47 protein-coding genes and 3 pseudogenes (1 of these 50 running past the window's edge) are annotated in these 57,671 nt (G+C 38.3%); 19 read left to right on the forward strand and 31 right to left on the reverse strand.

The features are described 5' to 3' along the window. Positions 1-120: 120 nt before the first annotated feature. The 3 genes from H5117_RS16280 to H5117_RS16290 form a co-directional block, all read right to left on the reverse strand. Complete coding sequence (locus H5117_RS16280) at positions 121-396, reverse strand: hypothetical protein (RefSeq protein ID WP_182738660.1); 276 nt, start codon at positions 394-396, stop codon at positions 121-123. 188 nt (positions 397-584) lie between these two features. Beyond that, the gene (gene csm6, locus H5117_RS16285; protein ID WP_259395884.1) at positions 585-1,514 is read right to left on the reverse strand and encodes a CRISPR-associated ring nuclease Csm6; all 930 of its coding nucleotides are present in this window, start codon (positions 1,512-1,514) and stop codon (positions 585-587) included. Between the two features lie 508 nt (positions 1,515-2,022). Continuing rightward, positions 2,023-3,171, reverse strand: a complete 1,149-nt coding sequence (locus H5117_RS16290) for a N(5)-(carboxyethyl)ornithine synthase (protein ID WP_182738661.1) — start codon at positions 3,169-3,171, stop codon at positions 2,023-2,025. 419 nt (positions 3,172-3,590) lie between these two features. Here H5117_RS16290 and H5117_RS16295 point away from each other — a divergent pair. Further along, positions 3,591-3,878, forward strand: a pseudogene (locus tag H5117_RS16295) (MFS transporter); the annotation flags it as partial. 47 nt (positions 3,879-3,925) lie between these two features. Here the strand turns inward: H5117_RS16295 and H5117_RS16300 are convergent. Next, positions 3,926-4,594 carry a response regulator gene (locus H5117_RS16300; RefSeq protein ID WP_101163047.1) on the reverse strand — a complete coding sequence of 223 codons (669 nt, stop codon included), beginning with the start codon at positions 4,592-4,594 and terminating at the stop codon, positions 3,926-3,928. Then, positions 4,587-5,891 carry a DUF4118 domain-containing protein gene (locus H5117_RS16305; protein WP_182738662.1) on the reverse strand — a complete coding sequence of 435 codons (1,305 nt, stop codon included), beginning with the start codon at positions 5,889-5,891 and terminating at the stop codon, positions 4,587-4,589. The genes H5117_RS16300 and H5117_RS16305 overlap by 8 nt, the downstream gene beginning before the upstream one ends. A gap of 181 nt (positions 5,892-6,072) precedes the next feature. Between H5117_RS16305 and H5117_RS16310 the strand changes: the two genes are divergently transcribed. The 4 genes and pseudogenes from H5117_RS16310 to H5117_RS16325 form a co-directional block, all read left to right on the forward strand. Continuing rightward, complete coding sequence (locus H5117_RS16310) at positions 6,073-6,732, forward strand: TrkA family potassium uptake protein (RefSeq protein ID WP_024596486.1); 660 nt, start codon at positions 6,073-6,075, stop codon at positions 6,730-6,732. Then, positions 6,729-8,096, forward strand: a complete 1,368-nt coding sequence (locus H5117_RS16315; RefSeq protein WP_182738663.1) for a TrkH family potassium uptake protein — start codon at positions 6,729-6,731, stop codon at positions 8,094-8,096. Before H5117_RS16310 ends, H5117_RS16315 begins: the two co-directional genes overlap by 4 nt. Positions 8,097-8,378: 282 nt before the next feature. Beyond that, positions 8,379-9,395, forward strand: a pseudogene (gene xylA, locus H5117_RS16320) (xylose isomerase); the annotation flags it as partial. A 36-nt stretch (positions 9,396-9,431) separates the two neighbouring features. After that, a pseudogene (locus tag H5117_RS16325) lies at positions 9,432-9,584 on the forward strand (transaldolase family protein); the annotation flags it as partial. A 27-nt stretch (positions 9,585-9,611) separates the two neighbouring features. On the opposite strand, the gene H5117_RS16330 reads toward H5117_RS16325, so the two are convergent. Further along, a complete protein-coding gene (locus H5117_RS16330) occupies positions 9,612-10,499 on the reverse strand; it encodes a LysR family transcriptional regulator (RefSeq protein ID WP_002962592.1) in 888 nt (295 codons plus the stop codon). A gap of 164 nt (positions 10,500-10,663) precedes the next feature. Here H5117_RS16330 and H5117_RS16335 point away from each other — a divergent pair, with 164 nt between their 5' ends. Together H5117_RS16335 and H5117_RS16340 are read left to right on the forward strand one after the other, a co-directional pair. Continuing rightward, positions 10,664-10,996, forward strand: a complete 333-nt coding sequence (locus tag H5117_RS16335) for a DoxX family protein (RefSeq protein ID WP_259404473.1) — start codon at positions 10,664-10,666, stop codon at positions 10,994-10,996. A gap of 278 nt (positions 10,997-11,274) precedes the next feature. After that, positions 11,275-12,228 carry an MBL fold metallo-hydrolase gene (locus tag H5117_RS16340; RefSeq protein WP_182738665.1) on the forward strand — a complete coding sequence of 318 codons (954 nt, stop codon included), beginning with the start codon at positions 11,275-11,277 and terminating at the stop codon, positions 12,226-12,228. Between the two features lie 184 nt (positions 12,229-12,412). On the opposite strand, the gene H5117_RS16345 is transcribed toward H5117_RS16340, so the two are convergent. Next, positions 12,413-12,718: a carbohydrate binding domain-containing protein gene (locus H5117_RS16345; RefSeq protein WP_253947683.1), complete on the reverse strand. Its 306-nt coding sequence runs from the start codon at positions 12,716-12,718 to the stop codon at positions 12,413-12,415. Positions 12,719-12,934: 216 nt separating this feature from the next. Between H5117_RS16345 and H5117_RS20720 the strand changes: the two genes are divergently transcribed. The 3 genes from H5117_RS20720 (at position 12,935) to H5117_RS16360 (ending at position 15,927) form a co-directional block, all read left to right on the forward strand. Beyond that, the gene (locus H5117_RS20720; RefSeq protein ID WP_310735799.1) at positions 12,935-13,303 is read left to right on the forward strand and encodes an NrtR DNA-binding winged helix domain-containing protein; all 369 of its coding nucleotides are present in this window, start codon (positions 12,935-12,937) and stop codon (positions 13,301-13,303) included. 271 nt (positions 13,304-13,574) lie between these two features. Beyond that, a complete protein-coding gene (locus tag H5117_RS16355) occupies positions 13,575-15,065 on the forward strand; it encodes a SulP family inorganic anion transporter (RefSeq protein WP_182738666.1) in 1,491 nt (496 codons plus the stop codon). A 10-nt stretch (positions 15,066-15,075) separates the two neighbouring features. Continuing rightward, entirely contained in the window at positions 15,076-15,927 is an 852-nt protein-coding gene (locus H5117_RS16360; RefSeq protein WP_182738667.1) for a universal stress protein, read from the forward strand. A 44-nt stretch (positions 15,928-15,971) separates the two neighbouring features. Here the strand turns inward: H5117_RS16360 and H5117_RS16365 are convergent, their stop codons facing one another. Continuing rightward, positions 15,972-16,205 (reverse strand): hypothetical protein, encoded by a 234-nt coding sequence (locus H5117_RS16365; RefSeq protein ID WP_182738685.1) that lies wholly within the window; start codon positions 16,203-16,205, stop codon positions 15,972-15,974. A 394-nt stretch (positions 16,206-16,599) separates the two neighbouring features. On the opposite strand from H5117_RS16365, the gene nirB reads away from it, so the two are divergent. The 6 genes from nirB (at position 16,600) to H5117_RS16395 (ending at position 25,175) form a co-directional block, all read left to right on the forward strand. Then, entirely contained in the window at positions 16,600-19,173 is a 2,574-nt protein-coding gene (gene nirB, locus H5117_RS16370) for a nitrite reductase large subunit NirB (protein WP_182738668.1), read from the forward strand. Continuing rightward, complete coding sequence (gene nirD, locus H5117_RS16375; RefSeq protein WP_182693842.1) at positions 19,160-19,513, forward strand: nitrite reductase small subunit NirD; 354 nt, start codon at positions 19,160-19,162, stop codon at positions 19,511-19,513. Before nirB ends, nirD begins: the two co-directional genes overlap by 14 nt. Positions 19,514-19,522: 9 nt before the next feature. Next, positions 19,523-20,386 carry a uroporphyrinogen-III C-methyltransferase gene (gene cobA, locus H5117_RS16380; protein WP_182695777.1) on the forward strand — a complete coding sequence of 288 codons (864 nt, stop codon included), beginning with the start codon at positions 19,523-19,525 and terminating at the stop codon, positions 20,384-20,386. Between the two features lie 274 nt (positions 20,387-20,660). Beyond that, complete coding sequence (locus H5117_RS16385; RefSeq protein ID WP_182738669.1) at positions 20,661-21,923, forward strand: nitrate- and nitrite sensing domain-containing protein; 1,263 nt, start codon at positions 20,661-20,663, stop codon at positions 21,921-21,923. Positions 21,924-22,198: 275 nt separating this feature from the next. Beyond that, positions 22,199-23,392, forward strand: coding sequence for an ATP-binding protein (locus H5117_RS16390; RefSeq protein WP_182738670.1), 1,194 nt, complete (start codon positions 22,199-22,201; stop codon positions 23,390-23,392). A gap of 58 nt (positions 23,393-23,450) precedes the next feature. Continuing rightward, a complete protein-coding gene (locus H5117_RS16395) occupies positions 23,451-25,175 on the forward strand; it encodes a GGDEF domain-containing response regulator (RefSeq protein WP_182738671.1) in 1,725 nt (574 codons plus the stop codon). Between the two features lie 146 nt (positions 25,176-25,321). On the opposite strand, the gene H5117_RS16400 is transcribed toward H5117_RS16395, so the two are convergent. The 8 genes from H5117_RS16400 to H5117_RS16435 all read right to left on the reverse strand — a co-directional run bounded on the left by H5117_RS16400 (position 25,322) and on the right by H5117_RS16435 (position 37,388). Next, positions 25,322-25,771 carry a response regulator gene (locus H5117_RS16400; RefSeq protein ID WP_024596059.1) on the reverse strand — a complete coding sequence of 150 codons (450 nt, stop codon included), beginning with the start codon at positions 25,769-25,771 and terminating at the stop codon, positions 25,322-25,324. Next, complete coding sequence (locus H5117_RS16405) at positions 25,768-27,222, reverse strand: ATP-binding protein (RefSeq protein ID WP_024596060.1); 1,455 nt, start codon at positions 27,220-27,222, stop codon at positions 25,768-25,770. Before H5117_RS16405 ends, H5117_RS16400 begins: the two co-directional genes overlap by 4 nt. 129 nt (positions 27,223-27,351) lie before the next feature. Next, the gene (locus tag H5117_RS16410; RefSeq protein WP_024604871.1) at positions 27,352-28,011 is read right to left on the reverse strand and encodes an MOSC domain-containing protein; all 660 of its coding nucleotides are present in this window, start codon (positions 28,009-28,011) and stop codon (positions 27,352-27,354) included. A gap of 123 nt (positions 28,012-28,134) precedes the next feature. Further along, complete coding sequence (locus tag H5117_RS16415) at positions 28,135-29,067, reverse strand: alpha-E domain-containing protein (protein ID WP_182738672.1); 933 nt, start codon at positions 29,065-29,067, stop codon at positions 28,135-28,137. A gap of 1 nt (position 29,068) precedes the next feature. Next, the gene (locus H5117_RS16420; protein WP_007585223.1) at positions 29,069-30,523 is read right to left on the reverse strand and encodes a circularly permuted type 2 ATP-grasp protein; all 1,455 of its coding nucleotides are present in this window, start codon (positions 30,521-30,523) and stop codon (positions 29,069-29,071) included. Positions 30,524-30,569: 46 nt separating this feature from the next. Beyond that, positions 30,570-31,448, reverse strand: a complete 879-nt coding sequence (locus H5117_RS16425; RefSeq protein ID WP_182695782.1) for a transglutaminase family protein — start codon at positions 31,446-31,448, stop codon at positions 30,570-30,572. Continuing rightward, on the reverse strand, positions 31,445-33,964 hold the full coding sequence (locus tag H5117_RS16430) for a circularly permuted type 2 ATP-grasp protein (protein ID WP_182720896.1): 2,520 nt from the start codon (positions 33,962-33,964) through the stop codon (positions 31,445-31,447). Before H5117_RS16430 ends, H5117_RS16425 begins: the two co-directional genes overlap by 4 nt. A gap of 112 nt (positions 33,965-34,076) precedes the next feature. Then, positions 34,077-37,388 carry a DUF2126 domain-containing protein gene (locus H5117_RS16435; RefSeq protein WP_182738673.1) on the reverse strand — a complete coding sequence of 1,104 codons (3,312 nt, stop codon included), beginning with the start codon at positions 37,386-37,388 and terminating at the stop codon, positions 34,077-34,079. A gap of 1,021 nt (positions 37,389-38,409) precedes the next feature. On the opposite strand from H5117_RS16435, the gene H5117_RS16440 reads away from it, so the two are divergent. Together H5117_RS16440 and H5117_RS16445 are read left to right on the forward strand one after the other, a co-directional pair. After that, entirely contained in the window at positions 38,410-39,183 is a 774-nt protein-coding gene (locus H5117_RS16440; RefSeq protein ID WP_182738674.1) for an SHOCT domain-containing protein, read from the forward strand. A 69-nt stretch (positions 39,184-39,252) separates the two neighbouring features. Then, positions 39,253-40,422, forward strand: a complete 1,170-nt coding sequence (locus H5117_RS16445) for a putative zinc-binding metallopeptidase (RefSeq protein ID WP_182738675.1) — start codon at positions 39,253-39,255, stop codon at positions 40,420-40,422. Between the two features lie 144 nt (positions 40,423-40,566). On the opposite strand, the gene H5117_RS16450 is transcribed toward H5117_RS16445, so the two are convergent. The 12 genes from H5117_RS16450 to H5117_RS16505 all read right to left on the reverse strand — a co-directional run bounded on the left by H5117_RS16450 (position 40,567) and on the right by H5117_RS16505 (position 54,353). After that, positions 40,567-41,886 (reverse strand): hypothetical protein, encoded by a 1,320-nt coding sequence (locus tag H5117_RS16450; RefSeq protein WP_182738676.1) that lies wholly within the window; start codon positions 41,884-41,886, stop codon positions 40,567-40,569. A 151-nt stretch (positions 41,887-42,037) separates the two neighbouring features. After that, positions 42,038-42,496 (reverse strand): molybdopterin synthase catalytic subunit MoaE, encoded by a 459-nt coding sequence (gene moaE, locus H5117_RS16455; RefSeq protein ID WP_170070751.1) that lies wholly within the window; start codon positions 42,494-42,496, stop codon positions 42,038-42,040. After that, on the reverse strand, positions 42,496-42,795 hold the full coding sequence (locus tag H5117_RS16460; protein ID WP_182693336.1) for a MoaD/ThiS family protein: 300 nt from the start codon (positions 42,793-42,795) through the stop codon (positions 42,496-42,498). The genes moaE and H5117_RS16460 overlap by 1 nt, the downstream gene beginning before the upstream one ends. Beyond that, the gene (gene moaC / locus H5117_RS16465; protein ID WP_007375236.1) at positions 42,773-43,243 is read right to left on the reverse strand and encodes a cyclic pyranopterin monophosphate synthase MoaC; all 471 of its coding nucleotides are present in this window, start codon (positions 43,241-43,243) and stop codon (positions 42,773-42,775) included. The genes H5117_RS16460 and moaC overlap by 23 nt, the downstream gene beginning before the upstream one ends. 1 nt (position 43,244) lies before the next feature. After that, positions 43,245-43,784 (reverse strand): molybdenum cofactor biosynthesis protein B, encoded by a 540-nt coding sequence (gene moaB, locus H5117_RS16470; RefSeq protein WP_182695790.1) that lies wholly within the window; start codon positions 43,782-43,784, stop codon positions 43,245-43,247. Further along, positions 43,781-44,461, reverse strand: coding sequence for a molybdenum cofactor guanylyltransferase (locus tag H5117_RS16475; RefSeq protein WP_182738677.1), 681 nt, complete (start codon positions 44,459-44,461; stop codon positions 43,781-43,783). Before H5117_RS16475 ends, moaB begins: the two co-directional genes overlap by 4 nt. Before the next feature lies 1 nt (position 44,462). After that, positions 44,463-45,434: a GTP 3',8-cyclase MoaA gene (moaA, locus tag H5117_RS16480; protein ID WP_182738678.1), complete on the reverse strand. Its 972-nt coding sequence runs from the start codon at positions 45,432-45,434 to the stop codon at positions 44,463-44,465. Between the two features lie 16 nt (positions 45,435-45,450). After that, positions 45,451-48,147 (reverse strand): nitrate reductase, encoded by a 2,697-nt coding sequence (locus tag H5117_RS16485; RefSeq protein WP_182738679.1) that lies wholly within the window; start codon positions 48,145-48,147, stop codon positions 45,451-45,453. Positions 48,148-48,173: 26 nt separating this feature from the next. Beyond that, positions 48,174-49,697 carry an FAD-dependent oxidoreductase gene (locus H5117_RS16490; protein WP_182738680.1) on the reverse strand — a complete coding sequence of 508 codons (1,524 nt, stop codon included), beginning with the start codon at positions 49,695-49,697 and terminating at the stop codon, positions 48,174-48,176. A gap of 227 nt (positions 49,698-49,924) precedes the next feature. Next, positions 49,925-51,118: an alginate export family protein gene (locus H5117_RS16495; RefSeq protein ID WP_182738681.1), complete on the reverse strand. Its 1,194-nt coding sequence runs from the start codon at positions 51,116-51,118 to the stop codon at positions 49,925-49,927. A 9-nt stretch (positions 51,119-51,127) separates the two neighbouring features. After that, complete coding sequence (locus H5117_RS16500; RefSeq protein ID WP_182738682.1) at positions 51,128-52,870, reverse strand: bifunctional protein-serine/threonine kinase/phosphatase; 1,743 nt, start codon at positions 52,868-52,870, stop codon at positions 51,128-51,130. A 13-nt stretch (positions 52,871-52,883) separates the two neighbouring features. Further along, positions 52,884-54,353 carry a NarK family nitrate/nitrite MFS transporter gene (locus H5117_RS16505; protein WP_024595623.1) on the reverse strand — a complete coding sequence of 490 codons (1,470 nt, stop codon included), beginning with the start codon at positions 54,351-54,353 and terminating at the stop codon, positions 52,884-52,886. Between the two features lie 288 nt (positions 54,354-54,641). On the opposite strand from H5117_RS16505, the gene moeB reads away from it, so the two are divergent. Continuing rightward, positions 54,642-55,400, forward strand: coding sequence for a molybdopterin-synthase adenylyltransferase MoeB (gene moeB, locus H5117_RS16510; RefSeq protein ID WP_182738683.1), 759 nt, complete (start codon positions 54,642-54,644; stop codon positions 55,398-55,400). Here the strand turns inward: moeB and H5117_RS16515 are convergent, their stop codons facing one another. The 3 genes in view from H5117_RS16515 to modA are tightly spaced (at most 1 nt apart) and all read right to left on the reverse strand, a layout consistent with a single transcriptional unit that may run on beyond the window. Next, on the reverse strand, positions 55,401-56,429 hold the full coding sequence (locus H5117_RS16515; RefSeq protein ID WP_182737594.1) for an ATP-binding cassette domain-containing protein: 1,029 nt from the start codon (positions 56,427-56,429) through the stop codon (positions 55,401-55,403). Between the two features lies 1 nt (position 56,430). Next, on the reverse strand, positions 56,431-57,108 hold the full coding sequence (modB, locus tag H5117_RS16520; RefSeq protein ID WP_007375247.1) for a molybdate ABC transporter permease subunit: 678 nt from the start codon (positions 57,106-57,108) through the stop codon (positions 56,431-56,433). Continuing rightward, positions 57,095-57,671, reverse strand: partial view of a molybdate ABC transporter substrate-binding protein gene (gene modA / locus H5117_RS16525; RefSeq protein ID WP_024606456.1) — the 3' portion only. Its footprint extends 125 nt past the window's final position; only the last 577 of its 702 coding nucleotides appear in the window; its start codon lies beyond the right edge, outside the window — the gene reads right to left on this strand; it ends in the stop codon at positions 57,095-57,097. Before modA ends, modB begins: the two co-directional genes overlap by 14 nt.

Genomic DNA, 57,671 nt, shown 5'->3' on the forward strand with positions numbered 1-57,671 from the left:
TTCTAATTTTATTGCTGCAGAATACGATGCGCGTTTTAATTTCGTCATTTTTTCACCCAAATTTGTATGCTTATCAGCATAACATTTCTTTCTTAATGGGTGGCCAAAATCACTGTACCACTACACCAGTACTTTAGTCCCTTCAATATCTAATATTTCATCATCTTTGGTAAAAAAGCGCTTTTTTACATCGTCAGAAGTTTTAAGTTTTTCATTAAACTCTTGCTCAGTACAAAAAAGACCTTTTCGGCCCTGTACTTCAACAGGAAATGCTTTGAACAACTCTGCCAGAGTAGGCTGATTTTGCTTCACAAATTCTTTTATCACGGCTAAAACCAAACGCCCCTTACCTAGAATCTGTCCGTTAAAATTATATTTTGTAAAATCTCTAGGCAATTTGACCACCTCTCATCATCTATTCCTTAGTTCTTACCTAAACCTATGGTGAAACAAAAACTTTCAACTCAATGTCATTATCATGCGCCGTAGCTAGCCAACCATTTAATAATTGAAAAGCTTGTAAAGTTTCGCCATTTGCCTCTGAACCTAACTTTAATTGCTGCTCAAAATGTTTGGCAGAAAAGCTATTGGCGGCAACTATCCAAATTTCCTTTTTTACTGCTGTTGAGCGTCTTCTCATTGCAACAAAGCATGAGATATTCTTTGCTGTAACGCAAAGACTCTTCAAAATCACGACCCACAACTAGCTTTTTATGTTCACTTTGGCTGTATTGGTTTAACCATAAATAAAAGGCGGTTTCTTTTGCGGTAAGTTTAATTTCGATACCTGCAAAGGTGAGCGTTTTTGCTTTTGCGTTTACTTCAAGGGTTAAATCTTTTTTATGAGCTGAGTTTAAGCTTGCTACTGTTTGGCTAAACGATGCACTTTGCATATTTGCAATGAGGGTTTCGTCGATAGATTGGCGCATTCGTACAAAGGGTATTTCGGCAAGGGTTACATTTGCATTAATACAGTTTACTTGCGTGCCATTTTTACCATCAATAATGTGGTCGTAAGGTGTTGGGTAGTAAAAGTCTCTAACAAATTCAAATTCGTTATTCACAAATACATGACTGAGCGAATCTTGCTCACGGCCCAATAATGACATGGCATAGCCTAAATAAAACGCCATTGTTTTACGCCCACCCGCAATCGATGCATGAATACTAATATCGTTTTTATTGGTAAGTTCAAACACTTTACGAGTAATAAAGTCGGCCATGTAGGTTTGTTCTATTTCAGATTTAGCATCATTAATAGGTTGGCCTTTGTCATCTTCTATTAGCCATATGTTTTCATCGGGAAGTTTAATGTTGGGAAGTTTATAATCTGCTATTAGTTTAGCTAAATGACCTTGCTCAAATAATCCATTAGTAAGCATTGGCTTTGTGCTTTTTGTAGTAATAACAAAAATCTCTTCGGGAATAGGCTTACCCTGCTGATAAAGTGCAAAAAGAGTTTCGGTTAATACTTGTGGGCTGGCACCAGTAACTATTAGTAGTACATTCTTCATCAACGATCCTTTTGTATGAGATAATTATATCTTACCTTAAAGGTGTCTGTAGTGAAACTAGAAGTAACTATGTAGTTTAGTTAACTCACTAATTGCGTTGAATAGTTTTTATGAAGTGAGGTAATAAAGGCTTCAGTCATTTGATATAAATACGGTGTTTATTAGATGTTTTATACAATCGGGCTGTAATTCAGAACTACGACTTTAAAGCCTAGTTAGCCTCAATAAGTTGGGAAAATCTATAAATATCTCTAACAAGTAACTAGATAAATTATATTTACAGTGTGTGAGCTACACTCCAAAAGTCTGTAGTTTTAATCCACCCAGTCGTTGGAATATTTGGTAAACTTATAAATTATATGCAATTATTCAGAAAAACTTTTAGAGTCTAAGCCCTTTCGTTTTTATATCAGTCAACAAACACTTCGCCTTAAAATTACTAGCATTAAGACGAAGTGCCCCCCCCCCTAATTAATCTTACGTAAAATTAGATTAGAGATAGATATAATCATTGTGTTATTACGTTATAAGGGTAAATATTTTCGCGGTTTTGGAATGCCAAAATAGCCGTATTTTTAATTATTCCTTGCTCAATGTTTATTGCACGGCGAATGGTTTCATCTTTTTGCCACTGCAAAGCACCTTTAAGTATCGTTTGTAAATATACAATGAGCGCCGCAGAAATTGAACGCGTCGCGCTTTCCCATAAATAACTCGGTGTATGATCAACGCCATAATAATCCGTGTTGTTATATCGAAATAAAGGGTTTTTAAACGTTGTCGGCTTTGCAAAAAAGAATCCCATCCCCTCATCACAGCTAACATCAATAATTAAGCTGTTTGGTTTTAAACAGCCTGCTTCTGATTCAATGACAAAGTCAACCGGATGAGCTGTCTCTTGATAAGTCCCGTTCACGATAATATCGGCTTCGCTAATAAGATCGCCAAGTGGTCGATTAGTCCCATCATGCTCAACAACCATCATGCGCGCCTCTCCTTCAACACCTTCTCGTACCTTAACATAGTGACAATCTAATATTTCTTCACGCACTTCGTGATCAGGGCGCTGAATACAAATTGTAATATCTCTAAAGCCATGCGCTTTAAGAGCGTCAATAGCGCCTCTACTCACTGCACCAAAACTAAATATAATCGTTTTACGTTGATCGCCATAATGGCCATCAATACCCTTAAGTTGCAAGGCATGTATTACAGCGCAATACCCTGCCATTTCATTGTTTTTATAAAAAGTATGGCGCCCTACATTTCCTTGTGGTGACCACACATACATGTCTTCAAAAGCGATTAAGGTAAGTTTACGTTCTATCGCCGCTTGTGTTATTTCATGCTGTTGAACGCAGTGGGCATAGCCCCAAATAGTGCCTCCTTCGCGCATTTCTTCTAAGTCAGCAAGTACAGGCTTTGCAATAATAGCAGTGCCAATATGGGTAAGTATTTCGCTGCGAGATGCAATGCCACCCGTTAACGTTGCAATATATTCATCGCTAACATTAAAAGCGGTGCCATAGCCTTGTTCAAACACCATTTGTTTTCTAAGATTTTCGGGAATTCGTAATAAATGCTCTGGGTGAATAGGATACCGTCTTTCATCTGTCTTGCGGGATGTTCCGATAACGCCGATAGTTAATTCACTCATGCTAAGTCCTGTTTATAAAGTAAGTACGCTTGAGTTCATCAACGCATCATCATACTTCGCCAATAAACTTAGGCGGTGTTTTTTCTGTACGTTTTTGGCTCGGATGAACCAACTTTATTTTACAAAGGTGTAATTTTGACAATAAATAATGAAGAGCAGTGAGTTAACTTGCATTGAGTTGCAAGCTGAAGACTATTACCTTTTGAGTAAAAGTGCTGACTGAGTATATCAGAAATAAGTATTACTAACTTGGGTATCTCACACTGAAATAAAAAGAGCACTACTCTGTAGAGCAGGTTTAATTCGCTTTGTATTGGGTTAGCTGAATGTTCAGCTTTTATATCAACTTCGGCTATGTCCATGAGCGGTTATTACTAATTTTTTGTATGTAATCAAGATTTGGCTGCTTTGGTTTTCCTGTAAAGGCCAACTTATATGTATTCTTTTTTAACCTTTAATGGAGTCCCGTAATGTGGGTAATGCTCGGCGAGATATTTCCAAATAGCATGAGAGGATTAGGCTTAGGGGTTGCAGGGCTTGCTCAATGGCTGGCTAATTTTTTAGTCACTATTACCTTTCCCATATTGCTAGCCGCTGGAGGGCTTGTACTCGCATATTCGCTCTATGCATTTTTTGCATTAATATCGGTGCTTTTTGTTATTTATTTAGTAACAGAAACCAAAGGAACGAAACTAGAAAACGTGTAACTTTATCGTCCTAAATAGCTAAATTTAGGACGATAATTTTTTAGTGCCTACCCAACTAATCTATAACCTACCGCTGGCTCAGTTAAGATATGAATAGGGCTTGCAGGGTTTACCTCAAGCTTTTGTCTTAGTTGCGCTACATGTACACGAATATACTCAGGTCTATTAATGTATTGCTCCCCCCATACCTGACTTAAAATAGCATTATGAGTAAGCACTTTATCTTTATTTTGAAATAACATAAGCAAAATTTTATATTCTTTATTAGTGAGCTTTACATCGCTGCTGTTAAGCGTAACTGTGTGCTTATGCGGATCTATAATGATGTTACCGCATTGTAGTGCCAAACTGGGCTGTGTATTTACTCTTAGTAGCACACGCATTCTTGCCAGAAGTTCGTTTGCACTAAAAGGTTTGGTTATATAATCGTTTGCCCCATTATCAAGGGCTGTAACCTTTTCCACCTCGCCATCGCGAGCCGAAAGCACTAATATTGGTATTTGGCTCCATTGTCGTACTTCAAGTAACCAAGCCTGTCCATCCATATCAAGCAAACCCAAATCAAGTAACACTAAGTCAAAGCTTTGCTCACTCATTAATGAAAAACCATCAAGCCCTTTCGCACTAATTGATACGTTATAGCCACTGGCACCTAGTAATGTTTTTAAAAAACTTTGCAATGCAGGTGAGTCTTCTAGCACCAATACATTAATCATTCTTTGCACTCCAGCTAAGTATTGCTGTCGCTACTTGGGTCAGCTCATCAATAGCTAATACAAATTCGCCTTGATGAAACTGAGCAACTACATCGCAAATTACGCTACCAAGCCCAACTCCTTCATCCGAACTGCTTGGATGAGTAACTATGAGATTGCTTACGGCTATTTTATAGTGTGTTATATTAGCAATTCGCTCAGTATTAAAGTCCACTGTCGCCGCTCCATCACCGTAACGTGCCGCGTTTTCGAATATATTCGCAAGCGCGATTTCTAAAAGTGTTATATCACCTATACAACAAGTGGCTTTATCAAAGACTAACGCTAAGTTAAAACCACTTAATTGCTGCTGCCTGCGTGCTTTAGCCTCAGTAATAAGTGTATGTACGTTTATAGCTTGCCATGCTAGCTGCTCTCCTATTTTATTTACCCGGCTAAGCTCCATCACTTTATTAAAATGCTGATTTAAGATTTCACTTTGCTCATAAATATTTTTTGCTTGTTCTGTAATTGATGCCTTACTCAGCTCAATATTTTCGTCAGCTAACATGCTTGATGAGCCCATAATAGTAGCCAAAGGCGTGCGTAGATCATGAGATAAACTACGCAGCAATGCATTTTTAGCACGTTCTAACTCTGCTTGTACTTTCATCGATGCCGACTGGTTTCTAAGATTTGAGTTTTCGTGGACCTGAAACAACAAAGACAGTGCCGTATCTATAAATGCACGGTTTTCAGGACTAAGTTCGGCATCTGCAATAAAGCCGCCCCATTGTGTGTTTTGTTCGATATTAAAGTACTCTCCATTATCCATTGTATTATTGTTCCAACGAAGTGTAATACCTAGATGGTTTTTAATCGAGGTTGTAAATACTTGGCGCTGAGCGTTTATATCATCAAGCCCATTAAGCGCCTTAGCTAACTCATATAAACATCGTGTATTACTGGCATGTAACTGGGTATCACGAACGTTTTTACTTAGCTCGCCCGCCAATTTGCTTATCATCAAGCCAACTATAAGCATGACAGTAAAAGTGACTAAGTATTCAATTTTTTCGATATGAAATGTAAAATACGGCAGTACAAAAAACCAGTCGGTACATGCCACACTAACTAACGTTGTAATCCCCGCTAAGGCGGCATTTTGACGCACCGCAACCCATGCCACCCAAAGTAATTGCAACATCACAATGTCGGTGGTCGTTAGCCACTCTCGAACTGGAAAAATAGCCAGCACAATAAAAATAGGCGCAATTGTTGTTAATAAAAGCGGCTTAAGCCATTTATTAATACCCATTTGTGCACTCCCATAAAATTCTCTTTTTATAGGTTACTGCTTTTTAATACGTTGTGTATAAAGTTTTTATAAAGATTTTTGGCTGTAGTGTTAAATGTTTATAAAGCTTAATTGATATGGGGTGACTCTTTTTTAAAATTCCATAGTCTTTGCTATGTCGTATTTTTTAATAGGAACACACATGGCACAGTTTGCAGTAATTGGATTAGGTAGTTTTGGTGTTACCGCCTCGCTTGAGCTTGCTAATCAGGGGCATCACGTTTGCGCAGCCGATATAAGCGAAAGCACCATTAACACGTTTGCTAATCAGTTAAATTACACTGTCATTTTAGATGCTAGTGATGAAACACAGCTTGCTCGACTCGACTTAACCAGCTGCCAAGCTGTATTAGTTGCAATTGGTGAAAACATAGAAGCGAGTATTTTATGCGTGCTGCATTTAAAAAACCTTGGTGTTAAACAAATATGGGTTAAGGCGTGCTCTAAAAGTCACCATCAAATTTTAAGTAAACTTGGCGTATCCCGTATTATTCACCCCGAGGAAGAAATGGGGATCAGAGTAGCACATGCACTTAACTACCCTATGGTTAACCAGTACTTTGCGCTTACACAATCTACATTTATTGTTGAGCTTGCCATAGATTTACATTTATCAGGGCGCAATATTGGCTGGCTTCTAAAAGAGCGTAACTCAGATATAAAACCGCTCACCTTACGCCGAGATGATAATTTCAATACAGACCTAACACTCGACACCGAGTTACGCCATGGTGATAGCCTTGTATTACTGGGCTCTAAACATTACCTAACAAAACTCACCAAACGGTTTAAAGCTTTATGATTAACTGGCAAGCACACGTACTTCCAAAGCAATTTAATCGCCGTTTAAAAAATTTCAAAAGGCCTGTTAACCCCCCTTTAATTTTAACTGCTGGTTTTTTTGCTCTCATTATTTTAGGCACTTGCTTATTACTATTACCTTTTGCAAGTGTTGAATCGCTTAGCTTTATTCAAGCTTTTTTTACTGCATCCTCTGCGGTTACAGTTACAGGCTTAGTTGTTATTGATACAGGTACTGCGCTAACCACATTTGGGCAATGTGTTGTTATGGTACTTATTCAAATTGGAGGAATCGGCTTTATGACCGTAGCCGTTATTTCATTTTTAAGTATTGGTAAAAACTTAGGATTAAAACAACGTTTACTTGCAAGCCAAGCATTCGATACAAGCGATTTAAATGGAGTGATCCATGTAGCTAGATGTGTAATAACTTACTCGCTAATAATTCAGACTATAGCATTTTGCTTACTTTTTATTAGCTGGGTAGATGACTATGGTATTGCGGGTAGCGCCTATCAAAGTCTATTTTATACTATTTCGGCTTTTAACAATGCCGGGTTTGCACTCGACAGTAATAGCTTAATGGCTTTTAAAAGTGATGTATCTGTTAATCTTATTATCAGTGCATTATTTATAATCGGTGGCTTAGGGTTTACCGTTTTAATAGATATATATCAACAACGTCGCTGGCATAAATTAGCAACTAATACACGTATTGTATTAATTGCAAGTGCTGTAATAAATTGCAGTGCATTTTTGCTTATTTTTTTATTTGAATATTCAAATCCAGCCACACTTGCCAACCTATCTATTAACGAGCAAGTAATTGCTGCTTGGTTTCAAGCAGTTACACCACGTACTGCAGGCTTTAATACTTTACCTATTAGCCAGCTCAGTTCCGACTCGACATTGCTTACATTGTTATTAATGGTAATAGGTGGCGGTTCGGTAAGTACAGCAAGCGGCATTAAAATAGGAACTTTTGTTATTTTACTACTTGCTATGTATAGTTATTTACGCCAAAAACCACAGGTAACCATATTTAACAGAGAGCTAAGCGACAAACTTGTGATAAAAGCATTGAGTGTTGTAATTTTATACTTATTTACGGCTTTTTTAAGCATCATGATTATGAGTAAAATCGAGCAAGCGTCTCTTTTAGATATTACTTTTGAAGTAATTTCGGCATTGAGCACTGTAGGGCTATCTCGTGATTTTACTAGTAATTTAAGTATGCCAAGCCAGCTAATAATAATTTTACTTATGCTGATTGGCAGAGTAGGTCCACTGACATTTGCTTATTGTTTTGCAAAACCTAAATTACAACCTCTTAAATTTGCTAAAACAACCATACAAATAGGGTAACTATTATTAAGGCCACTTAGCCAGCATAATTTATGTAAGGTACTATTGCGGTGCAAGTTAGAAAATTAATGACTCCTAAATATAACTTTATCTATTAGGAGTCTTTTATAGAAAAATAAAAATGAATATAAGCACTCTTTTTCATTGTAGATATGAAAATAAATAAAATAAGCGCCAAACTATTACAATAGTTTTGGCGCTTATTAAAGGGGTAATATTTACCCTTTCATTTGTTCAAGCTCTTTGCCTTTGGTTTCGTGTAAAAACTTAAATACAAATATTTTTCATGATGTTGATATTGCCCCTGAAGGCAAAACACTACAAGAAAGCCTCGATTACGTAACGCACATAGCTAACATTATCTAAAAAGAAATGCAACGCACTGGTGTAAAGCCACTGTGGGGTACTGCTAACTTGTTCTCAAACAAACGTTTTTGTGCCGGTGGTGCAACAAACCCTAATCCTAATACGTATGCATATGCAGCAGCGCAAGTTAAACATGCAATGGAAATTACGCATCGTTTAGGCGGCGAAAACTATGTACTTTGGGGTGGTCGTGAAGGTTACGACACACTACTAAATACAGACCTTGCGCAAGAAAGCGAGCAGTACGCACGCTTTTTGAAAATGGTTGTAGAACACAAGAAAAAAATTGGTTTTAAAGGCACATTATTAATTGAGCCAAAACCACAAGAGCCAACTAAGCACCAGTACGATTACGATACAGCAACGGTTGCAGGCTTTTTACACAAGCACGGCTTACAAGACGAAATTAAAGTAAACATTGAAGCAAACCACGCAACACTTGCAGGTCATAGCTTCCACCACGAAATTGCCGTTGCTTGCGCTAAAGGTATTATGGGTAGTATTGATGCTAACCGTGGTGATATGCAAAACGGATGGGATACAGATCAATTCCCTAACGATGTAGCTGAGTGAACACTTGTCGTTTACGAAATTTTAAAGAATGGCGGTTTTACAACCGGTGGCTTTAACTTTGATACTAAACTTCGTCGTCAATCGTGTGAACGCGATGATTTATTCATCGGTCACATTGGTGGTATGGATACGATGGCAAAAGCATTACTCAATGCAGCAGCAATGATTGAAGGCGGCGAGCTTTCTGACTTTGTAGAAAAACGTTACGCAGGTTGGAAAGAAGACCTAGGCCAAAGCATTTTAAAAGGTGAACAATCACTTGAGAGCCTTGCTGCGTTAGTACACGAAAACGACATCTATCCTAAGCAAGTTTCTGGCCGACAAGAGCTGCTTGAGAATATTGTTAACCGCTACGTATAAGGACATCGCCTCGGTTTTAAAGCCGAGGCGTACATCATTATGAACTTGTTAGAACAACTCAAAAAAGTAACCACGGTCGTTGCCGACAGTGGCGATGTAGAGTCAATCAAAGCCCTACAACCGGTTGATGCAACAACCAATCCTTCGTTAATTTTACAAGCTGCAAAATTACCTCAATATAAACACTTAAATACGTTTTTCACATATATGTAATTGTTATATCTGATAGTTTTTAAATTGCTCCCACACGGCCTCTCCTACAGGTCCCAACACTTCTCCCCTTTTCTTAATAATGTAATATTTTAGAGGCGTTATATTTTGCACATCACTAAGTGACAGCATTTTCAGAGTATTATTTGCAATACCTTCATCAGCTAAATAACCTGGTAATTTGCCCCAACCCATTGCACTTTCGATAAGCATTTTTTTAGTTGGAAAGTCATTTACATACCATCGTCGCTGACCTTGCTGTACACCCCACTCTATGTTTTTTGAACCAGTGCCTGAGTCCTGCACAATTATTTGGTATTCGTTCAACAAATCAGTGGCTTGCCTTAGGTTTGGATTTCGCTTTAACAACAAAGGGGAAGCTACATTGATTAATGAGCCGCTATTTAACAAATGCTTTTCAATTTTCTCTTCTTGTGCAGAAAATTCCATTGTTGGTGTTATACACAGATCGGCACCGCCATCAAGTAAGGCTTCAATTGCACCTGTTATGTACTCTTGCCTGATTATTATTTGAGTTTCAGGGAACTGATTTTGCATATTTTTTAGTAATGGTAAAATACCTTTTAAATTAAATGATGCTTCAATTGCAATCGTTATACTTACCTCGTTCCCCTGTGCTATGTGGTGTGCAACTTGTTTAAGTTGTGCTGCATCATCTAGCAATTTCATAGCCTTATGAAACATAGTTTTTCCTGCACTGGTAAGCTCTAACCGATAACCATTACGACTAAATAAGGCAAAGTTAAGGGTATTTTCTAGTTGCTTAATACCTTGGCTTATAGCTGGTTGAGTTTTGTGTAAAAGAGCACTTGCTTCACTCAATGATCCAACCTGAGCAACAGTAACAAACATACTAAGCTGTTCTAATTTCATAATTTACGCCAAACATGTAAAGCTAAAGTTTATATCTTATAAAAAAACATTCAATATTAATTAATAAGAACTGTGATTATTCTAACGTCAAAAGCTAAGCATCTGCTTAAATCACTCTTATTAAAGTTGGAAATAACATGAGCACAAAAGTAAAAAGAATTTTTATGTATACATCACTAGGATTAACAACACTTGCCTTTATAGCTGCAGGCTCTGCAAAACTAGCAGGAGTTGAGCAAATGCACTTATCTTTTGCACTCATGGGTTTACCTGCTTGGTTTGGCTATTTTATTGGTGCAAGTGAACTTGCAGGTGCTGTTGCTATTTGGATAAAAAAACTAAGCATTATAGCTGCAAGTGGTTTGTTAGTTATTATAGCTGGTGCAACATTTTTTCATGTAGTTTACGACAGTGTTGCCAATGCAATACCTGCCGTTATTTTATGTGCTTTTTTAATTAATATCATAATTAACCGAGTCAATGATATAAACGCCTAGGATAGTAAGTAACCTAGAGCTATTTTAAATACAATGAATAACGATATATTCGCTTCTATCGTTATTCAAACCCTCATTTACAAAATGACTAATGCTTTCGCATCTCTCATTTAGGATAAAGATAACAAACTCGATCTCTAAACAAACAAAGGCTAAGGTTGTTTTATCCATTAAATTTTAATTTTGAGTTCATACCCTGTATTTAATAATTAAATAAACGGCGTACTAAAGTTTATTACTTGGGCTTTTAATATGCCTAATTAACTAAGGTGTAAAATATGAAAAAAACATTTTTAGGCATTTTCTCGATTACAGTAATAACTTACTTACTGAGCGGCTGCACAACATCAAATAACGGTAATATTACAAAATTGAGTGAAGATAAAATAAGTACTAGATTAAATAAATTACCTTCCTCGATAACCTCTAGTGATTTGTTCAATACCACTGTTATTGAACCCACTCAGCTATTTGATAACCTTTATTTTGTAGGATATGTCAGCGTAGGTACTTTTGTTATCAATACAACTGAGGGCATTATTTTAATCGATACCATGTGGACCCCGCACGATGCCAAACATGTGATTGTTCCTGGACTAAAAGAGTTAGGCTTAAATCCTGAAGATATTAAATACGTGATAGTTACTCACGGCCACAGCGACCATTATGGTGGCGCTCACTACTTTGAATCACATTATGGCGCTAAAATTTTAATGAGAAAAAATGAGTGGGACTACATCCATAATCCAAATGCACCTGTATTAACTGATCCTTTCGGTAATTTCTCTACCGAAATACCATTACCTAGCACTTACACCCAAGTTATCGATGGTGAAAAAATAAGTTTAGGCAAAACTAATTTAACGGTACTTGCTACACCAGGGCATACGCCTGGTGGGTTGTCTTTGATAATACCTGTTACAGATAATGGCATACCTCATACAGTTGCACTTTGGGGAGGTACCGGTTTACCGGATACTAAAGAAGCAAATCAAACTTATTTGCACTCTTTAAATTATTTTCAAAAAATTGCAAACAAAAACGATGTTGATGGAAGTATCTCAAACCACCCGTTTTCACATGATCTAATTAATCAAATTAATACATTAAAAAATCGTAAATCTGATCAACGAAACCCCGTGGTAACCGGTAATAAGGCATTTAATGAGTACATAGACGATGTATTACGAAATAACGTTCAAAAGAAACTTTCGTCATTTGAGTCAAACTAATATAGCTTTTCACGCACCGGCGTTATCGTGCTTATGTATTTATAATGACGGTATATGTCGCTTTAAAGCGATACTCATTACTAATATAAAAGCATAGTGCACTTCTTTTTATGAAACCCCACATTTGATAGTCTGTATAAAAATACAGACTATCAAATGTGGGGTTAATTACTTTTAGTTTGGTTTATTGTTCTACCAAAATGACCGATACGTCGTCTGCATGAAAATCAGCAGTCAGTTCGTTTGACTCCACATAAAGTAAAGCCGCACTTTCCTCGGTTGTTATTGAATGGGTATAAGTGCCCGAAAGCTTTACCCAATCGCCTGCAACTACGTTTGTAACAGTGGTTAGCTCGAGGTATTCAGTGCTCGCATGCTCAATTTGCAGTGTAAGTTTAATTCCTGGCGATACCGCTGTGTTATCGTCAGATAACTTAACCCACGCAGATACATTATAGGTTTTGCCCGCTGTGAGCTTGGGTTGTTTCAAGTGAAATAGTAGCACTGCCTCGTGATTGCCATGAATTAAGACCGGCTTCAAAGTCACCATTAGTTAGCAGCTCTGCGTGTTGTTAAAAGTACGACCGGTGTTGAAAACCTTTATTTAGATCAGTTAGGTGCGTTTGGTAACGTTGACCGCTACCCTGCTAGACGTATTATAACCATTGTTTACTATTCGCTCGTACGCTTTGAAGAAACCAATCTTGTGAGCGGCGACAATGCTTTAGAATGTGAATGGTTTGATGTAAATAACGTTCTCCCTTTAATGTTTGACCACGCCGACATTTTAAAAAGTGGCTTAGATTACTTACGCTATAAAGTAAGGCACGAGCCGATTGGTTTTAGCCTGCTCCCTGAAAAGTTTACCTTGCTTGAGCTACAAGGAATTTACGAGTCGATTTTAAATAAATCACTCGATAAGCCTAACTTTAGACGTAAGTTCCAAAAAATGAACTTACTAATAAACTGCAAAGAAAAACAAACCAACGTAGCTCACCGAGCTGCTACTTTGTACCGTTTTGATATAAACGTATACGAAAAACTAAGAGAGTTTGGTTTTACATTTGAGTTTTAAATAAGCAAATGCATAATTAAATTAATGTTTGGTCTTTAAGGCCAAATAACATATTGCTAATATATATGTGATGTTTATAATTCGTCCGCATTATTAATATAAACTAATCAAAAGGAGCTTTTTTCTTGAAACTTACGCCGCCCTAGGCAACCACTCCCCTTTTTCATCAGCACGTTACGTGCAACCTTAATCGCCGCCTGCGCGAGAATCACTGTTATTTAAATAAAATACTCCCCTATACTTTGGGAAACTAACTAATTAGGTTTATTACATGTTTGATCACGTAAAAAGAGATTGGCTCTCTAATGTTCGTGGCGATGTGCTTGCTGGTATTGTTGTGGCGCTTGCCCTAATACCTGAAGCGATTGCCTTTTCTATTATTGCCGGTGTTGATCCAAAAGTAGGTTTATACGCCTCATTTTGTATTGCGATTATTATTGCCTTTGTAGGCGGACGTCCTGGCATGATATCGGCGGCTACCGGTGCAATGGCACTGTTAATGGTAACGCTGGTTAAAGATCATGGTCTGGAATACTTACTGGTTGCTACCTTACTCACTGGTGTACTACAAATATTTGCAGGCTTTTTAAAGCTCGGTGAATTAATGCGCTTTGTATCGCGCTCTGTTGTAACAGGGTTTGTAAATGCGCTGGCGATTTTAATATTTATGGCGCAGTTACCTGAGCTGACTAATGTTACTTGGCATGTTTATGCGATGACCGCAGCGGGCTTAGGTATTATTTACTTATTTCCGTATATTCCAACTATTGGCAAAATACTTCCCTCTCCTTTAGTGTGTATTGTTGTTATTACACTGGTTTCAATATTTTTGGGTCTTGATATAAGAACCGTTGGCGACATGGGCGAACTACCAGACACTCTACCTATATTCTTATGGCCCGATGTCCCCCTAACACTCGAAACACTGCAAATTGTTTTACCGTATTCAATTGGTCTTGCTGTTGTGGGCTTACTTGAGTCAATGATGACCGCCACTATTGTTGATGACTTAACTGATACAACGAGCGATCGTAATAAAGAATGTAAGGGCCAAGGTATTGCTAATATTGGCGCAGGCTTATTTGGTGGTATGGCGGGTTGCGCTATGATTGGGCAATCAATTATTAATGTTAAATCGGGTGGTCGCGGCAGGCTTTCTACCTTTATTGCAGGCTCATTTTTAATCATCATGGTGGTGTTTTTAGATGAATGGCTGCAGTTAATTCCTATGGCAGCCTTAGTTGCGGTAATGATTATGGTATCGATTGGTACGTTTTCGTGGACATCTGTTAAGGATTTAAAAAAGAACCCGCTTTCATCAAATGTAGTGATGATTTCCACCGTTATTGTGGTTGTTGCCACGCATAACCTAGCCATTGGCGTTTTAGTTGGTGTGTTGTTAGCTACGTTGTTTTTTGCCAATAAAATTGGTCGCTTTATGGTGGTTAAAACCAAGCATGATGAAAGCAACGATAAAATAACCTATGAAGTCGTTGGCCAAGTATTTTTTGCCTCAGCTGAGCAATTTATTGCATCGTTCGATTTTAAAAATGCGGTTTCTAACGTGGTAATTGATTTAACCCATGCACATTTTTGGGATATAACTGGTGTATCGTCACTCGACAAGGTGGTTATTAAATTTAGGCGTGAAGGCGCAACGGTTAGTATTATTGGTATGAATAGCGCAACCGAAACTGTAATTGATAAATTTGGTGTGCATAACAACCCTGAAGAAGTCGAAAAACTACTTGGCGGACATTAAGGAGAATGCAATGACTAAAATAATTACCTATGTAGATGGCTCAGCCATTACTAAAAATGTAACCGATGCTGCTATTTGGGCTTCAAAAAAGCTAAATAAACCAATTAGCTTTGTGCATACAATTGAAAAAACGCAGCAAACTAATATCGGCGACTACTCTGGTAGTATTGGGCTTGGTGCACAGTCAACACTTCTTGATGAAATGACTAAGCTTGACGAACAACGCTGCAAAGTAAGTTTAAAAATGGCTGACGAATTATTAAATTCAGTAAGTGAGAATGCTAAATCGGCAGGTGTTACTAATTTTGAACTAATTAAGCGCCACGGTGATTTGCTCGATACCGTTATAGACTTAAAAGACGATACACGCCTTATTGTTATTGGCCAAAATGGTGCTGGACATAGTAATAGCTTCGCGGTGCTGGGCTCACATATAGAAACCTTAGTGCGCAATGCAACACAACCTATTTTGCTTATTCCTGAAACATTTAAACAGCCTAAATCATTTATGATTGCGTACGACGGCCGCGAAACAGCCGACAAAGTGCTACAACAAGTGATTGATGGCGGCTTGTTACATGGTTTGCATTGTCATTTAGTGAGTATTAAAAATAACGAAAAAGACCTTGAAGAAAAATTTGTTAACGCACAGCACAAGCTTATCAGTATGGACTTTGAAGTGTCGGCAAGCTTTTTAGAGGGCAATATTTTTGACTCGCTAATGCAATACAAAGATCAAAATAATGTAGAGTTAATTGTAATGGGTGCGTTTGGTCACTCTAAACTAAGGCAGTTTTTTGTAGGTAGTAACACCATTAAAATGCTCGAAAACAGCGATGTGCCTGTGGTTATTTTAAAGTAAGTAGCTATTTTAAATAAGTTTAAACCAGTCTCAAAAGCCTAAAATCACTTAACTGATTTTAGGCTTTTTGTTTTTGGCTTAGCTTCAAACTTTTCAAATAAAAACTGAATAAACGACGTAACCTTTTGAGCCACAAACTTTCTATGCTGCTCTGGCATAAATGAGCGCACGCCACGTTTGCTAAATGTTGCCATTATTTTTCGTTTACCGAGTTTGTCTTGTATTGCCAACTCGCCTTCGTGAAAAGGGGAATCATCTATTGAATTTGTGTTTATCATTTTGCTTGTAATTCGTGTGCGTATTTTATGGGCTAAATTTAACTCAATACACAATGAATGATAATGGGTGTTTTATTGACTGATAATGCACAATACAATGACAATACTTGCACCCTCTTAGTGCCAGGCGCGCACCAACATATGTCAAAACGGGTTTTTCATTCACTCTAAAAAAACATTAAATACTATTTAAACAACAACTTAAAAAACTGGCTATGTTTTTGCAAACACTCTATTAACAAGCCAGTTTTATTTACGGCAAAAATTTAGGTTGTGAGCACAATAGCTATTAGCAACCATCGGCAAAGAAGCCCGCACACAGTTATGCATATTGCGTATTTGTGGCGGGCTTTTTTGTTATTTGTATCTAAACCGTCACTTTAAGGAATGCCCTATGCAAACCTCGCAAAAAATACTCATTATTGGTAATGGTATGGTCGGACACCACTTTGTTGAGCAAATGCGCCAAAGCGATGCCAACGCAGACATTACTGTACTTTGCGGAGAAGCAAATCTTGCATACGATCGCGTGTACTTATCAAGTGTATTTGATGGCAAAACAGCCGCCGATTTAGCACTTACCACTCACGACAACTACAAACAACTTAATATTAATGTGCATACCAGCCAGTGGGTTGAAGGCATTGATAGAACAGCAAAAATAGTAACCACGCTAACTGGTGAGCAATACCCGTACGATAAGCTTATATTGGCAACAGGTTCATTTCCATTTGTGCCGCCTATAAAAGGTAACGACCAACCCCATTGTTTGGTGTATCGCACATTAGAAGATTTAGAACAAATAAAAGCCAGTGCAGCTGTAAGTAAAAGTGGTGTAGTTATTGGCGGTGGTTTGTTAGGGCTTGAAGCCGCAAATGCGATTAAGCAACTAGGACTTGATACCCACGTAGTTGAATTTGCACCGCAGCTTATGGCTGTTCAGCTTGATGGACAAGGCGGTACGCTTCTAAAAAATAAAATAGAAGAACTTGGCGTAACGGTACACACATCAAAGGCAACCAGTGAAATAGTAAAAGGCGAAACCAGTCGCTTTAGATTAAATTTTTCGGATGAGTCATTTTTAGAAACAGACCTAATTTTGTTTTCTGCTGGTATTCGCCCGTATGACCTACTCGGCAAAATTGCTGATTTAGAACTCGGTGAGCGCGGCGGTATTATTATTAATAACCAATGCCAAACATCTGATCCTGATATTTTAGCCATTGGGGAATGCGCCCTGTGGGACAAAAAACTATTTGGCTTAGTCGCACCGGGTTACAACATGGCGCGCGTTGCAGCGAGCCAATTAAGTGGTGGCGAGCTTGAGTTTTTAGGTGCCGATATGAGCACTAAACTTAAGTTGTTAGGCGTAGAAGTAGGCTCAATTGGCGACGCTCATGCAAAAACGCCTGACTGTAAAGAACTTATATACCAAGACGCTATTCGCGGCTGTTATAAAAAAATCATACTAAGTGAAAAAGGCGATAAATTACTGGGTGCTGTACTAGTTGGCGATACCAGCGACTACGATACTTTATTGCAGTACATGCTTAACGACATGGACTTACCAGAAAACCCTGAGTGTTTAATTTTACCAGACAGCGGCGGCGCGCCGTCGTTATCTGGCAGTGCCCTACCCGACACCGCCACTATTTGTTCGTGTCACAATGTTAGTAAAGGCGACATCGTGGGTGCAATCGATGGCGGCTCATGCGATTTAGCCTCGGTAAAATCATGCACTAAAGCAGCAAGCGGCTGTGGTGGTTGTGCTGCGTTACTAAAATCAGTTGTTGATAACGAATTAGCAAGTCGTGGTGTTGAAGTTATCAACCATGTATGTGAGCACTTTGCGTATTCACGCCAAGAACTATTGCACATGGTAAAAGTAGAAAGCATTAAAACGTTTGATGACTTACTAACTAAACACGGCAGCGGTCATGGCTGTGAAATATGTAAACCTGCCATTGGCTCTATTTTAGCCTCAACATGGAACGACTTTATTTTAGAGCCCGCTCATGTTGGTTTGCAAGACACTAACGATACGTACCTAGCAAATATGCAAAAAGATGGTTCGTACTCTGTGGTACCGCGTATTGCTGGCGGCGAAATAACACCCGACAAACTCATTGTAATTGGACAAGTAGCCAAAGACTTTAACTTGTACTGCAAAGTCACTGGTGGTCAGCGTATCGATTTATTTGGTGCGCGTTTAGAAGAGCTTCCTGTTATTTGGGAGCGACTTATAGAAGCCGGATTTGAGACCGGTCATGCCTATGGTAAGTCTCTTAGAACTGTTAAATCGTGTGTGGGTAGTACGTGGTGTCGTTATGGTGTGCAAGATAGCGTTGGACACGCAATAGAAATTGAAAACCGCTACAAAGGGTTACGCGCACCGCATAAATTTAAAATGGCGGTATCGGGTTGTACCCGCGAATGCGCCGAAGCACAAAGTAAAGATATTGGCATTATAGCCACCGAAAATGGCTGGAACTTATACGTGTGTGGTAATGGCGGTATGCGCCCTCGCCATGCTGATTTATTTGCGACCGATTTAGACACGCCAACACTAATTAAATACATTGACCGCGTAATTATGTTTTACATTAAAACGGCTGACAAATTGCAGCGTACGTCGGTATGGATGGAAAACCTTGAAGGCGGTTTAGACTACCTTAAAAGCGTAGTAATTGACGACAGCTTAGGCATTTGCGACGAACTAGAAGCGCAAATGGAGTTAATTACACAAACCTATGCGTGTGAATGGAAAAAAGCGATTGAAAGCCCAGATGCTGCCAAACGATTCCGCCAGTTTGTTAATAGCCCCGAAACCGACGACAACATTTTGTTTGTGCAAGAGCGTAACCAAATTCGCCCTGCTACAGAAGCCGAAAAACGTGAGCAACGCAATACACAAAACCGTATTCCAGTAATGGAAGTTGAACAGGAGCAAGCTGATGTCTTGGCATAATATTGGAACAATCGACAACCTAGTGGCTAATAGCGGCGTATGCGCATTAGTTAATAATCAGCAAGTGGCTATTTTTTACATTCCACAAAATCCAACGGCTGTGTTTGCCATTAGCAACTACGACCCGATTGGCAAAGCCAATGTATTGTCGCGTGGCATTATTGGCTCAGTCGACAATAAATTAGTTGTCGCATCGCCTTTATATAAGCAACACTTTTGCCTAGAAACAGGCGAATGTTTAGAAGCAGAAGCAATACACCTACCGGTTTTTAATGCAAAAATTGAAGACGGCAGTGTATTTATAAGCGCTGAACCAAAAGTTACAACAGCTGTGGCTTAGGGGAATATTATGAGTGTACTGTCTTATTTTTCGGGTATTGAAAACGTGTGGCTAAATAAGCTTGTTACTAAGCTAACAAGCTCAAATAGTCGCAGCGTCAAAAGCGGCAACGTTTATATAATTGGTGCGGGCCCAGGAGACGCAGAGCTAATTACAGTAAAAGCGCAGCGTTTAATTAATACCGCCGATGTTGTTTTATACGATTGGTTAGTAAGCGATGATTTATTAAAAACGCTTCCTAAAAAAGCACAGCGAGTATTTGTAGGTAAACGTGCGGGTAAACATTCGATGACCCAAGCTAACATTTGCGAACTACTGGTTAAATACGCACAACAAGGCTTAAACGTAGTGCGTTTAAAAGGCGGCGATCCGAGTATATTTGCACGTATTAACGAAGAAGCCGATGCGCTTAGTGAGCATAATATTAATTTTGCTATTGTTCCGGGTGTGACAACGGCTTGTGCTACGTCCGCTTATACGGGTATTCCGCTCACTGCACGCGATGTAGCACGCAGTGTTACATTTTTAACAGCGCAGTTTGCCGATCCTAACAAGCAACCTCATTGGCAAAATTACGCGTTTATGCCTGCAAACAACAACCCCACTTTAGTGGTTTATATGGGGCTTTCGCGCTTACAAACGCTAAGCTGCGGTTTGCAATCAGTGGGCTGGCCAAGTAATACACCCATCGCACTAATAGAGAATGCCACTACTACTAAGCAAAAAGTAATTACCAGTACGCTTGAGAAAATAGTAAATGAGCATGCTAAACACAACCTTCAAGGCCCTACCCTAATTATGATTGGTGAAGTAATAAATCATAAAATGGCTATTAGTCCTGAGTTACTAAACAGTGTAAATGTTAACGCATGACGTAAAATGAATAATGCACTTTTCGCGCTTACTACCTCCCCAGGAGTAGGCGCTTTTTTTGTTTTTAATTTGGGTTCAAGTTGTGTGCAATAACATACTTAAATGCACCAAATAAGTTAAAAGTAATGGCAAGTTAAATTATAGAAACACAGTGACAAATAAAAATAATACTTTAAGCAATTGTATTAGCTTGATTTTAAATTCAATGATGAAATTTATTAATGATTGGAACAGTGGTTGCACTTTAAAAACAAAAAAGTGTGGAATAATACCAATGGCGACAAGCAACCCTCTCACAAAACAGTTTTTATTAGCGGCTAAGTATCAAGAAATACACGCGCTAAAACAATTACAAAACAGTTGTGCCTCGCTTACTAAGTTAGGCGATTTTGTACATCAGTTACAAAAAGAACGTGCAATGAGTAATATCTTTTTGGCCTCAAATCGCGAGCGATTTAAAACCCAATTACAAGAACAAATCCCTTTAAGCAGCAGCGCACAAACTGCATTTTATGATTCTCTTAAACAAACATTTATAAACGACAACGCCGATACTGGTCATACTCGGTTATTTAATTTAATTACCTATAGCCTGCAAACACTTGACGCATTGCCCGAACTACGCAATCAAATAGCACAACAAAACATTAGTGCAGTGCATGCTACGCAGTCGTTCACGCAGTTAATTGCTAGTTTACTCAATATTATTTTAGAGGCAGCAGATGGCGCAAGCGATCCTAAAATAACGCGTTTGTTAGTCGCATTTTTCAATTTTATGCAAGGTAAAGAGTACGCAGGACAAGAGCGCGCCTGTGGTGCACAAGCATTTGCAGCGAGTAAATTTACCACTGAGCAAAAACAACAACTCGCGCATTTCGTACAAGAGCAAAACCACAGCTTTGACTTTTTTAATGAGTACGCCGATGCGCACCTTTTAAAATGCTTTGCCACACTAACAACACATCAGGTTAATAATCAGGTAGAGCAACTTAGAAGTTTACTGCAAAAACTCGATGACGAGAATGCTCAACCGCTCTCGCAACTAAGCGAAGTATGGTACGAAGTAACCACTACGCGCATAGATATAATGCACAAAATTGAACAAAATATAGCAGATCAATTAATTGATACCGCAGCAATGCAAATAGCCTGTGCTCAACGTAGTTTAAATACAAATAAGCAAGTACTTAACAATATGGCAGAGCAACACATAGCCCCTACTTTTGGCCAATTAGCCATTAAGCAACCAGAGCCAGAAGTAAACCAAAATATAGCGGCCGATAAGCTCAACAGTAATAAAACTATGTATGATTTAATTATCGAGCAAAGCCAGCATATAAAACAAATAAACCAAGCGTTACTTGACGCTAAAAAAGTTATTAGTGAGCAAAAGGTAATTCACCAAGCCAAGTACATACTTATTGAGCAGTTAAAGCTCACCGAAGAGCAAGCCCATAAACAGCTACAAAAACAAGCAATGGATACGCATAAAACCTTATTTAGCGTAGCGCAAACAATTGTACAAATGAGCGATTAAATATGCTGTTTTTACTTGGGCATGTTGATCTTTAGTAATACCACTACCCTAAATAATAGTTATTTATTAAGTTACAAATTTCACACCCAGATTGAGTTTTGCCTTATTTTAAAATTGATTCATAACCTGCTGACTATAATAAGGTAAAACCCTAATTTGAAGTCTATTTATAATGCAAATTATTCAACGCATTCAAAATAATCAACTACAATAAGTTAATAATTTGTTGCATCTCATTTTAATGAGGCATATTTAATACTGTTGTAGGAGTTTGAATGCCCAATGTAGAGAGTTATATAGAAGGTGTATCATTAATAGATGAGCAGCAATTAACAACTTCTCTTGATAATGACATTCAAACAAACATAAAAAACATTGCTGAGCTAATTTTAAACATTTTTGATGCGAGCTCATTTTCTATTGTTGCTAATCAGCCTTCAGGTGTCGTTGAGCTATATAAATCAGGTTCAGAAATAGCAGTAGCTAAAGAGCAACTAGCTGATGATATTTTTAATGAATCGATTATTGAGCATGACCTTAAAATATTTAGAGTTATATCGCCTATTATATTGCCCTCAAACCTTAAGTTTGGATGGTTGATATTCGAGCGAGCAAGTGATTCACTACTTACAGAAAAAGAAAAATCAATTTTAAATAGTTTACAAAAAAACTTTGTAAATCAGTTAGTCCAACGTAAAAACTTATTAGATAAAATAAACAGTGCTAAGTATAATTCAACAATTTGCGAGCAAAACAAGAAAGACGAAACTGAAAAAGATCGCTTAATTAAAAAATTACAAAAAATGAGCGATGAACTTGATGAATTTACCAGTATTGCTTCACACGATCTCAAGTCACCATTAAATGCTATAAAACGTTTATTAGAATGGGTTTATGATGATTGCAAAGATTTACTCCCTCAAGAGCACCTAGAAAATTTTCAGCTTGTGTTCAGCAGAGCTAATAGAATGCAAGTACTCCTAGAAGATTTACTAAGCTACTCGAGAATAAATAGCTGTGATTCAACTCGTGCAAACATATCTTTAGAAAGTCTTTACCAAGATATAGAAAAAATTTTAGAAGTTCCACAAGCTGTCACTGTTGATATACACGCCAATAACGAAGTACTCGATATACCACTGATCCCTTTTAAAACTGTTTTTCAAAATCTTATTAGTAATGCAATAAAACATAACAATAAAGAGCACTCGGTTATCGACATTTCACTTATCCCCTCTAATCAATATTACATTATTGAAATAAAAGATAATGGTCCAGGAATTAACCCTAAATATTTTTCACTCATATTTAAGTTATTTCAGACATTGCAATCTCGAGATGATGTTGAAGGGAGCGGCATCGGACTCTGTATTGCCAATAAGCTCATTATTAATTATGGGGGCAAAATTGAAGTAGCCTCCGATGGGGAACTCGGCAGTACATTCACTATTTTTTGGCCCAAAGTTTAACTATGAAATTATCAATTATAAACGAGCATCATGTAGATGCTGCTCTTAGAAGGAACTTATGAATATTTTAATTGTTGATGATGACTTAGTTGATCGCAAATTAATTAAAAAAATGCTTATTTCTGATGGCTCTCATCATCATGACATTACCGAAGTAACGTGCGTACCCGAGGGCTTGAAAGCCATTGAAGACACGCACTTTGATATTATACTACTCGATTATAATATGCCTAAAGAAGATGGCATTGAAATGCTAATTGAAATGCGTGCAAAGCCTAAACTCGGTAACACCGCAATTATCATGATTAGCTCCTCAGAGAACTCAGCTTTGGCTATTGAGTGTATAGAAGCAGGCGCTCAAGACTTTTTACCAAAAGGTGATATAACGAGGGATAGTTTAAATAAAGCACTTATATATGCCAAAAAACGCTTCGAGGCAGAACAACGTATGCACAACAGTTATCTTGCTGTAAAGCATATGGCAGAACGGGATCAGCTTACTGGTTTGTCTAATCGATATCATTTTGAAGAAATACTAAAAGTAATGATAGCTAACAATAAACGTGCTAAAAACTGCGTGGCGTTACTTGCTTTAGATTTAGATAACTTTAAAAATATTAATGATACGCTTGGCCATAGTGTCGGCGACGAAATTTTAATACAAACAGTAGAAAGAATTCATAGTTGCCTGAGACAAAATGAAGGATTTGCACGCTTAGGAGGCGATGAATTTGCAGTTATAATAGGTGGAATTTGCAATATTAATCAAATAGGTATGATAGCAAATAGAATTTTAGCAGAAGTTTCTAAACCCTTTTTGCATGAAGGCAGAACTTTAAATTGCAGTGTTAGCATTGGAAGTGCCATATACCCAAATGATGCTACTGAATCTCATGAACTGCTAAAATGTGCTGACATTGCAATGTATCGCTCAAAGCAAAGTGGTAAAAGTAGAATTAGCTTTTACAAAGAGCAATATCAGTACGAATTTAGTCGCCGAGTAGATATTCAAAATAGTATAAAAGAGCATATAGAGGAAAAAAACTTTAGGCTATTTTATCAACCTGTTTATTGTTCAAAAACACAAATAATGACAGGTGTCGAAGCCCTTATCCGTTGGCCAGGTACAACCATTCATTATACTCCTGATGAATTTATTCCTATTGCTGAAGAGTGCCGATTAATAGCCCCTCTTGGAAAATGGATAATTGCGAGCGCTTTAGAGCAGTTATCTTTATGGCAGCAAAGCTATGAAACTCCCTTAACACTATCTATCAATATTTCACCTATTCAGCTACAAAAAGAGATTTTAGAGAGCTATTTATTAGAGACAGTCAAAACATACAACTTAAAAACCAACAGTATTATTCTTGAAATAACAGAAACAGCTTTTATGGAAAATAGTAAAGAAGTGATTGAGATATTAACTTCTTTGTCTAACAAGGGATTTAGGATTGCTTTGGACGATTTTGGTATGGGGTACTCATCCATATCTCATCTAATATCTTACCCTATTGATATAGTAAAATTAGACAAAAGCATGCAGTCGTTGGATGGAGAAAATAATAAGCGATTAAAAATAATCGAGAGTTTATCTTTAATGCTAAAAAAATTAGATTTTTTTGTGGTAGCTGAAGGAATCGAAACGAAAGCCCAACATCAGCTATGTAAAAAACTAAACATAGACTACTTGCAAGGTTTTCTATTTTCAAAACCTATGCCTGCAAACGAGATTAGCTTGATACTCGATGACTATTGTAAAAAATCATCCTTAAATAAATAGGTTATTTTGAGCCTCTGTAAAATTGAAGCTTAAATCAGACACCTATATAACTTTAAGCTAAAAACCTTTGGTTTGAGCCACATACTCAAACTAAAGGCTCTTCAATTGGCACAGCCTAATAGGTTAAAACTTAAAATACATGCACATCAGCTGTATTTATCTAAATGCTGACCAATAACAGCCATGACTTTTTCTTTTAACTCTGCTGCCTGAAAACTTCCTTTTACAAGGTAACCTTTTACAAAATCGTGTGACATTATAATCTTTTTTTCTTCTTCTCTTTCAGATGAGCTAAACATCATAACTACACACGAGCTTATCTCTATCATTTTTCTGAGTTTAGAGAACTTCTCTAAAAATTGAATGCCATTAACTTTTGGCATATTAATGTCTAAAAATATAAGAATTGGAGGAAATCCATCAGGGTACTTTATTCTATTAGATTCATAATTTTCTAAAAATTCTAATGCTTCTTGACCATCTTTTTTTTCAAAAATTGTAAGGTCTAACTTGGCTTCTTTTATTAGCCTTTTAAGAATATACCGGTCAACTTCGTTGTCATCGACAATTAATATAGGGGGTTTAATTTTTGTCATATTAGCTTATCCAATGGTATTACTATTTTAAATGTTGTGCCTTTATCAGAGCTTTGCAGTGATATTTCACCGTTTAAGTACTCAATATGTTTTTTAACCAACGCCATCCCTAAACCAGAGCCCGTACTCGTCTGTGCATGAAATCGCTTAAACATATCAAACACTTCACCTTGATGCTTTTGTGGTATTCCCATTCCGTTATCTGTAACAGTAATAAAAAACGTCTCTTGCTCATTGAAAATATTACAGCGGACATAAGGGGAGTCTTTATTTCTGTCGTAATACTTCAACCCGTTTGAAATTAAGTTTTCAATAATTTGAGCAAAACGCGCTTTTTCTGACTTTATAGGTACTGATAGATTAATTGTTGTCTCGAGCTTACAAGGGTTGTCTTTCATAAGCCAAGTGAGTCGCTCTTTCATATCAATAATCAACTGATTAAAATCAATTACATATCTATCTTCACTACCAATTTCAGCTTTAGCTAATAGTAAAATATCAACAACAAGTGTCTCTAACTTTTCCATTTGTTGATAGATAACCAATGCATTTCGACTTGCCTCTTCAGTATCTCCTGCTTTTATATCTTCAATAACAAAATGCGCTAGGGATTTAGCCCCTGACAACGGTGATTTCAGGTCATGAGAAGCTCGATAAGCAAACTGTGCAAGTTCGTCATTTGCTTGCTGCAGGGAGGCTGTTTGGCTATTTATAATCTCTTTGAGTTCAATACTGTTTTCAATATTTAAAAGATCATTTTTAATCCGCTGCCTGGCCGCGATAACGAGTGCTTTTAATTCACCCGACGTTTTTATATCAAGCTCATCATCTAGGTTAATATTGCTTTCGGGTTTACTTGATAAGAGCAGGGTAAGATTTCGAATAGAGCTGGATATAGTACGAGAAAGGTAACTTATAAAAATAATATTAAAAAAAGATATGACGATAACAAGTGGAATTAACGTCATTAGTATAAACGATACTGTTTTTCTGATTGGTTCTTCAAACATCTCAGAGTGTTTGTTAAAGCTGACAAGTGCAACATTAAGGTTTAGTAAAAAATCAGCTCTACTGAGCTCACCTTTTTCATACTGAGTAACTGACAGTAGTGTTTTATCCGCAATTTCTATATCTTTTTCACAAATTGTTAAAGTTTGCTCTGTGTTAATAAATTTCATAACAGCATAATTTAATGGATTTATTTCTTCAATACAGTCAATTGGTTGCTGCCTAATTAACAATATATCTGACTCAATGGTATTTATATCTATGGGGAGATCATTTTCTATTTTTTTAACTGACTTAGTAAGTTGATGAGTATATTTTAAGTGAAGAAAATTAAGTTGGTGAAACTTGGCCCCTTTAGCTATTTCAAAAGCTGAGTAAACAGTAATACTTACCTCTGCAGCTGTTAAAATCACAATAAGCATCAGTTTTCTGGAGATATTCATATACGACACCTATTTTAGCTACTAACCCAACAGTTTTTTAATAACACTATAATAATTATAGTATTTATCACATTAGGTATAGCAGGTTTTATCTTTTTTACTAGCTCCTCTATAAATAACAATTTACGCTTAACTTAGTTCATTTTTAATACAAAGCTTCTTTTTAATTTTAGTTTGCCACTCAAGAGCAAGCTCCGGCAATTCGAGTGCTGCTAATAATACACTTTCATAATCTGGATATTTTTTATCAAAAAAAGCCTGGAACAGTTTTTTTACTGATATGTCGTGCGAGGCTTTCTTCTCGATAACAACACTATCACCCGTTTTTGCAACGCCCTGCTCTAGTACCCTAAAATACACGCCAGTGCAGTAATGCTGCGTAAACAGTTTAAGGCTGTTTTTATTATTAAGGGCGATAGCTAATTTAAAACAAGGCACACGAGGCTGGCTTACTTCAAGTAATGCAGTACCAATTCGAATATGGTCACCTATGTGTATATTCGCTTCATCAAGGTCAGAAATCGTGAAGTTTTCGCCAAAGGCACCTACTGCCAAATCATCATTCTCGAGGGTTTGTTTCCAATAATCATAATGATTGTGCGAAAACGCGTAAACCGCTTTATCAACCCCGCCGTGATTAACTAAATCAGCTTGCTCATCCCCTATAATATTTAGCTTTTCAATAACAACAGGTTCGTTAGTTGGCGTTTTGAATATTCCCGTTTTCACCTCTTTACCATTATGAATAAGAGTTTTAATTTTAGAGATATTAGTCGAGATGATTTTCATTGCGATACCAACGGATGAGGAAGTAAAGATTAATTATGCAGGTTTTAAAATTATTATAAATAAATTTAAGCAAAAAAATGACCGCTTAAGACTAAGCAGTCATTTAACAATATACAGTTTTTATTATTCTGCTTGTTTTAAAAAATACGTTTCGGCCAGTCCGTTATGTATTCCAGCTAAGTTTATTTGTATTTCATCGATAAAGTCATGCAACAGACCATTTTTAAGTACTCGTACGTCTTTATTTTCTAACTCAACAATTGCATCATCAATTGATTTAATAATTTCTGTTGAGTTTGGCAAAGGTAAAACCAATGCTTTTAATTCATTCATACAAAATAAAATAGATCGTGGGAATACTTTGCTGTGCATCACAAATTCTATTACATCAGCACGCTGTACTCTAACGCCCATTTCTTGGCGATACATTTGATAAGCACTTAACGAACGCAATAAACTGATCCACTGAATATTATCAAACGGCTTCACTTCTTCTTCATTAGTAATTAACGTAGCAGAGCGAATATCTAAAATTCGCGATGTCATATCTGCGCGCTCTATAATCGAACCAAAGCGGATAAAAACATAGCCCTGATCATGATTAATTGTGGCATCTAACGCCCCAAATATTTGATGGGCTGAATCTATAATCTTTTTTAAATATTCAAAACGCCCGCGCTTTGTTATCCCTTCTTTTTGATTGTCTTTTACATAATAATACAGAGAGTTTATTTCTTCCCATACGTCTCGCGGTATTACATCACGAATTGTACGCGCGCTTTCTCTGGCAGAAGTGATAGAGTTTAAAATTGACGAGCTATTATCACTACCAACAAGTAAATACCTTAATGCTTTTTGCTCAGAAAAATCAGTATGGTTTTCTGAATACGCTTTGCGTACACCAATAATATCAATTAATGGCTCCCAGCCGGTACATACGCCTTTGGGTAAGTCCATCATCAGTAAATTGTTAACGTTGATTAAACGAGCCACATTCTCCGCGCGCTCAATGTATCGAGATACCCAATATAAAGTTTCGCCTACTCTTGATAACATATTATTTAGCCTCTTCGTCAACAATCCAAGTATCTTTACTGCCACCACCTTGTGATGAATTAACCACCAAAGAGCCTTTAACCATAGCAACACGCGTTAATCCACCGGTGGTAACTTGCGTATCTTTACCTGATGATAAAATAAACGGTCTTAAATCGGTATGTCGACCATCTGGTTTATTACCATCAAATGTTGGTACTGTTGATAAATCTAATGTTGGTTGAGCTACCCAATTTCGTGGGTCCGCTTTAATTTGAGCAATACACGCTTCTTGTTCTTTTTTAGTCGATTTAGGACCAATTAATAATCCATATCCGCCAGATTCATTTGCAGGTTTAACAACAAGCTTATCGATATTTTTAATCACATGGTCGCATTCTTTCGGATCTAAACATTTGAACGTTGGGACATTAGCAAGTTTAGCTTCCTCGCCTAAGTAGTACTTAATCATCTCAGGTACATAGGCGTAAACTACTTTGTCATCAGCAACACCTGCGCCTGGTGCATTAACTAAAGCCACATTACCTTTAGACCAAGCACGCATTAATCCAGGAACGCCAAGTTGGGATTCTGGTAAAAAGGCTTCTGGGTCTAAAAATAAATCATCTATACGACGATAAATAACATCAACTCGTTGTAGCCCTGTGATTGTTCTCATGTATACACAGTCATCTTTTTCAACAACTAAATCGCGCCCTTCTACCAGTTCGCAACCCATTTCTTGGGCAAGGTAACAATGCTCAAAATAAGCGGAGTTAAATACCCCAGGAGTAAGTACCACGACTTCTGGTTTATCTTGTGGACGAGGCGACATTGCCGCTAGCATATCAAATAATTGTGAAGGGTAATCATCAACAGGTAAAATCGATACTTGCTCAAATAATTCAGGGAATACACGCTTCATTACAGAGCGATTTTCAAGCATATAAGATACACCAGAAGGAACACGCAGGTTATCCTCAAGCACATACATTGTACCGCTACCATCGCGTACTAAATCTGAGCCACAAATATGCGCCCATATCTTATTTGGCGGGTTTATTCCCACACATTGCTGGCGAAAGTTAACTGATTTTTCTAGTAACCCTTTTGGAAAAACACCATCTTTTATTATTTTTTGGTCGTGGTATAAATCATCTATAAAAAGGTTTAGCGCTTCAACACGTTGCTTTAAACCAACCTCTACGCTTTGCCATTCTTTTTTACCAATAGTTCGAGGAATAATATCAAACGGCCAGGCTCTATCAATCATATTACCTTCGTTGTAAACCGTGAAAGTAATACCCATTTCTTTAATTGCTAAATCAGCAACCGCTCTGGCTTTTACTAATTCTTCTGCTGATAAATTAGCAAAAAATTGTGCTAATTGTGTTCCATGCGATCTAACGTTTCCTTGTGCATCAATTAATTCATCAAAGAAACCTTTTGTTTGGTACGCTTTCCAATCAATTTTCATACACTCTTTCACCTTATCCATCATCATATATGACGTAGTTAAACTGCTATTCCATTCGAATCATATCAACCGCTACATCAAGCAATTGACTACCGCCACCAAATACCACTCCTTTTAAAGGAGTTACGTCAGAAAAGTCTCGCCCTACCGCTAGAGTAATATGCTGATCGCGTGGTAAAACATTATTTGTTGGATCAAAATCAACCCAGCCAAAGTTTGGCACAAATACCGCAAACCATGCATGAGTTGCATCTGCACCTTCTAGCTTTTCTTCGCCTTCTGGCGGCATGGTTTCTATGTACCCACTTACGTATCGACCTGCTAACCCTACGCTACGTAAGCATGCAAGCGCAAAGTGTGCAAAGTCTTGGCAAACGCCCCTTTTTTGTGCAAAAACAGTGCTCAAAGGCGTACTAATTGTTGTAAAACCAGGATCATAATGAAATTCATGAAAAATCCGTGCCATTAAATCTTTGCATGCAGAAATTATATTTTTGTGTGCATCAAACGAAATTAATGCGTATTCCTTAATTCCTTTATCTATTGGAATAAGTTGTGAAGGTAGTACAAATTCAGACGTTTTTAATAATTCTGCCGTATTTGGTTTAACCAATAAATCACGTACTTTTCGCCAAGTAATATCAACACTCTCTAAATTGCTATTAGCGCCGACTAACAGTTCTACCTCGCTGATCATCGTTACTTTAAGTTTTTTATGCTGTATTGCTATTTCAAACGCTGTTACCTGATTATTAAAATAATCAGTAAATGTTTGTAAGTAAGTCGGAGTAGGTTCAATTTCTATACGACTACTGTGGCATATTTGCCCGCGATTCGTTTTTGGCGTTAATCGCGCTTGGTTTTGACACAAACTAACAAAGTCTGAATAGTTGTATGTAGTCGAGTGCTTTATTTTATATTTCACGATTGAGCTTGCTCAATATTAGTCCAGTTCAATTTATTTGCCGTTTGGGTATGAGAAAAATACTGTAGTAATAATACATCACAAAATGTATCTAAGTTCATACGCGTATTATGGTTAAATTCGATTAACTGGTTACGTTGTCTATTTTCACTTTTTTGTAGGTAATCTTTCTCAGTTACATAACAACTTGTTTTAGATAGTAAAATTGCTTTTTCGTGTGCCGCAATTACACCTTGTCTGCGTTTTGTGGGTAAATGCTTACACAACTTATTAATTTCCTCTAACTGAAATAATAAAGAACGTGGGTATTCAGCATCTAAAAGTAATAGCTCAAGTCCTGTACCAATGGTTTGATACATTCTGTATCGGCGCTTATGCGTAACTAAACTAACTTGGCAACTTAGTACTGCTTCAAGTAAGCCAAGCTCTTCGGGCTCGTCTAACTCTTTGGTTAATAAAGCCGCACTTAATGATGTTATTTGTAAGCTACGCTCTACTCTTCTGCCCATTTCGAGTAAAAACCAGCCATTACTATTTGGCATACAATCTGTAATCGAGCCATTAAAAGCCATAATTGAGCCTATAACTCTATCTAGGCTGCTTTGCATTGCACGCGTTGGGATATTAATATTTACATTTTTAAATACTTTAATTTGCTCATTAATATCATCAATTATTCGGCGGCTATCATGAGATAGTAATTCTTGAATTTGCACCGACGCATTAGCAATGTACTTTAATGTATTAATAATACTGCCAGCGCATTGCTCGTCTGCAAGGAGTTGAAAGGCGGTTTCTTTAGACAGATTTACATCAATTCCATCTAGTTTTAAATCAGGTTCTATATAGGGATAAACAATATATTGCGACCTAATGGCATTAGAAAGCCGTGCAACTATACTTTTTCGTATTGAATCTGGGTAAACAGAAAATTCGGTGTACTTGTCTATAAAAATACGCAATATACGTATGGTGTTTTCGCAGCGTTCTAAGTATCGGCCCAACCAAAAAAGGTGCTCAGCCGTACGGCTCGAAATAACCCCTTCGAGTAGCGTTACATCCATTCTTTTTCTAATTGGCACCGGTGGATTATGCTCGCCTAAATCAACTCTATCGGCTGTATTTATCCATGTATCTTTGATCCAACCAGATACTCTTGGGTTGTTACTTTTTTCGTTCGAAAAACACAGTGCTGAAGGAAGTACTTCTACGCCATTTTCAGTGGTTAATGCATAACACCTAAACACCACTGGCTTGGAGATTAATTGCCCGTCATGCCAAAATGGTGCACTGCTAAAAGAAGGTTTTTCTTGGAAAAAGTAATTATCGGGTTCTTTGCTAATAAGTAGCTTTATTTCTTGCTCGTCTAACACTCCATCTAACTTGAGTGTAGGGTCTATAGCAGATAGTAGTTCGAGGTTATTCCAATCAACGGCTTGCGCTTCTTTTACACTTAAATAATTTGGCTCACCTAACAACAGGGGTTGTTTTAAAATTTGCTGCGATAACTTTTCTAAGTTGCACTTTATTGAAGGTGACGAGAGCACACCGCTACCAAACGGGTTTAAAACCTTAACCGACCCTTGTCGTACCGATTGTAATAAGCCCGGAATACCATGAAGTGAATATTCAGTTTGCTCTAAAGAGTCAATACAACGATCAGAAACCCAGCGTAAAATGACATTAATTTTACCCAAGCCTTGTAACGATTTTAAACAAACGTCACCACCACGTACGGTTAAGTCGGCGCTTTGTACTAATGTGTAGCCAAAGTAGGTAGATAGGAATGCATGCTCGTTGTAGTTAGGGTCATCAATTCCTTGGGTGAGAATTACAATGCGTGGGTCATCCATATAGTGGGTATATTCATTAATACCCTCTTGGAATAAATTTAAAAATTCTTTAATTTGCTGAACATTACATTCGGCAAATTCTTCAGCCATTACACGCCTTGCAATAATACGGCTTTTAATTAATAGCCCTAAGCCTAACGGGCACTGACAATGATCGCTTAATACTTTAAATTCGCCTGTTGGCGTGCGGTAAACATCTAATGCAGTAAAAAAAAGTGTTAATTCGTTGCTAGGTAAGCTAAAACCTTCGCGTAAGTAATTCGGGTCTTGAAAAAGCTGCTTTGCAGGAATATGACCATCAACTAATAATGTTTGGTCACCGTAAATATCTTGCTGAATTTTATTTAATAAAAGGGTTCTTTGTTTTATTCCCTCTTCGAGCAATGCCCAATCGGCTTTAGATAACATAAATGGCAATGGGTCGAAGTGCCACTGCTTATTGCTTTCATTTTTAATATTGCCATTTTGTAGCAATTGGCTAATTTCTGTAGCGCGGCTACTAACATCATCTGCTGTTAGACTAGCTAAACGCTTAAATAAAGTATCCCAATGGTCTGGGTTTAAACCACTGTGGTTTGCTAGTTCATCATGTCCATGTGATTTATCAAGGTATAAAGACAACCACTCAGGCAATTCCGGCATCGCGTTATTGTTAATATACAAGCTGAAAGCGCTCCAATTTATAGTAAATAGCCGTGTTCATAATGATGCTTTAAAAATATTTAGTCATTCCACTTTAAATAATTTCAAAGTGGAATGACACAACTATCAATTATTATTTAAAGTTAGGCTGCCTGCGTAAATCCAAGGTATTTGGATAATCAGGATTACTACTTTCTTCATCAGGCACTACGTATTCACTTGCGCTTTGCGCCGACTGAAAACTATGCGTAACCGCCGATGGGCTCCAGCTTGGTTCTGCTGATGCAAGTAACGATGGTGTATGCCCATGCTCCCAAAATCTTGCGACTCTGCGCCCTTCGGCTTCAAATGCATTAACCGGTAGCGTTTCAGGATTACGCCCACCAGCATGGCTCACATGATATACAAAGCCTCCAACTGAACGTCCTTCCCACGTATCGATTAAATCAAAAACTAATGGTGCATGTACGCCAATAGTTGGGTGAAGCGCTGTAGGTGGTTGCCAAGCTCTGTATCGTATACCCGCGACCATTTCATCTTTTGCTTTACCTTTAACCGGTTTAAGCGGCACTCTTCGACCATTACACGTTACAACATAGCGGTCGCTCATTGTTCCTTGTACTTTTATCTGTACTCTTTCTAATGACGAATCCACATAGCGCGCCGTACCCGACGCACTCGCCTCTTCGCCCAGTACATGCCAAGGCTCGATTGCGGTTCTAAGCTCAAGTGTAACGTTATCAAGTTCTCGCGTACCACATACCGGAAACCTAAATTCAAAAAATGGATTTAACCAACTTAACTGAAATTGAAAACCTGCCTGTTGTAAATCGCGGCTTACTTCAGCTAAATCGTTTTCTACATATTGTGGTAATAAAAACTTATCGTGTAACTCTGTACCCCAACGTATTAATGGCTTGTGGTAAGGTTTTTTCCAAAACCAAGCAAGTAAAGTACGTAACAGTAGCATTTGCACTAAACTCATTTGTGAATGTGGAGGCATTTCAAAGCCTCTAAATTCTACAATCCCTAAACGACCTGTGGCTGAGTCGGGTGAATAGAGCTTATCAATACAAAATTCTGCTCTGTGTGTATTACCCGTTAAATCCACCAATAAATTACGCAGTAACCTATCAACTAACCAAGGCTCAGGCACCTCACCTTCGGGCATATGCGAAAAGGCAATTTCTAGCTCGTATAAAACTTCATCACGGGCTTCATCCACTCGCGGTGCTTGGCTTGTAGGACCAATAAAAAGCCCCGAAAACAAATACGACAAACCAGGATGATGCTGCCAATAGGTAATAAAGCTTCTTAAAATATCGGGTCTGCGTAAAAATGGGCTTTGCTCAGGTGTTTCGCCACCCAGCGTTACGTGGTTACCACCACCAGTACCAGTATGACGACCATCTGCCATAAACTTATCGGTACCTAATCGGCATTCTTTTGCTAAACCGTATAACGTTGTGGTTCGACTGACTAATTGATCCCACGATGTTGAAGGATGAATATTTACTTCAATAACACCTGGATCTGGCGTTACAGCGTATTTTTCTACGCGGCTATCTTTAGGTGGGCTATAGCCTTCAATAACAAGCGGCATTTTAAGTTCTTTAGCCACACTCTCTATACTACTTATTAAACCCATGTAATGTTCAAAATGACTTGTTGGTGGCATAAATATATATAAACGCCCCTCTCTCACTTCCATTACAAGCGCAGTTTTAACCATTTCTTTACCAATAAAGCCCTTTTTAAGCTTTTTAGCTTTGGTAAAATTTTCTGGAATATCAAACGGGTCGCGGTCAATAATATTGCCGCTCCACTCAAGGCTGTCTAAAGGTAGACGATAACCAAGTGGTGATTCACCCGGTAATAAAAAACAATGACCCCGTTTAAACTCCCACGTACACGACTGCCAACAGTTTTTACTATCGTTCCATTTTAAAGGTAGAACATAGCCAACAGGCTTTTCTATGCCTTTATCCATTTTAGCTAAAAAGCCTTTTCGGCTCATTGCATGGAGAAGTTCTGGTTGATCTGGCTTTATTTCGGTAGGTAATGAGGCTTCTTGCCACATGTGATATAAAATATCTTCATAAGCCGTAGTAAGTGCCTTGGTTTCAAGACCAAGTGAGTCACACAGTTTATCAGCAAACTTTTTAGTATTGGTATGATCAAATTTATAATCTTTATTAGGATCGGCTAATAGTGCGGCATCTTGCCATAAAGGCTCACCATCTTTGCGCCAATAACATGCGTATTGCCAACGTGGTAATGGCTCACCCGGATACCATTTACCTTGTCCGTAATGAGTAAAGCCACCTTTTGTGTATACTTTATTCATTTCTACAAATAAATTTTGAGCTAATATTCTTTTTTCTTTACCATCGGCATCAGTATTCCACTGAGGATGTTCCATATCGTCAATAGAAATAAACGTAGGTTCGCCGCCCATGGTTAAATGTATGTTTTCTTCATTGTAAACATTGTCAACGTGCTGACCTAAACGGTTAATTGCCGCCCACTGCGCCTCAGAATACGGCTTAGTAACACGTGGGTCTTCGTGTACACGCGTTACTTTATTATAAAAGCTAAACTCAGATTTACAGTCATCTATACCGCCGGTTACCGGCGCTGCCGAGCTTGGCTCTGGCGTACACGCCAATGGAATATGACCTTCACCAGCAAATAAACCCGAGGTAGGATCAAGCCCTATCCAACCTGCACCCGGAATATACACCTCGGTCCATGCATGCAAATCGGTAAAATCTTCTTCTGGACCGCTTGGACCATCTAATGATTTTTGATCTGATGTTAGCTGTACTAAGTAGCCCGATACAAATCGAGATGCCAACCCTAAATGACGAAACAGTTGTACTAACAACCAAGCAGAATCACGACACGAACCTGTTTTTTTACTTATTGTTTCGTTCGGTGTTTGTACGCCAGGTTCTAAACGAATGCCATAACCAACTAACTCATAAATAGCTTGATTAACAGCGACTAAAAAATCAACGCTTCTAAGCGGCTCTTTAGGGTTTAAAGATTTAATTAACTCTTTAAATTTTGGACTGGCTTTGCGTTTTTTTAAATAAGGAGAGAGTTCTGACTTTGAAATAGCATCGTAAACAAATGGGAAGTTTTCGGCATAATCTTCTAAAAAGAAATCAAAAGGATTAATAACCGTTAATTCGGCGACCAAATCAACTGTAAAACTAAATTCGGTGGTTGGTTTGTTAAAAACCACCCTTGCTTGGTAATTACCAAAAGGGTCTTGTTGCCAATTTATATAATGATCTTCTGGTACTATTTTTAAAGAATAGCTTTTAATTTTAGTACGGCTATGTGGCGCGGGACGTAAGCGGAATATATGCGGTCCCATATTAACTGACCGGTCGTATTTATACTGAGTATGGTGCGAAATCCCAACTGTAATTGTCATCTATTAATTCCCCTTTAATAATATATGGCCACAATATAACGCTAAAAATATTGCTTGACCTAACTCGCTTGTGCAATTTTTATACCAAAAGACTTACTAAAGTAGTACTGTTCATCCACTCGCGGCTATTGCACAAAGCAACGTTATGCATAAAGGTTTTGACCTAATTAATAGGAAAAACACACCAATTCAATAAATAGTAAACTTAGTGTAATTTAAACCATCGATTTTAGATTATTAATGGTGCAGAAAACGCACCAAAATAGTGCTTGAAAATAACTTACAATTAAATCCTGTTAATTTAAAATATTGAAATAAAACAAATATATTTAGATTTTTTAAAATACTCACTGCGTTATTTATACCGCTAAACTGATATAATTAAAAGGATTTATTTAGAGTTTAAAAATCATTCAAAGTAATTATTAAATAGTAAGAAATAGTTCACGATAAAGCTGCTGTTAAAGTAAGTAACGGTGCTATACTAGATCGATTTTTAACCGCTTACGTTACAGCAAAACTAACAATCTCTATGAGATAAAACAAGCAACTTTTAATACATAGATGCTTACTTTAAAGATTAGCTTTGCAGTGGTGTGTTTTAATTTCAAACAAAACAGAACACGTCCAATTTGAAAAACCAGCACATCTCACTAACCTGTTAATTTTTCATTATCATCAAAGCTAAAGGTAATGCAGCACTAGGGCGTGTTGTTCTTTGGTGGTTGAATTTGCAGCAGTGTGTTTGGTATTTAAGCAAGGCAGAGTCTATGATGTGTGGTTGTTCCCCATACATAGGCGATAACGCAGCATAAATGCCAAACATGCGCTGCCCCTGGGTTCTTTCTAGGGACGATTGACCCTTTGTTGCTCGGTTTTTACTTAGCCCACTAGGTTACAAACCTCGCGCCACGATTAAATCGCCCCTAGATTGAACAAATTTCAATCCCAAAAAACAACACGCCCTAGCGTATTTAAGATTTTTTAAATCAACCCAATCTACCTAATAGGATATTCTCTTATGCAAAAGCTAACAGATGTCGGTGAAAACTTAGTTAATGGTATAGCATCTCGTTATAACCTCAGTCACGATGCAGTAATACACATGTTAGTTAGCGTTAATAACGGCGGTTGCTCAATGGCACAGTTTAATTGCCCAGAGCTTGGTGGTTCTGGTCAATGGATGCGCGGCGGAATGACAATGGTTGGCGACATGTTTAACAACGGCTTAAAATCAACCGTTGATAACTTGTGCAACGAACTTGCTAATATATTGAGCAATAACCAAATATTTCCGGTTATTCCTGCAGGAGCGCCTGGTAGCAATCAGTGGTGGCCAGGTAATCTAGGCAGCCCGTTTAGCAGTGGTGCACAAAATAATATTCGTTACGCTATATTCCCTAATCGCTTAGCCGTTGAATTAAATGGGCAAGTGAGCGTATACGACACGTTAGATCACAATATTGGTGGTGTAAGCCAACAGCAAGGCAATAATACCTCTCTTACATTTAACAGCCAGTGGGGGACGATTAATGTAAATACCCTGCCATTAATTTCAGGGCAAGCGCCAACGACTCCAGAACCACAAAAAGACTTTACACAGCAAGTAACGCAGCCCAATTTTGCATCATTAACGCCTAGCCAAATTGAAGCACCTGTTAATAATACAATAGCGCAATACTCGGTAGACGAAACACTTCAAATTATTGAAAAGTTAGCACAACTACGCGATTCAAATGCGTTGAGTGATGATGAATTTAATATTAAAAAGTCTGAACTTTTAAAAAGGATTTAACCACTATCCTCCAATAGCATAACGCTCAATAAAAGTGGTTTATACGGTCTCTTTTTTATTCGGTAACATATGAAAACATTTAAATGTAATTGCACAGAACAACTTATTTTATTTTTTGAAAGCAGCCATTGTTTGGCTTGTGGCAGAACCGTGGGTATTGATGATGAGTTCGACCAAGTTGAACCCTATGAAATTGATGAGCAATCGGGGTTATTTTACAAAGCAGAAGCGCCTGAAGTTTTTTATAAAAAATGTGATAACAACGCTCAGTATCACGTATGCAATGGTATGGTTAATTTAGACACATTTATACCTGTTGCCGATAAAGACGAAGTGCTGTGTTTTTCGTGCCGCTTTAATGAAACGGTGCCCGATTTAAGTATTGTTGAACATATTCCATTATGGAAAAAAATGGAGACAGCAAAACGTCGCGCTTTGTATACATTAAAATCATTATCACTCCCTTTAAATACCACGATTCAAGAACCTGAGAGCGGATTAAGCTTCGATTTTATAGCAGACCGTAACGTAAGCGATCACTTTGTAAGCCCTATTATAGGTCAAGACGTTGTATTTACAGGACACGATTGCGGGCATATCACTATAAACCTAGCTGAAGCAGACGACGTAGCACGCTCTCAAGCTAAAATAGCAATGGGCGAGCGTTACCGTACTTTACTTGGCCATTTTCGCCATGAACTCGGTCATTATTATTTTGATCAACTAATCGCAAATTCACCAAAAAAACATGCTTTATGTAAGCAATATTTTGGTGATGACGAATTAGATTACCAGCAAGCGCTCGATACTCATTACAAGCAAGGCGCGCCAGCTAACTGGCATGAAACCTTTATCAGTGAATACGCTACTATGCACCCTTATGAAGACTGGGCGGAAACATGGGCGCATTACATGCATATTATCGATACTTTAGAAACAGCCAAAAACTTTTCAATTACAGGCTCAACAACGGGTAATGAGTTTGAATTAGATGAAGCAGACGAGCTTCGATTGCCACAAAGTGCTTATTACTTTAATTCACAAACACCGATTGATGCTATTTTAGATACTTGGATGGAATTTTCGATCATTCTAAATTCACTAAATCGCAGCATGGGACTTGCCGATGCCTACCCATTTGTACTAACTCAAGCGGTGCGAACTAAGTTATCTTTCATCCATCATGCTATCCATAACAGGCTCAATTTAATGCCTGATTTGAGCATTGGAAAAGTGTAATAAAATAAGTTCAGTCCAAAAAACATTTTAATAAAGAGCCATTTATTCTTGCTATGACTTTTCATGCATCGGTAGGTGGCTTTTTTATGATGAGCAAAAAGCCGTAAAAATAGTATATCCTCCTACTTTCTCGCTAAATCTCTATTAGCTTGTCATCGCGAGGTTATTCTTGAGTCGACTTATGATTTTTTCTTGGTAAGTACTAACTGTAGAAAACTTTTGTATTGATACAAATAAGCCAGTTAGTTTTTCGTTTGATATATCAGAGATATTAACCCCTTTATATAAAATAGGCGCATTATTTTGTCTGGTTAAATTATTCGACAGTAAAATGTTCAATTTTACTGTACGTGCTAACTCTTCTTGATACAGAAAAAATTCTCTTAAATGTGTGCTAACAATATTGGCTGGTTTTGATCTGTCTATCATTAAAATTTCGTCAATTAGTCGGTTTAACCTGCTGCGAGACTCTATTGCTTCGTCGAGAATATCTAACCAATTAAGTTCGCTATTTGATAGTAAAGCTAAAAAATATACCGTACGTGCTTTATTGTAATTAATAAAACCAGGCCACATAACATCTTCGCTAGATACTTTAAGTGCTTTATCAAACTGCTCAGCGGCAGATTTAAGATACATACTTACTTCTTCAAGTATTGATGGTTCTATAGTGTTAATATTTTTTTGAGCCAATTCTAAACCATCAATAGACAAAATATCTACAGAGTTCATATTTAGCGACTCTCGCAGCAAATGCATGCCTTTTTTGTTGTAATACAAACCTAGGTAATTATGGTAAATGGTTTTTGTTACTGGATTACGAAGAATTGGACCTCTGACATGAAGTAAGTCTGCATGAATATTAAAATTATCATCAGCCACAAAACTTTGGTAAGACACAACAGCTTTAAATAGCTTTATTGTTTCCGTTATTTGGATTGAATTACCTTTACTTACCGAGTGCAATATTTCACAGCGCCTATCAACTTCTGACAAAATTGTATCCATACGCTTTTTATAAAGTACTTTGTTAGTTTCTGATGCATTAAAAACAGCTGGAAATAAAACAATTAGGTCAATTATATACTGAAGGGTATCGGCAAAGAGAACGGCGGTTTCTGACTCTTTTTTTAGTTTATGCTCAATAGAGTCAAAAATCTCTTTCTCTAGTGTATTTTCATCTTGGGACTTAAACTGATTAATTAACTCTGGAAGTGAGGTTACGTAATTTTCATTATCTAAAATGTTACCTTCCATTTTACTAATGTTATTTACACTATCAATTGACGTATATGTTCTAACAGTAATAAATAAAGCTAATACGGCTATACAAAAGCTTACTGTTGATATGGTGAAGCTTAGTAAATCTTTACCTTCTTTTAAATCATATACCCATACAGCAAGAAAGGCTGAAAGTAGAACAAGTAATAATATTGTAAAATATAACATTTTTGATGTGCGCATATGTCTTCCAGACTTGGGTCGAGCTAACAATCTAATATTGCTGATTTATAACACGAAGAACGCAGACTTCACACGCAAACTAAGAGTTACATAAGTTATTTATTATCGAGCTGTAAAGCCTTTATTGAACATAAATAATTAAATATCTGTATCACTCTTCCCACTTGCCCAGCGCTTGTTTGTCACTTTGTTTAAACTCAACCCAGTTTGATGAGTCTTTAAAGTGCTCTTTTTTCCAAAACGTGGCGTGGTTTTTTAAATAATCCATTATAAATTGTGCGCCTTCGAACGCGGCTTGGCGATGGCGGGAAGTGACGCCAACAAACACAATTTGCTCGCCAAGGGCTAAGTAACCAACGCGGTGAATAATACATATTCGCGCTAGTTGCCAGCGCGTTTGTGCTTGCTCTGCAATAGATTGAAGCAGTTGCTCGGTCATACCAGGGTAGTGTTCAAGCTCAAGTGCAATAACGTTGTCACCACTGCTGAACTCTCTTACCAAACCTGTAAAGGTGACAACAGCGCCATCGCTTTTATTATTACTACAAAGCGTATTGTGCTCGTCACCTACATTAAAATCATCGGTTTGTACTTGAATATGTATGCTCATTAGCCACCTGTAACCGGCGGAAAAAAGGCAAGCTCATCCCCAGCTTTCACTATTTCGTCGCTTGATGACATAGTTTGGTTAAGCGCTGCAAGTAGCTCACGCTCTTCCAGCCACGGTTGCCAATGCGGATATTGGCTCACTAATCTTAATTTAAGTTCTGAAATAGTAAGCGGCCGCGTAATCTCAAGGCTTAATTTACTGCACTTCAAGCGCTCTTTTAGTTGCCCAAAAAACAATATCTCTACATTTTGGGCACTAAATATAGCATCGTTTGGATTAATCTCGCTGCCAACTGCCATTTTTGCCCCCTGCTTTTTGAGTAACGCGCATGCCGCTAATTTCCATTAGTGGATCGGCTGCTTTACACATATCAAACAAAGTAAGGCTAGCAACAGATACCGCTGTTAACGCTTCCATTTCTACGCCAGTTTTACCGGCAAGCTTGCAGTAGCTGGTTATTTTAATTTGGCTGTTTGCTTCATCAAGTTCAAAATCAACTGCTACTTTACTAAGTGCAAGCGGATGACAAAGCGGAATTAAATCAGCGCATTTTTTAGCGCCTTGAATACCTGCAATGCGTGCCACGCCTAACACATCACCCTTTTTGTTTTGATTAAGCATTACTTGTTCAAAGGCAAGCTTGCTCATGCTAATAAATGCTTCAGCTGAGGCATCGCGCAAGGTTACGTCTTTGAGCGATACATCAACCATATTCGCTTGGCCGTTTTCGTCAACGTGACTCAACATACTATTGCTCACGCGATTCACACTTTTTACCAATGGTAATGTGCGGTACAAAGTTACACGGTTTATGCATTGAGTTAAGTTGATCTTTTATTATGCCTGTCCACGCAGTTTTACATGCGCCTGTAGAGCCTGGCATACAAAAAATAACGGTGTTATTAGCAAGTCCTGCCAATGCACGAGATTGAATAGTAGAGTTACCAATTTCGCCGTACGATATGTGCCTAAATAGCTCACCAAAACCGTCTACGCTTTTATCAAACAGCGGCGCAAATGCCTCTGGTGTTGAATCGCGCTCAGTAAAACCTGTACCGCCAGTCACTAAAATAGCATGAATGGTGTCATCGGCTATCCACTGCGATGCCACTGCACGCATTTGGTAAACGTCATCTTTAACTATGTCTTTATCAGCTAAGTGATGACCAGCTTCAGTTAGCGCTTTAATTAAGTAATGACCAGAAGTATCGGTAATCGCATCGCGTGTATCGCTTACCGTCATTACGGCAATGTTTAATGCTATTTGTGACTCAGTTGTGTGACTCATAATGTTCTTCTTAATTGATTAATGCTTTGGTCAAAATGCTCATTTACAGCTTTAAATTGCGCCGGCGTATTGGTGTTTATTAATGCATGCGTTTTATTACATAAAAGCGTTTGCACACCAATACTTTGGGTAAACTGTTTTATTGACTTATGACTGTTTGCGTTTGTGAGTATGTGTTTTAAATGATTTTTTACACTGCTTGTATTACGAATATACAGCGGTAGTGGTTCATTTTCAAAGTGCCAAGCATGTATTTGTGACTGATTTAATTGATTGCTCACACTTTGTACTTTATTTGACTGAGAAGCCAGCACAATTGTGCTTAACAAACTACTCGTTAGTAGAGGCATATCTACCGCAGTAATAAGTAAGTCATACTCGGTGGCTATTAATGTTGAGTAAATACCGCCAAGGGGTCCACTATTTGGGTATATATCTTTAACGTACTTTTCTGAAGGATAATCGCTCGAAGAATAATGGTTCAATGACTTGACTGGATTTGTAACGTTGCGGCTTATTAGTATGTTTTTAGCGCCTACGTCTTTTAATAAATCACACGCATTGTGCAATAGCGTTTTATTTTTTAAAACTAAATCGGCTTTGTCTGTGCCCATTCTTGATGACTTACCACCAGCAAGCACAACACCTGTAAAATCTCGCTTAACTTTTACTTCCATATTAACCACCTAACATGGCTAAGTGAGTTGTCGCACCTGTTAAGCGTTTATCTAGCTCATGGCTTATTTCTTTATTGCCCATAGCGGCTTGAATTGCCTTTACGGTCGCTGCAGTATCGTCCTCGTTGAGTAGTTCGCGTAAATCTATACCTTGCTCGGCAAACAAGCATAAGTGTAATTTACCCAGTGCTGACACCCTTAAGCGATTACAACTTTTACAAAAGTCTTTACCGTACGGCATTATTAAACCAATACGACCATCGTAATCAGGATGACAAAATTCCTCAGCGGGTCCGTTTAATTTTCCCCTAACTACTTGTAACCAGCCTTTAGCTAAAAGCTGGGCTTTAACCGTTTGCCCACTTAAGTGGTTTTCTTCAAAAAAGGTGGCGCCGTCACCGGTTTCCATTAATTCTATAAAGCGTACTGTAACTTTGTGGTGTTTTACCCACGCTAAAAAATCCTTCAATTGGTTTTTATTAAACTGCTTGGCAAGCACTGCATTTATTTTTATATCTTTTATGCCCAGCTCTACCGCACGTTCAATTCCTTTTAAAATAAGGTTAAGTTTGTCGTGCCCTGTTATGAGTTTAAACATACTCGAATTTAAACTATCAATACTGACATTAAGCGCATCAAGCCCAGCTTCTGCAAATTCATCAATTTTCTTTAATAAATTAAACCCGTTGGTAGTAATGGCTACTTTTTCTATGCCGCGCGTGTTTTTACAGAGTTTTATAATATCGGTGACGTCGTTTCGCAAGCACGGTTCGCCACCTGTAATACGCACTTTTTTAGTACCTAGCTCTGCAAACGCATTTACTAGCGTGCTAATTTCGTTTTTATTTAAAAAATTACGCGGCGTATCGCACTGATACCCGTTTGGTAAACAATAACTACAACTAAAATTACATACATCGGTTATTGAGAGGCGCAAATAGTTAAACTGCCGACCAAATTGATCATTAAGCATATGCTTCCTTGTTTGTTTACATTACAACCGCAACATCAATGCTGCTAGAACCTGCTTTGTAATGTTGTTTTATTAATTGGCTTAATTGTGTTTTACACGAACCGCAGTTCGTCCCACATTTAAGTTCAGACCCCAATTGCTCGACTGTGTTTGCACCGTTTTTAATGGCGTTTATAATTGGCTGCTCTCTTACTTTAAAGCAGCTACACACTTGCACGCCTTGGGTAAATTCTTCATCGGGGGTTGCATAAAGCAAAGACTGTAACTGTGTAAAGGTCAGTAATGGCTCTGCAAATAAATGGTTTATCCACTCAAGTGATATTTCTTTTTGCTCGTTAGAAATAACACCAACAAACGCTAATTGATCGTTTTGAATACACTGCACATGCATGGCTTTTGCCGTGTTCATAGCCGACCACTGCCCTTGTAAACCGGTTAAGGTTTGGCAGAAATACAGTAAATCACTTTGTGGTTCATTAAGCGCCAATTGGTAATTAAAGCAATTGCTTGCATTAACTTTGAGCCAAAAATCACTGTTTATAACAAGTTCGTTTTTAGCAAACAGCTGCATATATTGCACAAAGGGTGCTTTAACTATATTAACAGCACCGTGTTTGCACTCAGCCTGACCAGATAGAGGGTCAACTACCGATTGATACAACCCACTTACTGTTGCGGATGATGCAAATTGCTTATTCCAATGAATAGGCATAAAGCATTCACCTTTTCGCACCGAATCGGTTACTTTGGCATGCGCGGTAACCTGCCCTGTTTGGGCAATCGCGCTTATTAAATCGTTTTGTTTAATTGCTAATTTACTGGCATCAAGCGGATTAATTTCAATGTACGGGCGTGTAATATGCGATGAAAGCGCAGTGCTTTTACCCGTGCGGCTCATCGTATGCCATTGGTCACGTATACGTCCTGAGTTCATTACAAACGGATAATCACTTGATGTTTGTTGCACAGGTAATTGCGGCGTTATAGGTATAAAACGCGCCTTTTTATCAGCGGTGCTAAATTGGTTATCTGTAAAAACCTGACCGTTTTTATAAGGCTGATTTTTAACAACAGGCCACATAATGGGTTTTAAGTTATCGTACTGGCTTTTTGTAAGCCCAACTAAACCAGAGAGGTTTAATAATCGGCTGCCATTATTTTCAAAGTCGGTCAATTGTGCCCATTCTTCAAAAATGCCACTTGGGTCTGTAAAATCAAAACCTTCAAAGCCCATTTTTTTAGCGACTTCGCACATAATTTGCCAATCGTTTTTAGCTCCTGAATAAGGCGCTACTAACGGGCGCTGCCTTGATATTCTGCGCTCTGAGTTGGTTACTGTGCCGTTTTTTTCGCCCCATCCGGTTGATGGAAAAGCAACATCGGCAAATTTTAACGTATCACTTTTTGCAATACAGTCAGATACAACCACCAGCTCGCAGGTCTCTAATGCCTTTTTAATAGCTGCGTTATTAGGCAAACTTACCATTGGGTTTGTTGCCATTATCCACACTGCTTTTATTTTACCTGCGGCTATTTCATCAAACATATCGATGGCATTGCTGCCTGTTTTTTTAGCAATAGTTGGCGCAAGCCAAAAACGTTGCACAAGTGATTGATGTGCTTCGTTTTCAATATCTAAATGCGCCGCTAACTGATTAGCCAAACCACCTACTTCGCGCCCGCCCATCGCATTGGGTTGCCCAGTAATTGAAAACGGACCACTGCCTGGCTTAAGTAATTTACCTGAGGCTAAATGCGCATTAATAATGGCGTTGCATTTATCTACACCCGAACTTGACTGATTTATACCCATTGAATAAAAGCTAATCGCACTTGGGCTGTTAGCAAATAGCGCGTAAAACTCAGTGACTTGCTCAATTGCTATATCGCAAAAGTCGCTAACTGCCTCACAGCTCCACTTTTGTGCCTCCTGCAGTGCGCTTTCAAAGCCGTTTGTGTGCTGATCAATAAATTGCGTATCGAGGTGGTTATGCTCATTTAAATAATTAAGTAAACCGTTATAAAGCGCAGCGTCACTGCCTGGTTTTATATTTAAAAATGTGTCGGCAAGCTCAGCGGTGTCGGTTTTGCGCGGATCAATAACCACCACTTTCATATTTGGGTTAAGCTGCTTTGCACGCTCCATTCGCTGATACAAAACCGGATGCGTCCATGCGGCATTAGAGCCAATTAAAATAAGCAGCTCAGTTTGCTCTAAATCCTCGTAGGTACACGGCACTACGTCTTCACCAAAAGCGCGTTTGTAACCTGCCACAGCAGATGACATACACAGGCGCGAATTTGTATCAATATTGCCTGAGCCTATGTAGCCTTTCATTAATTTATTCGCGATGTAGTAATCCTCAGTAAGTAACTGCCCCGATACATAAAAAGCCACAGCATCGGGTCCGTGCTTTTGTATTATGTCGTTAAATTTATTGGCAACATGGTCGGTGGCTTCATCCCACGTAACGGCTTGGTTATTAATAAGGGGCGACGTTAAGCGATTATCACTGCCTGTTGTGTCGAGCAAATGGGTGCCTTTTACACATAAACGACCAAAGTTTGCGGGATGCTCTCGCATGCCTTCAAGCTTGGTTGGCACATTATTAAAAAGTGAAATATCAACACCGCACCCTACACCACAGTAAGCACATGTTGTTTGTTTTAAACTGGTTTTATTTATAGTTGGTGACGTGTTTGCGGTTGTCATACTGCTCTCTTTTAGTGTGCTTTAATTTATGCAGGCTGTTTTACAGGCTCATTAAGGGTAACTACGTTAATAGTGTTACTTGCCTTAGCGAGCGCGCTGTTTATTACATTTTGAACGAGCTTTTCACACCCTCCACAGCCTGTACTGGCTTTGGTGCTTTGCTGCACACTTGCCAAATCTATGCAGCCTTTAGCGACTGTTTGTTCAATGGTGTGTTTAGTTACTTTATGACACGCGCAAATAATGGCGTCATCAGGCAAGTCATCGGCGCTTAGCTCTGCTATGTCGCCGGCAAGGGGCATAATGAGCGCTTCGGGAGCGGTGGTAAGTTGAATGTCGTTTAAATGATATTGCAGCAAATTGTCGTAATCGCTGGTATCGCCAACAAGTACCGCGCCAATCAGCTTATTACTTTGTGAGTTAGTGACTATTTTTTTATAAATACCATTGGCTTGGTCTTCAAAGTAATAGCTTATTGTGCCTTCGCTGCGTGCATGTGCATCGCCAATAGAGCCTACTTCAACACCCATTAATTTAAGCTTGGTGCTCATATCGGCACCATTAAATTCATCGGCTTTATTGTCTAAGCCAGTACTTTGCAAAGTACCTTGCTGCGTATCTTGTAAAATATGCCCAACTGCTATTTTAGCCATGGCGTAACCGGGTGCCACTAAGCCAAAAATAAAATTATTCCACAGTGCACATTCACCAATAGCGTATATGTTTTTATCACTCGTTTGGCAGTGGTTATTAATTACAATACCGCCGCGCTCGCCTAACTCTAAATTAAACTCGCGGGCTAAATTATCATAAGGGCGAATACCCGCCGAAAATACAATCATGTCTGTTTCAAGGGTTTTGCCACCTTTAAAACACATTTTATAACGGCAACTTTCGCCTTCTACTATTTCCTCAGTTGCTACCGCTGTATGTACAGTAACGCCCAAATCCGTAATTTTGTTTTTTAGTAACCGACCGCCACCAGCATCAACTTGTACACCCATAAGTTGCGGTGCAAATTCTATTACGTGAGTCTGTAAACCCAATTGCTTTAATGCGTTTGCAGCTTCAAGCCCCAGTAAACCGCCACCAATTACCACGCCTACTTTGCTGCCGTGGGCTGAATTTTTTATTGCGTGTAAATCGTTAATGGTGCGATAAACAAGGCAATGCTCGCGATCTTTACCCGGTATAGGCGGTACAAATGGGAATGAACCTGTAGCAAGCACAAGTTTGTCGTATTCAAACAATTCCCCTTTAGCGGTCGTTACAGTTTGCGTATCACGATTTATATCAACCACTTTAGAATGAGTATGAAAGCGTACTTGCCAATCGTCATAGGTTTTATTACATGTAAGTGCGAGGTCGTCTGCGGTTTTGCCTTTAAAAAAAGAGGATAGTTGTACACGGTCATACGCTAAACGGTCTTCACCGCTAAGTACCGTAATTTCAAATTGCTCATCAGCTTGATTTTGAGAAACTAGCTGCTGCACAAAATGGTGCCCGACCATTCCGTTTCCTACCACTACAACACGCTGCTTGCTTAACATTCACCCACCTTAAAGTGATACCTATTTTAGTAATTGACTAAAATTGAAATCGAATAATTTGTTATAGGTTTGTTATAGCAATATGTAAGCCAAATATATAAGCATTTAAAATCAGCAAGTTGCCTACATTGGTGCAGAGGTAAAAAGCATAAAGTCCCACAAGATGGTGCAATTGCACCATCGTGTGTCGCTATAAATTACAAGTGAATATTAGAAGATAGAGAGGGTTAAAATTTAGCGCTCATCCATACCCACAATTTTTGAGTATCGACTTTATTAGCAGCAGTATCGCCCGCTGAGTAATCAGCATACTTAACACCTACTGCGTATTGTTTATTAATAGGTTTAACGTATTGTACGTTTAGTTCACTGCCTAAATCGTCAACCCCATTTGATTGCTCATTAGCATCAAAACTGTGATAAGCCACCAGCCATTTTCCGTCAAACGCTTTACCGTTTAAGCTTATGTAAGTGTCGTCCAAACCTTGTGTGGGTGTATTTAAAAACGTATCTGTCCAACCATTAAATTTATGTAACGTGGCAAGCGGTGTTGCAAACCCGTAATCGCCATTATCAGAGCCAAGTGACTCTATGCCAACTTTTAATGTTACTGTTTTTATGCCCAACCCATTTAAATCGACAGCGCCTTCAAGTGCATAGTAATCGGCATCAAAATCACTCACGCTTGTTGAAGCAGACTGCGTTGCATACTCCGCTTTGTAATAAAATTTTATGTCGTTTAGGGTTTTATTACCGTTAAAAGAAACGCCATAAGTATCTAAACTGTCGTCTTGTAGTGCATCGTCACTTAATAAGTAACTGTATAAAACCACTTTACCGTAGTCTGTTTTAAAGCTTGCATTAATTAAATGATCGGACGATTTAATGTCTTTATCGTCAGCAAATATGCGGTTACGCTTATTTAAATAACTGTACTGTAAATCTATGTTATTAAATGCGTAATTAATGGTCGCGGCATCAAAGGTTTGTCTGTCTTGGCGCCAACCTACGTGCCCAACAAAACGCTGCCCATCAAGAGCTATTATTTGGCGCCCTACTTTTAGCGATAGACCATCGCGGGCATATTTAACAAAACCTTGGTCTATCTCGGTGTTTTCTGGGTCTGCAATAACAGAATAATTAGTGTTTTTCCCCACTGTATTGTTGTAATCATCTACGCCCAATAGGCTGCGAGTGTCTTCTACTTCAATAAGTGCTGAAAAACCATTCACCTCGTCTGTTTGATGCGTTAAGCGGGTTCTAAGTGTTAAGCCGCTTGCATCTTTTAGAGCATTTTCTTGATCAACGCTTTCAAAACGCAGTCTAAAATCAAGATCAGTTTGCGCAGCTTGGCTTATTAAAGGCGCAGTGAAGCAACCCAGTATAAAAATAATAGGTAAGTTGTTCTTGTAATTAAGCATTTTGGTTCTCTAAGTTTTAATTATTAATACACATACCAAAGCAATAAATAAACACAGCGAAATACATTTCCACACCATAACTGGATCGCGTTTCATTATTGAACTTTTATTAGCGGTACTTTCTAAATAAGGATTAGGTTTGTTGATATCGTTTATAAACTCAGAAAAAGCTTGGTATCTGAGCTCAGGTTTAGGGACAAGCGCCTTCATAAGGGCTTGATCTAACCAAAACGGAATATCGGCTCTGTATTTACGAATACTTGTGTAATGCCAATGGCTGTAATCTTTTGGCGCTACGTGGTTAAGTGGCAGTGGTTTATAAGGCAATTTTGAGCACAATAACTCATATGCAATCACGCCAAGTGAAAACAAATCACTTTTAAAATCGGCGTGCATAGTAATAAGTGTTTCGGGTGCGGTGTAGTCGGCAGTGCCTTGCGGGCAATCATCCGCAATTTGTTTAACCGACTCGTCCATAGCCGCAACACTTACTGTGCCGTAATCTATTAGCGTTACTTTACCGTGCGCATCTATCATTACATTATCGAGTTTTAAATCACGATGTACCATATCGAGTCGCTGAAACGCCCTTAGTGCATGTACTATTTGTTCAATAATACTGCGTACTTGGGTTATTTCTGGGTGCGGCACGTCGTGCTTCCAATCACTGAGTGTTTGCCCGTCCATGTACTCACAAATATGATACAAAAAACGACTCTGCGATTGCGTACTTAGCACTTTCATCACGTTTAAATGGTTTATGCGTTGCCCTACCCAGCCTTCTCTTATAAAGCCTTGAAGGTAGTGCACATCGTCTTCAAAATTAACCGAAGGTGCTTTTAAAACCACTGGCGGTATATCGGGCGCTTGTTGCACTAAATAAATATGCGAGCGACTACTGGCATGCAATTTACGAATAACCGTGTAGTCATCAATTTTTTGCCCAACATTAAGCGCAGGTGGAATTTTGCGACGAGTTAGCGAATGATAAAGCTCATCTAGTTTTTGCTCAGCAATATTTTCTACTTTTACCAGTAAACAACTTACGTTGTCGTCACTGTCTCGTGCTAATGCAAGTTCGGTAATTGCTTTAGCTGCATTTTCTAAATTAGTGCACTCGTTAATTAATTTAGCTATATCACTACTTGGGAGCACATCGTGTACGCCATCGCAGGTTAATATATAAATATCGTCTGCTTTTAGGTCAACCTCGTATACATCTATTTCTTGATGAAGTTGCGCGCCAAGAGCACGCGTTAGCGTATCGTTTACTTTGTGATCCCGTGTTATTGCCTCTATTTTATTTCCTCGCAAGCGAGTAATACGCGTATCACCTAAGTGGAATATATAACCCGTTGCCGACTTTAAAATAAGTGCTGTAAAAGTCGTCATCCAATCGGCTTGACGCTGACCTAAGTGATTGTAATTAACCGATTGCGAATAAAGCCACTGATTTAAACTTGCTAACACCTTCGACACTGACTTTTTAACCGCCCAACTTTCGGGGGTATTTAAATACTCATTTATAAAATGAGTAACCGAAAGTTGAGACGCTTGTTTAGCATTTTTTGCTGATGAACACCCATCGGCTAAGCAGGCAATAACGCCTTTAGACTCTTTTTCTTGCGCTTTGGTATTGAGAGCTGCAAACGCATCTTGGTTTTCTGCTTTTAACCCTTTAGCACTGTGCCCGCCAAATGAAACGTTGAGTTCATTTTTTAGCGATTTAGCGTGGAGTGTTTCATCAAACATAGTCAATAATGCCTTAAGTCACTGAAATAAGTTCAACGGTGCCGTCTTCATTTACTTCGGTAATATGGCCATCTGGTTCTCTCATAAAAAACAGTGCAGCTAGACCAAGTAATGCACTACCCGCAATAATGAAAAAGAAAGTTTGATAATCAACAAGTGACAATGCCGTTAAGTACACTACTGCACCTACATTACCGTAAGCACCTGTCATTCCAGCTATTTGCCCAGTTAAACGACGCTTAATTAGCGGTACTGCGGCAAATACAGCGCCTTCACCAGCTTGCACAAAGAACGAACACGCCATAGCCGCAACAACTGCAAGCCATAAAGGCCAAGATGCATCAACCAAGCCCATTACAAAATAACCAACAGCAAGACCTGTCGTAAGTACAATAAGTGTTATACGACGACCTAATTTATCTGAAATCCAACCGCCACCTGGCCGAGATGCTAAATTCATAAATGCATAAGCTGAGGCTAAAATACCCGCGTACACCATATCAAGCGCAAACACATCCATAAAAAATAGCGGTAACATAGATACAACCGCAAGCTCAGAACCAAAAGTTGTAAAATATAAAATATTTAAAACAGCCACTTGCTTAAACTCATAACGATGCGACTCAGGTACAGGCTCTTTAAAAATATGACCATTTACGTCAAAGGTTTTATACACTTCGTAAATATAAAGCAGAACTAAAAAAGCATACACGGCAAGTACAAAGTTAGCCGAAATTAGGTTAGCACCGGTTGGTGAAAGCTTCCAAGTAAGTAATGCTAGTGCACCATACATAGGGATTTTCATAATAAGAAGTAATACAAAGTCGCCTTTACTGGTTACTTCCATTGCGCCTACTTTTTTAGGCTTAAAGTATGTACCGCCTTTTGGTGTATCGGTTACATTTAAGTACCAAATAATACCAAATATAACGCTTAATACACCCGTTAAACCTACAGCGTAACGCCAACCATCTTCGCCACCAAACATAAGTGCAATAATTGGCAATAACATAGCCGCTGCTGCTGAACCAAAGTTACCCCAGCCGCCATAAATACCTTCTGCAATGCCCAGCTCGTTAGCAGGAAACCATTCACTCACCATACGAATGCCCACAACAAAGCCAGCACCAATAAAGCCTAGCGCAAAACGCGCTATAGCGGCTTGTTCAAATGTGGTTGCCATAGCAAACATAAAACACGGAATACTACAGGTAATAAGTAGCGCGGCATAAACAATCCGGGGACCAAATTTATCGGTCAGCATACCCACCACAACACGGGCAGGAATAGTTAACGCTACATTTAAAATTAGTAATGTTTTAACTTGTGCCATGGTAATACCAAGCGAGCCCGCAATTGCACCTAATAAAGGAGCATGGTTAAACCATACAAAAAATGACACAAAAAAGACCATCCAACTCAGATGTAATACTTTCATTTTTCCTTTAAAGGATATTAAGTTAAATCCAGAACTCGGTTGCATGTTTATTTCCTCGTAAACGTATTATTGTTTTATAAATGCCCCACTCTTTTATATGAGTAGTAGCTCAAACTTTGTTAAATTTTAGTTAACCAAACACAGCAATTACTGAGCCACTAATTAAAAACCATATATTTCAGCTAGTTATATGTATTTATTATTTTAATGCGTTATAGTTGCACTATATGAGTGAGGGGGTAAGGGCTGTTACAGTGCAAATAAAAAGCGTTACTACTTGCTCTAGGATTTAACAAATTGGTATTGTTCAAAAAAAGTATGAGATATTTAAAAATGCAAAAAGCACCGTTAACGTACCAACAGCAACTACGCTATTCTCGGCATATTATGCTGCCGCAGCTTGATATAGACGGACAAGAGAAACTATGGCAATCGCATGCTTTAATTATTGGTGTGGGTGGGCTTGGATGTGCGGTAAGTCAATACTTAGCGGCATCTGGCGTTGGCACGCTTACCTTAGTTGATAACGATGAAATAGACGTGACCAACCTGCAAAGGCAAATACTGTATAAAGAAAGCGACATTGGTAGCTCAAAATGCAGTGTTGCAAAAAAACAGCTTAACGCACTTAATAGTGAAATAGATATAAACACCATTGAGGCATTTTTTGATGTAAATACCTCTACAGAACAGCTATTTAATAACATTGATATAGTGATTGATTGCTCAGATAACCTAGCAACGCGTAATGCACTTAATAGCGCCTGTTTTAAAGCTAAAGTTCCGCTAGTGTCAGGCTCTGCAATACGTATGGAAGGACAAGTCGCGTGTTTTACTATGGATGAAAACAGCCATTGTTATGGTTGTTTATCGCAATTTTTTAGTGAACAAACACAAAGCTGCTCTGAATCCGGTGTGCTCTCTCCTATTGTGGGGCTAATAGGCAGTATTCAGGCAACTGAAGCGCTAAAAATGCTTGCTGGTTTGCCAAGTGGCTTAGACAAACACTTATTGCTGGTGGATGGTTTAAGTATGGAATTTAATCGTTTTAAAATAGCTAAAAATAGCCAATGTGCGATGTGCAGTATTTAGTTATTCTAGATTACTGATTGTTGTATAAAGCACATCGCCCACTTTAAAGTCGTTTTTGTCCCACACTCGTCTTGAAGCCAAGCAATACAAAGTTTGCCCGTCAACATTAAGCGTTAACTGCCACTTATTATTAATAAGCTCAGCTTGAGTTAATACCGACCTTAAAACATTACTGTGCGTTATTTGCTCAGGCTTTAACGCACTAAGCGACATTTGCTCACTTTCAATAATTAGCTTATTACTACTATCGACAAGTGCAGGAAGCACAAAAAGCGGTTGCTCACTTTGCTGTAATTGCAGTTGATATAGCCCGTAGTCTTTATCAAATTTAACCACATCGTAATTAATTAAGCTCAGCGGTGTTTGCCTGTCGTTTGCGTAAATAGCCTTTGCAACGTGCGCACTTGCACCTTGGTTTATCACCTTACCTTTATCAAGCTGAATAAGGGTATCGCAGCAAAATAGCAGCTCTTTTAATGAGTGACTTACTATTATAAATTTAATATTAAACTTAACGGCTAACTCATTGAGTTTAGTGAGCGTTTTAAAACGCAATGACCAATCAAGCGCACTAAAAGGCTCATCAAGCATTATAAATTTTTGACCGGCAAGCAAAGTGCGCGCAAATACTACACGCTGGCGCTCGCCACCCGATAAGCTTTGTACATCACGATTTAGTAAATCTTGTAATTCAAGTGTTTTAACAACGTATTGAAGCGTTAAGCTGGTTTGCTTATTTTCGCAGTGTTTTTGTGTAAACGCTAAATTACCTGCCACATCTAAATGAGGAAACAACGGGCACGATTGCAACTGAAGCGTTATACCGCGTTTATCACTTGGCAACTCATGCACTGGCTGATTATTAATATGAACACTTTTTGCAGGCTCTAAACCACTAATACAACGCAGTAATGTTGACTTACCGGAGCCTGAAGGACCGTAAACACCCAATACATTAAACGACTCAAGCTCAAGGTTTATATCTAAATCAAAATTATTGAGTGCTTTAAAAAGGCTTAACTTAATCATGTTATTGCTTAACCCCTACAATGCTTTTATTAAACTTAAATAACAGCACTAAACAGGCAAACGAAATAGCCAGTAAAATAAGTGAAAGCTGATGCGCCGCCGTATAATTTAACGATTCAACATGGTCATAAAGCGCAATAGACACCACCTGTGTTTGCCCCTGAATATTACCGCCAATCATTAATACCAAACCAAATTCACCCAATGTATGCGCAAAGCCTAAAGCAAATGCGCTACCAATACTGGGTTTTAAAAGCGGAATAATTAAATGCACAAAGCGTTTAAATGGGCTTAATCCAAGCGCAATGGCAGCTTCGTTATAGGTTTGATTAATATGCTTAAACCCAGCCACAAGCGGCTGCATTACAAAAGGCAGCGAATAAAAAAGCGAGCCAATAACCACGCCCTGAAAACTAAACGCAAGCTGCGTACCCGTTAGCCAAAACCAAAACTGCCCAAAAGCGTGATCAGGCGAAAACAAAACAAGTAAATAAAACCCTAACAACGTAGGCGGTAGCACTAAAGGCATTGCAATTAATGCCTCTAAAAATGGTTTAAATTTACCGTTATAGCCAGCGAGCTTGTATGCCAGCGGAATACAAAAGATAAGAAGGAGTACTGCGGTTATAAAGGCAAGTTTTATAGTTAACCACAGCGCGGTTAAATCACTTTGAAGCATTGTTATCCTTTATTCTGTAACCTAATTCAATTAACTGCTGCTGCGTAGCCTGCGTCATTAAAAATTGCATAAGTTGCTTAGCGCTAGCATGCTTTTTAGTCGAGCTAATAATAACGCCTTGTTGAATTATATCGGGATATTGATTGGTAGGCAGCACGGTGTAATCTAAATATTTTTGATCTTGCGTGTTACTGTAAGCCGCCTTTAGGGATGAAACAGCCACCAGCCCTACTCCTACATTACCACTTTGCACAAACTGAAACGCATGCGTAATATTATTCCCGTACACATAATTTATTGGTTTTTTAAAATGGTTATTCGCGTAGTGCTCTGAGGCACGTCCGTATGGTGAAAAACGCGGATTAGCAATGGCTACTTTATCATTTACTTTTTCAGCTTTGGGTTGCCACAAAGCAAGTTCGCCTAACGCGTAAGTGATCAAACTACTTTGCTCGGCATAACCTTCTTTAATAAGCGATTGCGGGCGAAAATCGTCGGCCGATAAAAACACATCAAATGGCGCGCCATGCACTATTTGCGAATATAAAACACCGCTAGAAGCG

It is taken from the genome of Pseudoalteromonas sp. SG45-1 (genome assembly GCF_014164135.1).
Lineage (GTDB): Bacteria > Pseudomonadota > Gammaproteobacteria > Enterobacterales > Alteromonadaceae > Pseudoalteromonas > Pseudoalteromonas distincta.

What these genes read in the sequence shown, in the direction of transcription:
- csm6 (WP_259395884.1), bottom strand. Translation starts at nt 1,514, where the DNA reads ATGAAGAATGTACTACTAATAGTTACTGGTGCCAGCCCACAAGTATTA.
- H5117_RS16290 (WP_182738661.1), bottom strand. Translation starts at nt 3,171, where the DNA reads ATGAGTGAATTAACTATCGGCGTTATCGGAACATCCCGCAAGACAGAT.
- H5117_RS16300 (WP_101163047.1), bottom strand. Translation starts at nt 4,594, where the DNA reads ATGATTAATGTATTGGTGCTAGAAGACTCACCTGCATTGCAAAGTTTT.
- H5117_RS16305 (WP_182738662.1), bottom strand. Translation starts at nt 5,891, where the DNA reads ATGGGTATTAATAAATGGCTTAAGCCGCTTTTATTAACAACAATTGCG.
- H5117_RS16310 (WP_024596486.1), top strand. Translation starts at nt 6,073, where the DNA reads ATGGCACAGTTTGCAGTAATTGGATTAGGTAGTTTTGGTGTTACCGCC.
- H5117_RS16315 (WP_182738663.1), top strand. Translation starts at nt 6,729, where the DNA reads ATGATTAACTGGCAAGCACACGTACTTCCAAAGCAATTTAATCGCCGT.
- H5117_RS16330 (WP_002962592.1), bottom strand. Translation starts at nt 10,499, where the DNA reads ATGAAATTAGAACAGCTTAGTATGTTTGTTACTGTTGCTCAGGTTGGA.
- H5117_RS16335 (WP_259404473.1), top strand. Translation starts at nt 10,664, where the DNA reads ATGTATACATCACTAGGATTAACAACACTTGCCTTTATAGCTGCAGGC.
- H5117_RS16340 (WP_182738665.1), top strand. Translation starts at nt 11,275, where the DNA reads ATGAAAAAAACATTTTTAGGCATTTTCTCGATTACAGTAATAACTTAC.
- H5117_RS16355 (WP_182738666.1), top strand. Translation starts at nt 13,575, where the DNA reads ATGTTTGATCACGTAAAAAGAGATTGGCTCTCTAATGTTCGTGGCGAT.
- H5117_RS16360 (WP_182738667.1), top strand. Translation starts at nt 15,076, where the DNA reads ATGACTAAAATAATTACCTATGTAGATGGCTCAGCCATTACTAAAAAT.
- H5117_RS16365 (WP_182738685.1), bottom strand. Translation starts at nt 16,205, where the DNA reads ATGATAAACACAAATTCAATAGATGATTCCCCTTTTCACGAAGGCGAG.
- nirB (WP_182738668.1), top strand. Translation starts at nt 16,600, where the DNA reads ATGCAAACCTCGCAAAAAATACTCATTATTGGTAATGGTATGGTCGGA.
- nirD (WP_182693842.1), top strand. Translation starts at nt 19,160, where the DNA reads ATGTCTTGGCATAATATTGGAACAATCGACAACCTAGTGGCTAATAGC.
- cobA (WP_182695777.1), top strand. Translation starts at nt 19,523, where the DNA reads ATGAGTGTACTGTCTTATTTTTCGGGTATTGAAAACGTGTGGCTAAAT.
- H5117_RS16385 (WP_182738669.1), top strand. Translation starts at nt 20,661, where the DNA reads ATGGCGACAAGCAACCCTCTCACAAAACAGTTTTTATTAGCGGCTAAG.
- H5117_RS16390 (WP_182738670.1), top strand. Translation starts at nt 22,199, where the DNA reads ATGCCCAATGTAGAGAGTTATATAGAAGGTGTATCATTAATAGATGAG.
- H5117_RS16395 (WP_182738671.1), top strand. Translation starts at nt 23,451, where the DNA reads ATGAATATTTTAATTGTTGATGATGACTTAGTTGATCGCAAATTAATT.
- H5117_RS16400 (WP_024596059.1), bottom strand. Translation starts at nt 25,771, where the DNA reads ATGACAAAAATTAAACCCCCTATATTAATTGTCGATGACAACGAAGTT.
- H5117_RS16405 (WP_024596060.1), bottom strand. Translation starts at nt 27,222, where the DNA reads ATGAATATCTCCAGAAAACTGATGCTTATTGTGATTTTAACAGCTGCA.
- H5117_RS16410 (WP_024604871.1), bottom strand. Translation starts at nt 28,011, where the DNA reads ATGAAAATCATCTCGACTAATATCTCTAAAATTAAAACTCTTATTCAT.
- H5117_RS16415 (WP_182738672.1), bottom strand. Translation starts at nt 29,067, where the DNA reads ATGTTATCAAGAGTAGGCGAAACTTTATATTGGGTATCTCGATACATT.
- H5117_RS16420 (WP_007585223.1), bottom strand. Translation starts at nt 30,523, where the DNA reads ATGAAAATTGATTGGAAAGCGTACCAAACAAAAGGTTTCTTTGATGAA.
- H5117_RS16435 (WP_182738673.1), bottom strand. Translation starts at nt 37,388, where the DNA reads ATGACAATTACAGTTGGGATTTCGCACCATACTCAGTATAAATACGAC.
- H5117_RS16440 (WP_182738674.1), top strand. Translation starts at nt 38,410, where the DNA reads ATGCAAAAGCTAACAGATGTCGGTGAAAACTTAGTTAATGGTATAGCA.
- H5117_RS16445 (WP_182738675.1), top strand. Translation starts at nt 39,253, where the DNA reads ATGAAAACATTTAAATGTAATTGCACAGAACAACTTATTTTATTTTTT.
- H5117_RS16450 (WP_182738676.1), bottom strand. Translation starts at nt 41,886, where the DNA reads ATGCGCACATCAAAAATGTTATATTTTACAATATTATTACTTGTTCTA.
- moaE (WP_170070751.1), bottom strand. Translation starts at nt 42,496, where the DNA reads ATGAGCATACATATTCAAGTACAAACCGATGATTTTAATGTAGGTGAC.
- H5117_RS16460 (WP_182693336.1), bottom strand. Translation starts at nt 42,795, where the DNA reads ATGGCAGTTGGCAGCGAGATTAATCCAAACGATGCTATATTTAGTGCC.
- moaC (WP_007375236.1), bottom strand. Translation starts at nt 43,243, where the DNA reads ATGTTGAGTCACGTTGACGAAAACGGCCAAGCGAATATGGTTGATGTA.
- moaB (WP_182695790.1), bottom strand. Translation starts at nt 43,784, where the DNA reads ATGAGTCACACAACTGAGTCACAAATAGCATTAAACATTGCCGTAATG.
- H5117_RS16475 (WP_182738677.1), bottom strand. Translation starts at nt 44,461, where the DNA reads ATGGAAGTAAAAGTTAAGCGAGATTTTACAGGTGTTGTGCTTGCTGGT.
- moaA (WP_182738678.1), bottom strand. Translation starts at nt 45,434, where the DNA reads ATGCTTAATGATCAATTTGGTCGGCAGTTTAACTATTTGCGCCTCTCA.
- H5117_RS16485 (WP_182738679.1), bottom strand. Translation starts at nt 48,147, where the DNA reads ATGACAACCGCAAACACGTCACCAACTATAAATAAAACCAGTTTAAAA.
- H5117_RS16490 (WP_182738680.1), bottom strand. Translation starts at nt 49,697, where the DNA reads ATGTTAAGCAAGCAGCGTGTTGTAGTGGTAGGAAACGGAATGGTCGGG.
- H5117_RS16495 (WP_182738681.1), bottom strand. Translation starts at nt 51,118, where the DNA reads ATGCTTAATTACAAGAACAACTTACCTATTATTTTTATACTGGGTTGC.
- H5117_RS16500 (WP_182738682.1), bottom strand. Translation starts at nt 52,870, where the DNA reads ATGTTTGATGAAACACTCCACGCTAAATCGCTAAAAAATGAACTCAAC.
- H5117_RS16505 (WP_024595623.1), bottom strand. Translation starts at nt 54,353, where the DNA reads ATGCAACCGAGTTCTGGATTTAACTTAATATCCTTTAAAGGAAAAATG.
- moeB (WP_182738683.1), top strand. Translation starts at nt 54,642, where the DNA reads ATGCAAAAAGCACCGTTAACGTACCAACAGCAACTACGCTATTCTCGG.
- H5117_RS16515 (WP_182737594.1), bottom strand. Translation starts at nt 56,429, where the DNA reads ATGATTAAGTTAAGCCTTTTTAAAGCACTCAATAATTTTGATTTAGAT.
- modB (WP_007375247.1), bottom strand. Translation starts at nt 57,108, where the DNA reads ATGCTTCAAAGTGATTTAACCGCGCTGTGGTTAACTATAAAACTTGCC.